Source organism: Luteimonas panaciterrae, from assembly GCF_020511115.1.
Taxonomy (GTDB): Bacteria; Pseudomonadota; Gammaproteobacteria; order Xanthomonadales; family Xanthomonadaceae; genus Luteimonas; species Luteimonas panaciterrae.
Genome location: NZ_JAJAVH010000004.1, coordinates 226,899 through 284,569 on the forward strand (window position 1 = coordinate 226,899; position 57,671 = coordinate 284,569).

The 57,671-nt window shown below is 64.6% G+C and carries 46 protein-coding genes (2 of these 46 cut by a window edge); 21 read left to right on the forward strand and 25 right to left on the reverse strand.

The features are described 5' to 3' along the window. On the forward strand, window positions 1–1,761 hold the 3' portion of the coding sequence (locus LG367_RS05930) for a tetratricopeptide repeat protein (RefSeq protein WP_226468302.1). 639 nt of this gene lie to the left of the window's left edge; the window shows 1,761 of its 2,400 coding nt (coding positions 640–2,400); the start codon falls outside the window, past its left edge; its stop codon occupies window positions 1,759–1,761. Between the two features lie 144 nt (window positions 1,762–1,905). Beyond that, the gene (locus LG367_RS05935) at window positions 1,906–3,891 is read left to right on the forward strand and encodes an LVIVD repeat-containing protein (RefSeq protein WP_226468303.1); all 1,986 of its coding nucleotides are present in this window, start codon (window positions 1,906–1,908) and stop codon (window positions 3,889–3,891) included. A 152-nt stretch (window positions 3,892–4,043) separates the two neighbouring features. Here the strand turns inward: LG367_RS05935 and LG367_RS05940 are convergent, their stop codons facing one another. Next, the gene (locus LG367_RS05940; protein ID WP_319004005.1) at window positions 4,044–5,405 is read right to left on the reverse strand and encodes a replication-associated recombination protein A; all 1,362 of its coding nucleotides are present in this window, start codon (window positions 5,403–5,405) and stop codon (window positions 4,044–4,046) included. A gap of 79 nt (window positions 5,406–5,484) precedes the next feature. Here LG367_RS05940 and dmeF point away from each other — a divergent pair, with 79 nt between their 5' ends. Then, entirely contained in the window at window positions 5,485–6,480 is a 996-nt protein-coding gene (gene dmeF / locus LG367_RS05945) for a CDF family Co(II)/Ni(II) efflux transporter DmeF (RefSeq protein ID WP_226468304.1), read from the forward strand. A 62-nt stretch (window positions 6,481–6,542) separates the two neighbouring features. Here the strand turns inward: dmeF and lolA are convergent, their stop codons facing one another. The 4 genes from lolA to LG367_RS05965 all read right to left on the reverse strand — a co-directional run bounded on the left by lolA (window position 6,543) and on the right by LG367_RS05965 (window position 11,570). Further along, complete coding sequence (gene lolA / locus LG367_RS05950) at window positions 6,543–7,169, reverse strand: outer membrane lipoprotein periplasmic chaperone LolA (protein ID WP_226468305.1); 627 nt, start codon at window positions 7,167–7,169, stop codon at window positions 6,543–6,545. Window positions 7,170–7,316: 147 nt separating this feature from the next. After that, on the reverse strand, window positions 7,317–7,832 hold the full coding sequence (locus LG367_RS05955; RefSeq protein WP_226468306.1) for a nuclear transport factor 2 family protein: 516 nt from the start codon (window positions 7,830–7,832) through the stop codon (window positions 7,317–7,319). Window positions 7,833–7,873: 41 nt separating this feature from the next. After that, window positions 7,874–10,177: a DNA translocase FtsK gene (locus LG367_RS05960; RefSeq protein ID WP_226468307.1), complete on the reverse strand. Its 2,304-nt coding sequence runs from the start codon at window positions 10,175–10,177 to the stop codon at window positions 7,874–7,876. A 325-nt stretch (window positions 10,178–10,502) separates the two neighbouring features. Then, complete coding sequence (locus LG367_RS05965; protein ID WP_226468308.1) at window positions 10,503–11,570, reverse strand: alanine dehydrogenase; 1,068 nt, start codon at window positions 11,568–11,570, stop codon at window positions 10,503–10,505. 213 nt (window positions 11,571–11,783) lie between these two features. On the opposite strand from LG367_RS05965, the gene trxB reads away from it, so the two are divergent. The 6 genes from trxB (at window position 11,784) to LG367_RS05995 (ending at window position 16,537) form a co-directional block, all read left to right on the forward strand. Then, complete coding sequence (gene trxB / locus LG367_RS05970) at window positions 11,784–12,737, forward strand: thioredoxin-disulfide reductase (RefSeq protein ID WP_226468309.1); 954 nt, start codon at window positions 11,784–11,786, stop codon at window positions 12,735–12,737. Between the two features lie 30 nt (window positions 12,738–12,767). Then, window positions 12,768–13,904, forward strand: a complete 1,137-nt coding sequence (locus LG367_RS05975; protein ID WP_226468310.1) for a GNAT family N-acetyltransferase — start codon at window positions 12,768–12,770, stop codon at window positions 13,902–13,904. A gap of 28 nt (window positions 13,905–13,932) precedes the next feature. Then, window positions 13,933–14,676, forward strand: a complete 744-nt coding sequence (gene aat, locus LG367_RS05980; RefSeq protein WP_226468311.1) for a leucyl/phenylalanyl-tRNA--protein transferase — start codon at window positions 13,933–13,935, stop codon at window positions 14,674–14,676. Window positions 14,677–14,795: 119 nt separating this feature from the next. Further along, on the forward strand, window positions 14,796–15,014 hold the full coding sequence (infA, locus tag LG367_RS05985) for a translation initiation factor IF-1 (RefSeq protein WP_117202246.1): 219 nt from the start codon (window positions 14,796–14,798) through the stop codon (window positions 15,012–15,014). A gap of 208 nt (window positions 15,015–15,222) precedes the next feature. After that, complete coding sequence (locus LG367_RS05990) at window positions 15,223–15,570, forward strand: hypothetical protein (protein WP_226468312.1); 348 nt, start codon at window positions 15,223–15,225, stop codon at window positions 15,568–15,570. Window positions 15,571–16,042: 472 nt separating this feature from the next. Next, a complete protein-coding gene (locus tag LG367_RS05995; protein WP_226468313.1) occupies window positions 16,043–16,537 on the forward strand; it encodes a hypothetical protein in 495 nt (164 codons plus the stop codon). Window positions 16,538–16,628: 91 nt separating this feature from the next. Here the strand turns inward: LG367_RS05995 and LG367_RS06000 are convergent, their stop codons facing one another. The 3 genes from LG367_RS06000 to clpS all read right to left on the reverse strand — a co-directional run bounded on the left by LG367_RS06000 (window position 16,629) and on the right by clpS (window position 21,675). Further along, window positions 16,629–18,599 carry a prealbumin-like fold domain-containing protein gene (locus tag LG367_RS06000; protein ID WP_226468314.1) on the reverse strand — a complete coding sequence of 657 codons (1,971 nt, stop codon included), beginning with the start codon at window positions 18,597–18,599 and terminating at the stop codon, window positions 16,629–16,631. A 286-nt stretch (window positions 18,600–18,885) separates the two neighbouring features. After that, window positions 18,886–21,162, reverse strand: coding sequence for an ATP-dependent Clp protease ATP-binding subunit ClpA (gene clpA, locus LG367_RS06005; protein ID WP_226468315.1), 2,277 nt, complete (start codon window positions 21,160–21,162; stop codon window positions 18,886–18,888). Window positions 21,163–21,351: 189 nt separating this feature from the next. Continuing rightward, complete coding sequence (gene clpS / locus LG367_RS06010) at window positions 21,352–21,675, reverse strand: ATP-dependent Clp protease adapter ClpS (RefSeq protein WP_264179798.1); 324 nt, start codon at window positions 21,673–21,675, stop codon at window positions 21,352–21,354. A 193-nt stretch (window positions 21,676–21,868) separates the two neighbouring features. Here clpS and LG367_RS06015 point away from each other — a divergent pair, with 193 nt between their 5' ends. The 4 genes from LG367_RS06015 to LG367_RS06030 all read left to right on the forward strand — a co-directional run bounded on the left by LG367_RS06015 (window position 21,869) and on the right by LG367_RS06030 (window position 26,587). After that, complete coding sequence (locus tag LG367_RS06015) at window positions 21,869–22,351, forward strand: NUDIX hydrolase (RefSeq protein WP_226468316.1); 483 nt, start codon at window positions 21,869–21,871, stop codon at window positions 22,349–22,351. 2 nt (window positions 22,352–22,353) lie between these two features. Next, window positions 22,354–23,484: a tRNA 2-thiouridine(34) synthase MnmA gene (gene mnmA, locus LG367_RS06020; protein ID WP_226468317.1), complete on the forward strand. Its 1,131-nt coding sequence runs from the start codon at window positions 22,354–22,356 to the stop codon at window positions 23,482–23,484. Beyond that, a complete protein-coding gene (gene hflD, locus LG367_RS06025) occupies window positions 23,484–24,083 on the forward strand; it encodes a high frequency lysogenization protein HflD (RefSeq protein ID WP_226468318.1) in 600 nt (199 codons plus the stop codon). The genes mnmA and hflD overlap by 1 nt, the downstream gene beginning before the upstream one ends. 146 nt (window positions 24,084–24,229) lie before the next feature. Further along, window positions 24,230–26,587 carry a hypothetical protein gene (locus LG367_RS06030; RefSeq protein WP_226468319.1) on the forward strand — a complete coding sequence of 786 codons (2,358 nt, stop codon included), beginning with the start codon at window positions 24,230–24,232 and terminating at the stop codon, window positions 26,585–26,587. Window positions 26,588–26,665: 78 nt separating this feature from the next. Here LG367_RS06030 and LG367_RS06035 read toward each other — a convergent pair whose 3' ends face one another. Both LG367_RS06035 and LG367_RS06040 read right to left on the reverse strand, forming a co-directional pair. After that, the gene (locus LG367_RS06035) at window positions 26,666–27,067 is read right to left on the reverse strand and encodes a type II toxin-antitoxin system VapC family toxin (RefSeq protein WP_226468320.1); all 402 of its coding nucleotides are present in this window, start codon (window positions 27,065–27,067) and stop codon (window positions 26,666–26,668) included. Beyond that, the gene (locus tag LG367_RS06040; protein WP_226468321.1) at window positions 27,064–27,309 is read right to left on the reverse strand and encodes an AbrB/MazE/SpoVT family DNA-binding domain-containing protein; all 246 of its coding nucleotides are present in this window, start codon (window positions 27,307–27,309) and stop codon (window positions 27,064–27,066) included. The genes LG367_RS06035 and LG367_RS06040 overlap by 4 nt, the downstream gene beginning before the upstream one ends. A 203-nt stretch (window positions 27,310–27,512) precedes the next feature. Between LG367_RS06040 and acnA the strand changes: the two genes are divergently transcribed. The 3 genes from acnA (at window position 27,513) to LG367_RS06055 (ending at window position 33,320) form a co-directional block, all read left to right on the forward strand. After that, on the forward strand, window positions 27,513–30,299 hold the full coding sequence (acnA, locus tag LG367_RS06045) for an aconitate hydratase AcnA (RefSeq protein ID WP_226468322.1): 2,787 nt from the start codon (window positions 27,513–27,515) through the stop codon (window positions 30,297–30,299). A gap of 320 nt (window positions 30,300–30,619) precedes the next feature. Continuing rightward, a complete protein-coding gene (locus LG367_RS06050) occupies window positions 30,620–32,293 on the forward strand; it encodes a long-chain fatty acid--CoA ligase (RefSeq protein WP_226468323.1) in 1,674 nt (557 codons plus the stop codon). Between the two features lie 142 nt (window positions 32,294–32,435). Continuing rightward, window positions 32,436–33,320, forward strand: coding sequence for a crotonase/enoyl-CoA hydratase family protein (locus LG367_RS06055; RefSeq protein ID WP_226468324.1), 885 nt, complete (start codon window positions 32,436–32,438; stop codon window positions 33,318–33,320). A 4-nt stretch (window positions 33,321–33,324) separates the two neighbouring features. On the opposite strand, the gene LG367_RS06060 is transcribed toward LG367_RS06055, so the two are convergent. From LG367_RS06060 to prfB, 4 genes are all read right to left on the reverse strand, one after another. Next, window positions 33,325–35,514 (reverse strand): ATP-binding protein, encoded by a 2,190-nt coding sequence (locus LG367_RS06060; protein WP_226468325.1) that lies wholly within the window; start codon window positions 35,512–35,514, stop codon window positions 33,325–33,327. Window positions 35,515–35,521: 7 nt separating this feature from the next. Further along, window positions 35,522–36,583, reverse strand: a complete 1,062-nt coding sequence (locus LG367_RS06065) for an HD domain-containing phosphohydrolase (protein WP_226468326.1) — start codon at window positions 36,581–36,583, stop codon at window positions 35,522–35,524. Between the two features lie 199 nt (window positions 36,584–36,782). Continuing rightward, window positions 36,783–38,294, reverse strand: coding sequence for a lysine--tRNA ligase (lysS, locus tag LG367_RS06070; protein WP_226468327.1), 1,512 nt, complete (start codon window positions 38,292–38,294; stop codon window positions 36,783–36,785). Between the two features lie 100 nt (window positions 38,295–38,394). Next, window positions 38,395–39,523, reverse strand: a protein-coding gene (gene prfB / locus LG367_RS06075; protein ID WP_226468328.1) for a peptide chain release factor 2 whose coding sequence is annotated in 2 segments (ribosomal slippage) — window positions 38,395–39,447 and window positions 39,449–39,523 — 1,128 coding nt in all. Because the reading frame shifts where the segments join, the coding sequence is not laid out codon by codon here. Between the two features lie 206 nt (window positions 39,524–39,729). Here prfB and LG367_RS06080 point away from each other — a divergent pair. Beyond that, window positions 39,730–41,115 (forward strand): trypsin-like serine peptidase, encoded by a 1,386-nt coding sequence (locus tag LG367_RS06080; protein WP_226468329.1) that lies wholly within the window; start codon window positions 39,730–39,732, stop codon window positions 41,113–41,115. 57 nt (window positions 41,116–41,172) lie between these two features. Here LG367_RS06080 and recJ read toward each other — a convergent pair whose 3' ends face one another. The 6 genes from recJ to carA all read right to left on the reverse strand — a co-directional run bounded on the left by recJ (window position 41,173) and on the right by carA (window position 49,392). Further along, window positions 41,173–42,906, reverse strand: a complete 1,734-nt coding sequence (recJ, locus tag LG367_RS06085; RefSeq protein WP_226468330.1) for a single-stranded-DNA-specific exonuclease RecJ — start codon at window positions 42,904–42,906, stop codon at window positions 41,173–41,175. Next, complete coding sequence (locus LG367_RS06090; RefSeq protein ID WP_226468331.1) at window positions 42,903–43,874, reverse strand: phosphoglycerate mutase; 972 nt, start codon at window positions 43,872–43,874, stop codon at window positions 42,903–42,905. The genes recJ and LG367_RS06090 overlap by 4 nt, the downstream gene beginning before the upstream one ends. A 162-nt stretch (window positions 43,875–44,036) precedes the next feature. Next, window positions 44,037–44,510, reverse strand: coding sequence for a transcription elongation factor GreA (gene greA / locus LG367_RS06095; RefSeq protein WP_226468332.1), 474 nt, complete (start codon window positions 44,508–44,510; stop codon window positions 44,037–44,039). Then, window positions 44,507–47,770: a carbamoyl-phosphate synthase large subunit gene (carB, locus tag LG367_RS06100; protein WP_226468333.1), complete on the reverse strand. Its 3,264-nt coding sequence runs from the start codon at window positions 47,768–47,770 to the stop codon at window positions 44,507–44,509. Before carB ends, greA begins: the two co-directional genes overlap by 4 nt. Before the next feature lie 48 nt (window positions 47,771–47,818). Then, a complete protein-coding gene (locus LG367_RS06105) occupies window positions 47,819–48,256 on the reverse strand; it encodes a DUF6973 domain-containing protein (protein ID WP_226468334.1) in 438 nt (145 codons plus the stop codon). Further along, on the reverse strand, window positions 48,253–49,392 hold the full coding sequence (gene carA, locus LG367_RS06110) for a glutamine-hydrolyzing carbamoyl-phosphate synthase small subunit (RefSeq protein ID WP_226468335.1): 1,140 nt from the start codon (window positions 49,390–49,392) through the stop codon (window positions 48,253–48,255). The genes LG367_RS06105 and carA overlap by 4 nt, the downstream gene beginning before the upstream one ends. A 278-nt stretch (window positions 49,393–49,670) precedes the next feature. Here carA and LG367_RS06115 point away from each other — a divergent pair, with 278 nt between their 5' ends. After that, window positions 49,671–50,039 carry a hypothetical protein gene (locus LG367_RS06115; RefSeq protein ID WP_226468336.1) on the forward strand — a complete coding sequence of 123 codons (369 nt, stop codon included), beginning with the start codon at window positions 49,671–49,673 and terminating at the stop codon, window positions 50,037–50,039. Window positions 50,040–50,075: 36 nt separating this feature from the next. On the opposite strand, the gene dapB is transcribed toward LG367_RS06115, so the two are convergent. Continuing rightward, the gene (dapB, locus tag LG367_RS06120; protein ID WP_226468337.1) at window positions 50,076–50,786 is read right to left on the reverse strand and encodes a 4-hydroxy-tetrahydrodipicolinate reductase; all 711 of its coding nucleotides are present in this window, start codon (window positions 50,784–50,786) and stop codon (window positions 50,076–50,078) included. A 56-nt stretch (window positions 50,787–50,842) separates the two neighbouring features. Continuing rightward, a complete protein-coding gene (locus LG367_RS06125) occupies window positions 50,843–51,217 on the reverse strand; it encodes a hypothetical protein (protein WP_226468338.1) in 375 nt (124 codons plus the stop codon). Window positions 51,218–51,659: 442 nt separating this feature from the next. On the opposite strand from LG367_RS06125, the gene LG367_RS06130 reads away from it, so the two are divergent. Then, window positions 51,660–52,862 carry a hypothetical protein gene (locus tag LG367_RS06130; protein WP_226468339.1) on the forward strand — a complete coding sequence of 401 codons (1,203 nt, stop codon included), beginning with the start codon at window positions 51,660–51,662 and terminating at the stop codon, window positions 52,860–52,862. Between the two features lie 31 nt (window positions 52,863–52,893). Then, window positions 52,894–53,187: a P1/P2 acidic ribosomal protein gene (locus tag LG367_RS06135; RefSeq protein WP_226468340.1), complete on the forward strand. Its 294-nt coding sequence runs from the start codon at window positions 52,894–52,896 to the stop codon at window positions 53,185–53,187. 102 nt (window positions 53,188–53,289) lie between these two features. On the opposite strand, the gene LG367_RS06140 is transcribed toward LG367_RS06135, so the two are convergent. After that, on the reverse strand, window positions 53,290–55,161 hold the full coding sequence (locus tag LG367_RS06140; protein ID WP_226468341.1) for a DUF3857 domain-containing transglutaminase family protein: 1,872 nt from the start codon (window positions 55,159–55,161) through the stop codon (window positions 53,290–53,292). A 136-nt stretch (window positions 55,162–55,297) separates the two neighbouring features. Between LG367_RS06140 and LG367_RS06145 the strand changes: the two genes are divergently transcribed. Further along, window positions 55,298–55,990, forward strand: a complete 693-nt coding sequence (locus LG367_RS06145; RefSeq protein ID WP_226468342.1) for a 2OG-Fe(II) oxygenase — start codon at window positions 55,298–55,300, stop codon at window positions 55,988–55,990. Window positions 55,991–56,048: 58 nt separating this feature from the next. Here the strand turns inward: LG367_RS06145 and dnaJ are convergent, their stop codons facing one another. After that, entirely contained in the window at window positions 56,049–57,173 is a 1,125-nt protein-coding gene (gene dnaJ / locus LG367_RS06150; RefSeq protein WP_226468343.1) for a molecular chaperone DnaJ, read from the reverse strand. A gap of 122 nt (window positions 57,174–57,295) precedes the next feature. Continuing rightward, on the reverse strand, window positions 57,296–57,671 hold the 3' portion of the coding sequence (gene dnaK, locus LG367_RS06155; protein WP_226468344.1) for a molecular chaperone DnaK. It continues 1,544 nt past the right edge of the window; only the last 376 of its 1,920 coding nucleotides appear in the window; its start codon lies beyond the right edge, outside the window; its stop codon occupies window positions 57,296–57,298.

Genomic DNA, 57,671 nt, shown 5'->3' on the forward strand with positions numbered 1-57,671 from the left:
TGGGCGCGCCTGGGCTTGATGGACTTCATCGGCGACCGCCTGCATCGCGCCGGATTGCGCGTCATGCCCAGCGAAGCGGTGCTCGGTGTACTGCGCGAGCAAGGCGCCGACGATCCGCAACTGCTGCGACGCGCTTCGCGCGCGGACTGGATCGTCAGCAGCCGCGCCGAACGCGCAGCCTCGGACTGGCATGTGACGTTGGTGGCCATCGACGCCGCCGGCGTGGAGCAGCGCGGCGAAGCGCGTCAGGCAGACCTGCTCGGTGCCGCGCGGCTTGCCACCGATCGCTTGCTGGCCGTGCTCGGCGGCCGGCTAACGGAACGCGACGACAGGCAGCCGGACCTGGCCGAACGCCTGCAACGCGCGCGCGCGGCGATGCTCGCCAACGAGATCGAAACCGCGCGCCGCATCCTGATCGAAGCGCCGGAACTGCAGCGCGCCCAGCCTCAGCTCCGCTATCAACTGGCGCGGGTGGATTTTCGCGCCGGCGAATACAAGCGTGGTCTGGACACCCTCGACGGCCTGCTGGCCACCGACGAGGTGCGGCGCGATCCGGTCTTCAAGACGCGGGTGTTGAACGCGCGCGGCGCCATGCTGATCCGTCTGGAACGCTACGACGAGGCCGAGCGCAATTACGACGAAGCCGTGGCGTTGGTCAGCGACGGCAAGCATCCGTCGGAACTGGGCGTGGCGCTGAGCGGCCGCGCGGTGGTGCATTCCACGCAAGGGCGCTTCGATCGCGCGCTCGCCGACTATGGCGGCGCCCGCATGCAGATGACCAATGCCGGCGACACGCTGGCGGTGGCGCGGGTGGATGCCAATCTCGGCATCCTCGAGGTCGACCGCGAACGCCCCGCGCAGGCCCTGCCCTATCTGCGCAAGGCGGTCGAGGATTTCAAATCGATGGGCGCGGTCAGCGAACTGGCGACGCTGCGCAGGATGCTGATCACCGCGCACCTGCAACTGCTGCGTCCGGATGCGGCGCTGGTGGAAAGCGAACGCGCCTGGACGATGCTGGACCGCATCCGCGATCCGATCCAGCGCGCCGATCTGATCCTGATCCGCGCCGAGACGCTGATCGCCGCGGGCCAGTTGCGCGAGGCCGCGCGACTGCTGGCGATGCCCGAAGCCGGTCATGTCTCGGCCGCCGACTACGGCCGCCTGGATTACCTGCGCGTCGAACTGGCCATGCAGGCGGGACAGTTCCGGCAGGCCGTGTCGCTGGCCGACGCGCGGCTGCGCGACTGGCCCCGGCAGCGCAACGACCGGCTGCACGAATGGATGCAATTGCACCGGGAACAGGCGGCGCTGGAAGCGGATCTGCAAACGACCTCCGGGATCGTGCCCGGCATCGCGCAGGGTTCGGACCAATCGCTGCCAGCCCATCTGCTCGCCGCGCTGGAACAGCAGTCGCGCGGAGACAAGGCCGCTGGCGACGGCTATCAGGCCGCGCTGGCCCTGGCCGATCGTCGCGGGGTTCCGGACGAGATCGCGGCGGTCGTGAAGCCTTACGCCCTCTGGCTGCTGCGGCAAGGCCGGCAGGACGAGGCCGCCACGCTGATCGGCCGCGTCGCGCCGTGGGCCGAACATGACTTCGACCTGGCCGTGCTGCAGCTGCGCCTGCAGCGCGCGATGGGCAATCGCGCGCAATGGCAGGTCGCGTTCGACCGCGCCATGCGCCTGGCCGGCGAGCGCCGCATCGCCGCGGAGCTGGACCCGCGCTCGCCACGGCCGCCGGACGAACGTGACGGAGCGCAATAAAACGGCCGCTGACATGGCGTTATCAAACGATCGTCAAACGCTTGGAATGATTCCGGCGCCGCGCCGACGCAACGTTTCCGGATTCGAGAACATACCGTTCGAGAGCACGCCGTTCGAGAGAACACACCCGGGAGAGCGAGAAACATGATCAAGAAGCTATTGGCCGCCGCCCTGTTGTCCACCTTGTCCGCCGGAGCGACCGCCGCCGCACCGGCCTCCACCAGCAGCCGTCCGTTGGAGCTCTCTCTGATCCGCGGCGGCGCGGTGGAGGCCGAACCTATCGTCGATGGAAGCTACGTGTACTTCCCCACCGGCCGCGTCCTGGCGACCTGGGACTACCGCCGTGCCAATCGTCCCCTGCGCACCGGCACCACGGCGCCGGCCGAGGGCGTGATCAATTCCCTGGTGCGCCAGGGCAACTATCTCTATGCCACCTGGCGCGGCTACGACGGCACCAGCGGCGTCGCCGTGTATTCGCTCGCCAAGCCGGGCAACCCCGTCCTGATCGACGGCAACCTGGATTACCTGCAAGGCGAAGACAAGTACGCACTCGGCCTGGTCGTCGCCAACGGGCATCTGTACCTGTTCGACAATAATTACGGCCTCTTCGTCGGCGATCTGTCCAATCCGCGCAAGCCGGCCTTCGCGCAGACCGAGATCGGGGTGCCGCTGCAGTACAACAAACTCACCGCCTACGGCAATGTCATCTACGCCACCGGTCGCAGCTGGCTGGGGAGCACGGTGCTCGACCTCTACGACGTGAGCAATCCGACCGCGCCGTACAAGATGGCCGATCATCAGGTGGATGGGCTGGACAGTTTCAGCCTGACGCCCGAGAAAGGCTTCGCGATCGGCGTCGGCAACCAGCTCAGCCTGTTCGATCTCAGCAATCCGCAGCAGATGGTGCGGCGCGGTTATCTCGACATCCGGCCGGCCACGCACGGGTTCCGCGTGGGCTCGCACTACTACAGCTTCGGCTACAGCGACGGCCTGGATGTGTGGAACATCGGCAACGTCGACGCGCCGCGTGCCGCGGGGCATCTCGACATCTCCACGCTGGGTGGACGATACGCGGTCAAGCTCGGCAACACCGCCTTGCTGCAGACCGATACCGACCTGGTGCAATCGCTCGATGTGAGCGTGCCGGAAAAGCCGCGCCGCACCGCCACGTCCTGGCTGCCGGGCGGCGTGGCCGCGCGCGATGTCGTGTTCTGGCGCGGCTTCCCCCTGCTGTTGCAGCCGAACTACGGCATGACGGTGAGCGATCCGTTGACGCTGACGCCCTTCATTCGCCTGGAGGCCAAGCTGCCGGCGTACCTGCAGGCGCGCAGCTTCGAGCAGATCGCCCTGGCTGGCAACCGTGCCTATCTCGTAGCCTGGGGGTATGGCCTGATCACGTTCGATCTGTCCGACCCGAAGATTCCGCGCGAGTCTGGCCGCCTGGACTTCCCCTTCGCGTCCGTCCTCGATGTGAAAGGCAACTACGCCTATCTGGCCAAGTGGACCAATGGCGGCATGCTCGGCGTTGCCGACATCAGCAACCCGGAAGAGCCGCAGCTGGTATGGGTGGACGGCCTGTCCTCGCAGCCTTATCGGATGAAGGTCGACGGGCGCTATCTCTATCTCGCGGAAGGCCAGGAGTTCGGCGTGGAGGACGCAGGCGGCCTGCGCGTTTACGATCTGAAGAATCCGGCGCAACCGGTCCTGTTGACCCGTTTCGACAAGGGCTGCGGCTCGGCTTTCGACTTGAGCGTCGACGGCGCCGCATCGCGGCTCTATCTGGCCTGCGAAAGCGGCATGCAGATCATTAACATCGCCAAGCCGGCATCGCCAGCGTTGATCGGCAGCTACAGTTCAGGCGCCTCGGCCGATTACAACAAGGTTGTCCATCATGGCAATCGCGCCTGGTTCGCCGACGTCAACGGGTTGCATGAGCTGGATGTCTCCAATCCCGCCAATCCGACGCTGCGCAAGACCACGACGATCGGACACCAGGCACCGCAGCGCATGCGCGTCGATGATTTCGGGCGTCTGTGGGTGCTGGGCGGAAACAGCGGCGTGCAAGTGTTCGGCGGGTTCAAGCTGCCGCTGCCGAGGCAGGATGGGCCGATCATCAGGAGCACGCCGTAAGTTAGCGCTCCGTCGGAATAAGGAACTGTTCTTTCGAGAAAACAACGCGCCCCGGTTTGAACCGGGGCGCGTTTGTATTCGTCATTCCCACCTCAGCGCGCTGACGGCGCATTTCGGTGCGGGAATGACGGGCCAAAGATTTTCTGGAGTGGTTACGATTTCTTCGCCGGTTGTCTTGCTTGCGCACGCGCCTGCCGCAGTGCATCCAGCTTCTCTTTCAGCTTGATCTCCATGCCGCGCGCCATCGGCTCGTAGTACACGCGCTCACCCATCGCATCGGGAAAACCGGTCTGGTCGAGCGCGATACCGCCCTCGGCGTCATGGTCGTACTGATAGCCCTTCGAATAGCCGAGCGACTTCATCAGCTTGGTCGGCGCATTGCGCAGGTGCATGGGCACTTCCTGCGTGCCGTATTCGGAGACGTCGTGCTTGGCCGTGTTGAAGGCGACGTAAGCGGCATTGGATTTCGCCGTGCTGGCGAGATAGATCACCAATTGCGCCAACGCCAGATCGCCTTCGGGACTGCCCAGCCGGTCATAGGTCTCCCAGGCTTCGATCGCCATCGCCAGGGCACGCGGATCGGCCAGCCCCACATCCTCCACCGCCATGCGCGTCATCCGCCGCGCCAGATAGCTGGGATCGCAGCCGCCGTCGAGCATGCGTGTGAACCAGTACAGCGCGGCGTCCGGATTGGAGCTGCGCACCGATTTGTGCAGCGCGGAGATCTGGTCGTAGAACTGTTCGCCGCCCTTGTCGAAGCGGCGCGTGCGATCGGCGAGCACCTGTTCGAGGATCGTATCGGTGATCGTGCCGCTCTCGCCCGCAAGCTCGGCGGCGATTTCAAGCAGCGTCAGGCCGCGACGGACATCGCCGTCGGCGGCGGTGGCGATCAGCTTCAGCTGGTCTTCGCCGATGGCGAGGTTGCGATCGCCGAGGCCGCGCTCCTTGTCCTCGAGCGCATGGCGCAGTGCCACCGCGATGTCTTCGGCCGCCACCGCTTCCATGACGTGGACGCGGCAGCGCGACAGCAGCGCCGAGTTCAGTTCGAACGATGGATTCTCGGTGGTCGCGCCGACGAACAGGATGGTGCCGCGCTCGATATGCGGCAGGAAGGCATCCTGCTGCGTCTTGTTGAAGCGGTGCACCTCGTCGACGAACAGCACGGTGCGCCGGCCCTCGGCGAAACGATGCGCGGCCTCGGCCAGCACCTGCCGCACGTCCGGCAATCCGGATAGCACCGCGGAGATGGCGTGGAAATGGGCGTCGGCGTATTTCGCCAACAGCAGTGCCAGCGTAGTCTTGCCGCAGCCGGGCGGCCCCCACAGCACCATCGAGTGTACGTGCCCGGACTCGATCGATTTGCGCAAGGCGGTGCCGGGCGCGAGCAGGCGGCGCTGCCCCACCATGTCGTCGAGCGTGCGCGGGCGCATGCGTTCGGCGAGCGGGCGCAGGGCGTCGCGATCGACCGTCAGCAGATCGTTTTCATCGGATTGCGAGGGCGTGCGCCTGGCCACGGGACTATTCTATCCGTTGTGTCCTTCGGGGCCGATGAGCCCCGCTACACTCGAGCCCTCCCCCGCCGCGGAGCCTCCCATGAGCCATCTAGACGCCCTGCACGAATTCACGCATCGCCACGATTACCTGGGCGATCGCCACGAGCGCAACGCACGCCGCACCTGGTACGTGGTGGCGCTGACCGCCGGCATGATGGTGTTCGAGATCCTGGCCGGCTGGTGGACCGGATCGATGGCCTTGCTGGCCGACGGTTTTCACATGGCCACGCATGCGGGTGCGCTCGCGATCGCCGGCTTCGCCTACTGGTACGCGCGGGCGCATCGCGACGATCGCCGGTTTTCGTTCGGGACCGGCAAGATCGGTGATCTGGCGGGATTCTCCAGCGCGCTGATCCTGGCGGTGATCGCGCTCGGCATCGGCATCGAATCGGTGCTGCGCCTGATGAACCCTGTGACGATCGCCTTCGATCAGGCCATCGTGGTGGCGATCCTGGGGCTGGTGGTCAATCTGGTCAGCGCGTGGTTGCTGTCCGGCGATCATCATCACCATCACGGGCATGCGCATGGGCACGAGCATGACCACCATGATCACCACCACGGCCATGATCACGACGATCATCATCATCACGAGCATGCCGGTCATGCGCATTCGCATGCCGACCACAACCTGCGCTCGGCCTATTTCCATGTGCTGGCCGATGCGCTGACCTCGGTGCTGGCCGTGGTGGCGCTGTTGCTGGGGCGCACGCTGGGCTGGGTGTGGATGGATGCGCTGATGGGCGTGATCGGCGCGCTGGTGATCCTGCGCTGGTCCTACGGGCTGCTGCGCGATACGTCAGCGGTTCTGCTCGATGCCTCGGCACCTGCCGGGATGGAGGATGCAATCCGGAAGCGTCTGGAATTCGACGATCACCGCATCGCCGATTTGCACCTGTGGCGTGTCGGTCCCGGGAGTTTCGCCGCGATCGTATCGCTGGTCACGCACCATCCGCAGCCGCTGGCGGATTACCGTGCGCGGCTGGAGGGAGTCGAGTCGTTGGCGCATGTCAGCATCGAGGTGCAGACATGCGGATGAGGGACGCAAATATTTACGCAGTCGTCATCCCAGCTTTCGCTGGGATGACGGCATTTTGATGCCTAGTTCTCGCCGACGACGTCCACACCCTTGCCCGGCGTGTAGGTGAAAGTGCCCTTCGCGAAGGCCGGATTCTTCTTCCAGCCGCTGAACGCGATCTCGGTGCGCTGTCCCAGCGAATCCGTCACCTCCAGCTTCGCCAGCCCACCCTCGCCGAAGCCCAGGCGCGCGATCTGGAAGCTCGCTTCCTGATCACGCTTCGGCGTCAGCGTCAGCCATTGCAGGCCGCCGTCGGTGCCCGCGAGTTCGGAGACGTCGAAGTCGCGCTCCAGCTTGCCCGGCTCGATCAGGGCGGCCAAGGGACTGTTCTGCTCTTCCGCGCCCTGCGGACGCACGGTCACCTGCGACAGATCCGGGTCGTAGACCCAGACCTTCTTGCCGTCGGCCACGATCAGCTGTTCGTAGGGTTTGGCGTATTCCCAGCGGAACAGGCGCGGCGCCGACAAGGCGACGCGGCCGCTGGAGGATTCCTTGCGCTTGCCGTTGGCGTCGAAGACCTGTTGCGAGAACTGGCCGTCCAGGCCTTTCAGGTCCTTGGTGAAGGTGGCCAGGCTGTCGCGCGCGCCGGCGCTTGCGCTGGCGGCGAAAAGCAGGGAAACGAGCGCGAGAACGGTGCGGAAGGCGGGCATGGAAGGCGGTCGGCTTGATGTCGGGGAAAGTGTGCGAAGGGGAAGCTGAACTCGGGCTTGTCCGGGATCGCGGCGAGCCGCCGGAGAACCGGCGGTGCCAGGCGGTGGCCCAATGATCGCAGCGTGGCCACCGTGACCGGATGATCCTCAGTAGGTCATCGACCAGATCACGGAATTGATCTTCCAGCCATCGTCGGTGCGCACCAGTTGCCAGGCTTCCTTACCCCAGTTCGTCTTCTTCGCGCCGTCGTGGTAGCTGTAGTCGAACCAGACAGAGGCGATGCTGCCGTCGGTCTCGATGCGGACGTTCTCGAACTTCTCTTCCTGCGGTTCCTTCTCGGCCACGATCGAATCGATGAATTCGATCGGCCCCTTGCCAACGCTGGGATACACGCGCTTGGCCTCGGGTTTTTTCTTGCGCGTCCGGGCAAGCGTTTCCTCGCTGACCACGGAAGTCCAGGGAATGTCCTCGGAAAACAGCAGAGCCGTGAACTTGGCCTTGTCCTTCTCGATGATCGAGGTGCGGAAGGCTTCGATCACGGCCTCGACCTGCTGTTTCTGAGTGGTTCCTCCCTGGGCGGCCCCGTTCTGGGCGAAGGCGGAACCGATGGGTGCGAGGAAGCAACCGATCGCGCAGACGATCGGCAGAAGATGTTGTTTCATGAGACTCGGTCCTTGAATGAAGATGCAGCGGGTGGCGCGAACTACTTCGGCGGCGGTGGTGCCAGTACCGTGCGGTCGCCGTTGTGCTCGGGCGGAGAGACTACACCGGCCGCTTCCATGGCTTCGACCAGACGCGCGGCACGGTTGTAACCGATCTTCAGACGTCGCTGCACGCCGGAGATCGAGGCGCGCCGCGTTTCGGTGACGATCTTCACCGCTTCGTCGTACAACGGATCGCTCTCGTCCCCTGCTCCGCCGCCGGCTTCCGGCAGGCCGGTGGCGCCGACCACGGTGCCGTCGCCCATGGTCTGCACTTCGTCGAGCACGCCTTCGATGTAGTCGGGGCCGCTGCTGCTCTGTCTCAGATGATCGACGACGCGATGCACTTCCTCGTCGCTGACGAAGGCGCCGTGCACGCGCTCGGGCAGCGCGGTGCCCGGCGGCAGATAGAGCATGTCGCCGTGGCCGAGCAGTGTCTCGGCGCCGGATTGGTCGAGGATCGTGCGCGAGTCGATCTTGCTCGACACCTGGAAGGCGACGCGCGTGGGAATGTTCGCCTTGATCAGGCCGGTGATCACGTCCACCGACGGGCGCTGCGTGGCCAGGACGAGATGGATGCCGGCCGCACGTGCCTTCTGTGCGAGGCGTGCGATCAGCTCTTCCACCTTCTTGCCGACGATCATCATCATGTCGGCGAATTCGTCGATGATGACGACGATGAACGGCAGTGTTTCCAGCGGACGCGGCGCCTCGCCCAGTTCCGGGTTCGGTTTGAACAGCGGGTCCATCATCGGCTGGCCGCTGTCCTGCGCGTCCTTCACCTTCTTGTTGAAGCCGGCCAGGTTGCGCACGCCGACCGTCGACATGAGTTTGTAGCGGCGCTCCATCTCCGCCACGCACCAGCGCAGGCCGTTGGCGGCCTCCTTCATGTCGGTGACCACCGGCGCCAGCAGATGCGGGATGCCCTGGTAGACGCTGAGTTCCAGCATCTTCGGGTCGATCATCAGCATGCGCACGTCCTGCGGACCGGCCTTGTACAGCAGGCTCAGCACCATGGCGTTCACGGCCACGGACTTGCCGGAGCCGGTGGTGCCGGCCACCAGCAAGTGCGGCATGCGCGCGAGATCGGCCACGGTCGGGCGGCCGGCGATGTCCTTGCCGAGCGCGAGAGTGAGCGGGCTGCCGGACTTGTCGTATTCCTTCGAGCGCAGCAACTCGCTGAGATAGATCATCTCGCGATGCGAGTTCGGTGTTTCCAGGCCGATCACCGATTTGCCGGGAATCACGTCGACCACGCGCACCGATTTCACCGACAGGCCGCGCGCGATGTCCTTGTCGAGCGAGCTGATCTGGCTGACCTTCACGCCCGGCGCCGGCTCGATCTCGAAGCGCGTGATCACCGGGCCCGGATAGGCGCCGACCACCTGCGCGTCGATGCGGAAATCCTTGAGCTTGAATTCGATCTGCCGCGACAGCGTTTCCAGCGTGTCCTCGTCGTAGCCCTTGGGCTGCGGCTTGGGATCGTCGAGCAGCGCCAGCGGCGGGATGCCGGAGCCGTCACCGACGTTGAACAGCGGGATCTGCTGCTCGCGCTTGGCGCGGTCGCTCTTCTCCACCTGCGCCGGCGCCGGCGGTTCGATCTTGACCGGGGCGCGCTTGGCGCGCAGTTCGGTCTCGATCTTGCGGGTTTCCTCGCGTTCCTCGCGATGGGCGCGCGCTTCCTGCCATTCCGCCGCCTGCTGAGTGCTGCGGCGGAACAGCGCCGGCAGCTTGAGCACGAACTGGCCGATGCGGTCCATCACCGCGAACCAGGACAGGCCGGTGGCCAGCGTCACCGACACCAGCAGCAGTGCCAGTAGAAAGAGATTGCCGCCGATCGGGCCGAAGCCGCGATACAGCGAATTGCCGACCAATCGGCCAAGGATGCCGCCGGCACCCGCCGAGAAATGCTCGACGTTGCCAAAGCGCAGATACAGCAGGCCGGTGGCGGACACCAGAAAGCCGACGATGCCCATCAAACGCAGCGCCGGGCCGAGATCGGGATTGCCGTCCCCGTCCTTATCCATGCCGAACAGGGCGATCCAGGCGATCGCGCCGAGCATGATCGGCAGCAGGAAGGCGACGTAGCCGGTCAGGTACAGCAGCACGTCGGCCAGCCAGGCGCCGACGCGGCCGCCGAGGTTGTGCAACGGCGTGGTGACACTGCCGGTGCTGGAGGACCAGCCCGGATCGTTCGGCGAATACGTGAACAGGCTGGCCAGCAGGTATAGCAGCAGCGGCGCGATCAGGATCAGCGCGATGTCGCGCCACAGACGCTGGCGTTGCGGATTGCCACCATCAGGCATGCCGCGACCATTGGATGCGGCCGCGGCGCCCTGAGACGCGGAAGCGCGTGGACGTTTGCTGCGTTCCGGGAGCGGACGGGATGCCACCGTGCGGTTATACCTTAGGAAATCTCTGCAATGCGATGATTCTACGCGATTATTTCGGTTTGTGACCGCTTTCTCTTCTTCCCCTCGGAGATCGGAGCCGCTTCAAGCGGCCGAGCGTCGCGAGCCACCGGGCGAGGTCGGGAGAACTGCCTGCCTGGGAGCCTCCCATGACAGATCGTTTCCCGCCCTCATCCGCCCCGGTGGGCGCCTTCCCCGAAGAGAAGCAAGAGAGAAGACTTTACAGCTTCATGCCCTGCAAGGCCGGGTGCACCAGCTTGCCGCCTTCGACGTTGATGCCGCGCGTCAGCGCCGCATTGTCGCGCCAGCTGCCGGAGGCGAGCTTGTTCACCCACGGCAGGATCGCCGCGCAGATCGCTTGCGAGGAGGTCTGCGGCACGGCACCCGGCATGTTGGTGACCGCGAAGTGGGTGACGCCCTCCTCCACGTAGGTCGGCTCCTTCCAGGTGGTCGGACGCGAGGTCTCGAAGCAGCCGCCCTGATCGATGGAGATATCGACGACCACGCTGCCGTCCTCCATGCCCTTGAGCATCTCGCGGCTGACCACGTGCGGCGCCACCGCGCCGGTCACCAGCACGGCGCCGATCACGAGGTCGGCCGAGGCCACTTCGCGGGCCACGACTTCGTCGTAGGGATACAGCGCGGTGACGTTGTTGCCCAAGCGCATCATCTCGTCCATGCGGTCCTGGCGCTTCTCGAACACGACCACGTTGGAGCCGCCGGACGCGGCCAGCGCCGCGGAGTTGCCGCCGGCCTGTCCCGCGCCGAACACCACCACCTTGCCGCGCTCGGTCGACGGCAGGCCGCCGAGCAGCTTGCCCTTGCCGCCCATGGGCTGGTGCAGCAGGTGCGTGCCGACCTGCACGCCGATCTTGCCGGCGATCACCGACATCGGCGCCAGCAACGGCAGGTCGCCGTTGTCGAGCTCGACGGTCTCGAAGGCGATGCCGGTCAGGCCGATATCGAGCAGGCGCTTGGTCAGCGCCGGCAGCGGTGCCAGATGCAGATAGCAGAACAGCAGATGATCCTTGCGCAGGAGCGCGAGGTCGCCCTCGATCGGCTCCTTCACCTTGACGATCAGCTCGCCCTTTTCGTACAGCGCCGCCGCGTCCGGCGCGATCTTCACGCCCAGGCGCGTGTACTGCTCGTCCTTGAACCCGGATTTGATGCCGGCATCCTTCTCCAGCCAGACCTCGTGTCCACGCTTGACGAGATCGCCCGCCGCCGCCGGCACCAATGCCACGCGGCCTTCGAGAGTCTTGGTTTCCTTGGGTACGCCGATACGCATGTGCTGTGCTCTCTAGCTGTTTGGTTTGAAAGGCAATCGCCGCATCAGGTCAAGACGGCAAAAACCCGCACGGGAGGGCGCGGGTTCGGGCGTGGCTTGCGTTGTGGCGAACTAATCGTTTCAGCGTTGTGGGTGATCGCCGCCTTGAGTTGGCGCTTCCGCGCCGCCAAGCTATACGACCCGAGACACTGAAATTTCACTCCGCGAGTATACATGACCACCTCGAAGCACTGCCGCCTGCTGATCCTCGGTTCCGGCCCCGCCGGCTGGACCGCTGCCGTCTACGCGGCCCGCGCCAACCTGAAACCGGTGGTCGTGACCGGCCTGCAGATGGGCGGCCAGCTGATGACGACCACCGAGGTCGACAACTGGCCCGGCGACGCGCACGACCTGCAGGGCCCGGCCCTGATGGCGCGCATGCAGGCGCACGCCGAACGCTTCGACACCGAAGTGGTCTTCGATCACATTCATACCGCCGACTTGTCGCAGCGCCCGTTCCGTCTGAAGGGCGACAACGGCGACTACACCGCCGACGCGATCATCATCGCCACCGGTGCCACCGCCAAATACCTCGGCCTGGAATCGGAGGAGAAGTTCAAGGGACGCGGCGTCTCCGCCTGCGCCACCTGCGACGGCTTCTTCTACAAGGACCAGGACGTGGCCGTGGTCGGCGGCGGCAACACCGCGGTCGAGGAAGCGCTGTATCTGTCCAACATCGCCCGCAAGGTTTACCTGGTGCATCGCCGCGACACCCTGCGCGCGGAAAAGATCATGCAGGACAAGCTGCAGGCCAAGATCCAGGCCGGCAAGATCGTGCCGGTCTGGCACCACGTCGTCGACGAGGTGCTCGGCAACGAGGCCGGCGTCACGGGGTTGCGTCTGAAGTCGGTGCAGGACGAGAGCACGCGCGAGATCGACGTGCACGGATTCTTCGTCGCCATCGGCCATACGCCGAACACCACGTTGTTCGAAGGGCAGTTGGCGATGAACAACGGCTATTTGGAAATCCGCTCCGGCTTGGGCGGCGGCGCCACCGAGACTTCGGTGCCTGGCGTGTTCGCCGCCGGCGACGTCGCCGATCAGGTGTATCGCCAGGCAATCACTTCCGCCGGCTTCGGCTGCATGGCGGCGCTGGATGCCGAGAAGTTCCTGGACAAGGATGCCTGAGCGGCGTCACGGAATCATGAGCCGTCGCGGATGACGAACGTCCGCATCATCCAATCACTTGCCGAGATCCCGGGGCGGGATTGGGATGCCCTGCACGACGGCACCAATCCGTTCGTCGCGCATGCATTCCTGGAAGGTCTCGAACGCCATGGCTGTCTGCGCGCCGACTGGGGTTGGACGCCACATCATCTGACGTTATGGCGAGACGGCGAGCTGATCGCCGTCGCGCCGGGATACCTCAAGGACAATTCCCACGGCGAGTTCGTTTTCGACCACGCCTGGGCGCACGCCTACGCGCGTCACGGCCGCGAGTACTTCCCGAAATGGTTGTGCGCGGTGCCCTACTCGCCCGTCACCGGGCCACGCCTGCTGGCGCGCGACGATGCTGGTCGACGGCAATTGCTCGCGGCGATGCGCGGCCTCGTCGAACGCAAGGGTCTGTCGTCGGCGCACGTCAATTTCCATCGCGAGAGCGAGGACACCGCGTTCGACGGAATGTCCGACGATGCATGGCTGTCGCGTACAGACGTGCAATACCACTGGCGCAATGAAGCGGGCTGGCGAGACTTCGACGAATTCCTCGCCGCGATGGATCACAAGCATCGCAAGAACATCCGCCAGGAGCGCGCCAAGGTCATGCGCGCCGGCGTCACGTTCCGGGTGCTGCACGGCGACGAAGCGAGCGAAGCGGACCTCGAAGCGATCCATGATTTCTATCTGCAGACTTTCGCCGAGTACGGCAACTCGCCGGCGCTGACGCTCGATTTCATCCGCCATCTCGCGACATCGATGCTGCGCAATCTGGTGCTGATGCTGGCCGACCAGGACGGCGAAACGATCGCCGGCGCGCTGTGCCTGCGCGGCGGCGACACGCTTTACGGCCGCTACTGGGGCGCCACCCGCCAGATCCCGGGCCTGCATTTCGAGACCTGCTACTACCAGGGCATCGAATACTGCCTGCGCGAAGGCCTGCGCGTGTTCGAACCCGGCGCGCAGGGTGAGCACAAGATCGCGCGTGGCTTCCTGCCGACCTTCGTGCGCAGCCGTCACTGGATCGCCGATCCGGCGTTCTCCGCCGCCCTCGAGCAGTGGTGTCGTGACGAAACGGTTGCACTGCGGCGTTATGCGAGGATGCTCGAGACGCATACACCGTTCCGCCGCGAATAAGCATGAATGACGCGGAGTCCGTTCGCGCATGAGCTATCACCTTCCCAAACTCGGTGATGATCCGCAGGCGCCGTTTCCGGACGCCGAAACCGCATTGCGCCGCCCGGATGGCCTGCTCGCCTTCGGCGGCGACCTCTCGCCGCCGCGGTTGCTCAACGCCTATGCGAACGGCATCTTCCCGTGGTTCTCGGCCGGGCAGCCGATCCTGTGGTGGTCACCCGATCCGCGCACACTGTTCCGGACCGATAGCGTGCGGCTGTCGTCGCGCTTCCGGCGCGATCTGCGCCATGCATCTCGGATGTCATCATGGGTGATCCGGGCCGATACCGCGTTCGAGGCGGTGATCCGCGCCTGCGCCTCCATGCCCAGGCGCGGGCAGGACGGCACCTGGATCACCGACGAGATGCTGGCGGCCTACGCCGAACTGCACCGTCTCGGCCATGCGCACAGCATCGAAGTCTTCGATGGCGTGAGGCTGGTCGGAGGCCTCTACGGCGTGGCGGTCGGCCGGATGTTCTTCGGCGAGAGCATGTACTCGGGCGAAAGCGGCGGCTCCAAGCTGGCCCTGGCGGGCCTGGCGCGGCGCTTGGCGGCCTGGGGATGGCCGCTGATCGACGCCCAGGTCGGTAGTTCCCATCTTTTCAGCCTGGGAGCGGAATCCTGGCCGCGCAGCGATTTCCTCGCGCGCGTCCACGAGTTGGTGTCGATTCCAGCGTCTCCCGGAGGCTGGACGGCGCGTTTCGGCGCCCTGCCCGTTTCCGATCTGGCTTGATGCTGACTCTCGAGTGCGGTCGCCCGAATAACGAAATTTTGCTCATAGAGCCGTCCCGTGGCAGAATGTCGCGCTCTTTCGGCGCTCCGCGCCGGGCATCACACGATTGCACAGGATGTATGGCGAAAGACGACGTCATCGAATTTGAAGGCACGGTTTCCGAAACGCTCCCGAACACCATGTTCCGGGTGAAGCTGGAAAACGGCCACGAGATCATCGCCCATATTTCCGGGCGCATGCGCAAGAACTACATCCGTATCCTGACCGGCGACAAGGTCAAGGTGGAAATGACGCCCTACGATCTGACCAAGGGGCGGATCACTTATCGCATGAAATGATTCACCTGAATTGATAGCGCGACACATGCACGGAAAAAGGCGGCCTCGGGCCGCCTTTTTTCTTTGGTCGCCAAGAATCCGGTGGTGAATCTAGGCCGGAAGTCATCGGTGGCGAAGGTCATGACGACTTCCTGCAGATTTTGCGCACGCGGCGAATCGCTACTTTGCTCGCGAGCTCAATCCGAGCTCGACCACCGAGATTGCCCTCATGTCATTGCTCAACAAGATGATCCTGGCCGGTTCGTTGTTCGCGTGCGCGGGTACCGCGTTCGCGGCGTCCGGCGATGGTTGCGTGGATATCAGCGATGCGCGCACCGTGTCGGCGTTCGGCACGCAGTACGCGCTCGTCAAGGATAACGATGCGTATTACAAACTCGGCTTCCGCGGCAACGGCTGCGATGCCTTGACCCTGGCCACCCAGGTGGAAGTTTCGGCGGACAACGGCCGTCTTTGCCCGAAGACCAGTCACGTCACGACCAAGCGCGGCAGCTGCGACGTGATGAAGATCGAACAGATCGAGCAGCAGTCCTACGAGCGCCTGCGTCGCCGGCGATAAGACCGGGCAACGAAGGCAATCGCGCCGGGACGATCGTTCGCCCAGGCATCCCTGCGCTTGTCGGATGCCCTGCTTGGTTGCCGCCGCATGGCGCGGCCACTGCGTCCGCGGCTTACGGCGACGAATCCGTGATGCGTACCGAGAGACCGGCCTGAAGGGCCCGGGATCGCTGGGCTGCGGCGACGGACCGGGCCGGACGATCGAAGGTGATTGGCGGGCTGCATCCACGATCAGACACGAAGACGCCGACGGGTCCCGTCGGCGTTTTTTTGTGCCTGCCCGGGTCGGAGCAGCCCGGCTTGATGATCGCTCCCCTCCCGGACATCCCGAGCGGCCAGAAGCCGGCGAAGCTGAATAGGCTTCATAATGTGAAGTTTGACAATATTGAATGTGATATAAATCACAAATATGATGCGCACCGCACTGAGGTGCACCCGCAGTTCCGACCATCACATTTACAGGGGAATCAAGCATGTCTTTCCGTCTCGCTGCCTTGAGTCTGGCGCTGGCCGTCGCCGCTGTTGCCGTTCCGACCCACGCCCAAGCAGCTGAATCCGATTGCCGCTTCACCCAGGGTTATTGGCAGAACCGTGCCCAGAACGCCGGTGATTTCACTACCGACATCTGGCTGTCCCTGCGCGATCAGGCCTTCTACAGCTCCGGTCTGACCTATGGCCAGGTCCTGCTGGTGTCGCCGCGCGGCAACGCCTACTGGATCCTCGCCCATCAGCTGGTGGCCGCCCAGGCCAACTACGCCAATGGCGCCGATCCCACTGGCGATACCGCCGCCGCGCTGACCCGCGCCGACGAAATCCTGTCCGCCTACACCCCGCAGCAGATCGCCGCGCTGCCGAAGACCGATCCGCTGCGTCAGGAACTCATCCAGCTCGCCAATACCCTGGACGACTGGAACAATGGCCTGATCGGGACCGGCCTGTGCTCCGGTGGCGGCAGCTTCGCTCCGTAAAACGGATCGTTCGCGATCCTCTGCGACAAACGAAACCGGCGGCCATGAGGCCGCCGGTTTTTTCATGGGCGCGTGCCTGGCTCGGTCGTCGCTATTTCACCGAGCACGACAAGGTGAATCTCAACGAGCTGTTGGCGGGCAACGCCGCCAATGCGACACCGGATTGCAGCGAGGACACGCTGACCGTGGGACAGGTGGCGCCGCCGCTCACCACGGCGCATTGCACGTCGACGCAGTCGAGGCTGCTGGTCAGCGGGTCGCTCAGGACGCTGCCGCTGGCATCGCCCGGCCCGCTGTTGCTGACGACGATGCTGTAGGACTGGAGGCTGCCCTTCCCGACCGTATCGCCGGGCTGATCGCTCGCGCCCGCCGAGGGCGTGTTGGTCTTGGTGATGCTGAGATTGCTGGTGGTGACGGTATTGGTGAAGGTACAGGTGACCGTTTCCCCCGCCGATACATTGATGCTGGCGACGCGGGTGGCGGCGTTGCCGCTGCTGTTGCCGCCGTTGGGATCGTTGCAGACCAGGCCCGTGAGCGACCAGCCGGCGGCCGTCGCCTCGGTGACGGTGTAGCTGCCCGGCGCGACGCCGACGAAGGTGCGGGTGTTGGACAGCGTGGCATCGCTATCATCGTCCAGACTGAACGCACTGAGGCCGGTGCCGGAAGTGGTGAAGCTGAAATCCTGCGCGTCGTTGGGGACGGCGTCCTTGACGATGACGATCGTTCCGCCGGGCGTATTGGTCAGGGTGCAGGTGATGTTGTCGGTCAGGCTCTGCGGCGTGATGGTGAAACTCTGCCCCGCCCCTGAAGGCAGGACCGTCGTCGAACCGGTATTGGCATTGGTGCAGGCGATACTGGTGGCATAGCTGCTCAGGTTCGTTGTGCCGGCGGCGGCTTCGGTCAGCGTGTAGGTCGCGCCGGCCGCGACCGTGGTCGCTCCGGTGGTGCCGGTGCCCGGCGTGACCGTGGCGCCGGTACCGGCAGTGGTGCTGTTGGCGGCGCTGTTGATGACCGTGCCGCCGGCATTCTTGATCTGCGTCGTGAATTGATCGGTGGCCTGCAGACGTCCGCTGGCGGCGAGCGCCTTGTTGACGGTGATGGTCGGTGCATCCAGGGAGACACTGACGATCACGGCATCGCCGTTGTTGGCGACCGCCACCGGCTGCCATCGCGACGAGCTGGTGTTGCTGCGCATGTAGACCTTGATGCTCACCGTGCTCAGACCGGAACCATTGATCCGCACCGATCCGCACGCGGCCTGGTTGAGCGTGCAGGAGACGCTGGGCGCGCTGACCGTGGAATAGATCCAGTTGGCGCCATAGCTGAGACCGTTGACGGTGCCGGCACCCACCGCGAACGGCGTGTTGCCGGACAGCCGGGTCAAGCTGACGCCGCTGGTGACGACTTCGAATTCCTGCGAGAAGTTGATGGTCTCGCTGGTCGACGTATCGCGCGCAAAACCGCCCAGGCCCGAGAAGTGCAGCACGGGGTTGGTGACGGGCTGGCTGAAGCTCAGCGTGAGGGTGGCCATGTAGAAGCGCGTGCCCGTCGGGAGATTGGCGTTGGCGAAGGCGCGGGTCGACGTAAACAACTGCGCGCCCGCGTTGGTGCCGACCGTGATGCCGGTACCCGCGGCGGCGCCTCCGGTGGAGGTGAAGTTGGCGTTGGCCGGGGAACCGACGGCGGACATCGGCGAATAAAGACCGGTACTCGTCAGCAAAGGAGCGAAGTTGTTCGCGTCCGCGCCGAAATTGACGGCCACGCCGGTCGGCGATTCGGTCACCGTATTGAGCGTGTACTGCTGATCGCCGAGCGAGTAAGTGACCGTGAGCGCGGGATTGGTGGCGATGAAGCTGTTCCCGGTCGGATTGTCGGTGTTGTTGCGGATCGTGACGGCCTGCGGCGCCGTCGATGGGCCGGACCCGGCGGGACCGCTGTTGGTCGGCGTCGTGGCATTGCTGATCAACTCGAGCGATTGCGCCGCCCATGCGGGCGTGGCGGCCAGGCACAGCCAAAGCAAGCCACCGGCCGCCGGCCGGCAGGAATTCCTGATTCTGCTCACATCCCCTCCCTGCTCCTCCGGCGCCCCTAAGCGGTGCCCCTCGCGCCCGGCCGGATAACGGGTACGTGAGAGTGATTCAAGTCACAAAAATATGATGCCATAGATCACATTGACGTGAGGGCGGCGTCATGGGGCTCCGGCGCGTGCCGGGCCAAGAGGCGATTGTCGGAGCCAGGGAGATAGGCCTTTGGGCCGGGAACTGGCATGCCCGCCCTTACGGCGGGTTCACGAGGGCGAACACGGATGCCGGGACTCCCGTCCCGGCGATCCTGCGCTGCCCGGATGCTTAAACGGAAACCGGCAGCAGCTTTTCCGGTTCGGCCTGCACGTCGAGCACGATCTCGCCGTCCTTGACGTCGACGCCGACGCGGCCGCCCTGCACCAGCTTGCCGAACAGCAGTTCGTCGGCGAGCGGGCGCTTGATCTTGTCCTGGATCAACCGTGCCATCGGACGCGCGCCCATCAGCGGATCGAAGCCGTGCTGGGCCATCCAATCGCGCGCGGCCGGCGTGGCCGAGAGCGTGACGTTCTTTTCGTGCAGTTGGGCTTCCAGTTCGATCAGGAACTTGTCGACCACGCGCAGGATGTGCTCCATGCCCAGCGCCTGGAACTGCACGATCGCATCGAGGCGATTGCGGAATTCCGGCGAGAAGCCCTTGCGGATCACTTCCATCGCATCGGTGCTGTGGTCCTGGCGGGTGAAGCCGATCGAACGGCGTGCCGCCTGCGCGGCGCCCGCGTTGGTGGTCATCACCAGGATCACGTTGCGGAAGTTCGCCTCGCGTCCGTTGGTGTCGGTGAGGATGCCGCGGTCCATCACCTGCAACAGGATGTTGAAGATGTCCGGATGCGCCTTCTCCACCTCGTCGAGCAGCAGCACGCAGTGCGGCGTCTTGACGATCTTCTCGGTGAGCAGGCCGCCCTGGTCGAAGCCGACGTAGCCCGGAGGCGCGCCGATCAGGCGGCTGACCGAATGCGGCTCCATGTACTCGCTCATGTCGAAGCGCACCAGCTCGATGCCGAGTTGCAGCGCAAGCTGCTTGGTCACCTCCGTCTTGCCGACGCCGGTGGGGCCGGCGAACAGGAAGTTGCCGATCGGCTTGTCGGGATTGCCCAGGCCCGAGCGGGCGAGCTTGATCGCCGAGGTCAGCGTTTCGATCGCCGGATCCTGGCCGAAGATCACCATCTTCAGATTGCGTTCCAGGTGCTCGAGCACGTCCTTGTCGGAGGCGCTGACCTGCTTGGCGGGAATGCGCGCCATCTTCGCCACGATCGTCTCGACTTCCTCGACATCGATCAGACTCTTGCGCACGCCTTCCGGCAGCAGCCTTTGACGCGCACCCGCCTCGTCGATCACGTCGATGGCCTTGTCGGGCAGCAGGCGGTCGCCGATGTGCTTCACCGACAGGTCGACGGCCGCCTTGATGGCGTCGTCGGCGTAGGTGACGCCATGGTGCGCCTCGTACTTCGACTTCAGGCCTTGCAGGATCTCGATGGTCTCGCCCACCGTCGGCTCGACGATGTCGATCTTCTGGAAGCGGCGGGCCAGCGCGCGATCCTTCTCGAAGATGCCGCGGTATTCCTGGAACGTGGTCGAGCCGATGCAGCGCAGCTCGCCCGAGGCCAGGGCCGGCTTGATCAGGTTGCTGGCGTCCATGGTGCCGCCGCTGGCGGAACCGGCGCCGATGATGGTGTGGATTTCATCGATGAACAGCACCGCGCCCGGAATCTTCTTCAGCGCGGACAGTACGGCTTTCAGGCGCTTTTCGAAGTCGCCACGGTACTTGGTGCCGGCGACCAGGGCGCCGAGGTCCAGCGAGTAGATGGTGGCGTCCATCAATACGTCCGGCACCTCGCCGTCGACGATGCGCTTGGCCAGGCCCTCGGCGAGCGCGGTCTTGCCGACGCCGGCCTCGCCCACGTAGAGCGGATTGTTCTTGCGGCGGCGGCAAAGCACCTGGATCGTGCGCTCGATTTCCTCGGCGCGGCCGACCAGCGGATCGATCTTGCCATCCAACGCCATCGCATTGAGATTGCTGGCGTACTCGGCCAGGGCGTCGCCCTTGCCTTCGCTCTCGCCGCCTTCGGATTTCTGCCCGGATTCCTCGCTTTCGCGCGGTTCCTCGCCACCGGTCTTGGCGATGCCGTGCGAGAGATAGTTGACGACGTCCAGCCGGTTCACATCCTGCTGGTTGAGGTAGTAGACCGCGTGCGAATCCTTCTCGCCGAAGATCGCCACCAGCACGTTGGCGCCGGTGACTTCCTTCTTGCCGGAAGACTGCACGTGGTACACGGCGCGTTGCAGCACGCGCTGGAAGCCGAGCGTGGGTTGCGTGTCGCGGGCGTCGTCGTCGGCCAGGCGCGAGACCGAACTGGCGATGGCCTGTTCGAGATCGCTGCGCAGGCGGTTGAAGTCGGCGCCGACGGCTTTGAGGACGGCTTCTGCGGAAGGATTATCGAGCAGCGCGAGCAACAGATGTTCGACCGTCATGTATTCGTCGCGCGCCTCGCGAGCGCGCTTGTAACACTGGCCGATGGAGTATTCGAGATCTTTGGAGAACATGGGGCGGGAGCCTCCTGAACGTCTGTTACCCAGATGGGGCCACCGACCGGATTTTCCATGCCCGCCCCGTGCTGTCGTTTTAGGCCTTTTCCCCTGTGCTCCGCAAGATGTACAGGTGGCGGGACGCAGAATCCCACGGCAACGATTCAGAGAGCGTGCACAAGCTCTCCTTTCTGGCTCACGTCCGGCTTACGCTTTCTCCATCGTGCATAGCAGCGGATGCTGGTTGAGACGGGAATATTCGTTGACTTGCGCCACCTTGGACTCCGCCACTTCGCGCGTGTAAACACCGCAAACGCCGCGGCCGCGAGTGTGCACGTGCAACATCACCTGGGTGGCCTTGTCGAGATTCATGGCGAAAAAGCGCACTAGAACGTCGACGACGAAGTCCATCGGCGTGTAGTCATCGTTCAGCAACAAGACGGAATACAGCGGCGGGCGTGCCACTTCCGGCTTGCTGGTTTCCACGGCGACGCCGTGATCATGCTCGTGTTCGCGTGGGGTGTTGGCCATCCGCGAATTATACGAGGGGCGCCGTCGCGTTGAAAAATGCACGCTCTCCGCATTTCGCGTCGCCAATCCAGGATCGGTCGGCATCAGGTTGGCATCGACACGCCGCCGTGAATCAATCACTTGTACGATCGATCCGCCGAATGGCGGCCCAATGGTTGGGCACGGTGCGGACATGGCATGTGACAATAGTCCTATGAGCTATCGCGAAGGACGTTTCTGGCAACCCGACGTGACCGTCGCCACCCTCGTGGTCGACGGCGGGCGCCTGCTGTGCGTGGAAGAGCGCGTCAACGGCGGACTGGTGCTCAACCAGCCGGCCGGCCACCTTGAACCGGACGAAAGCCTGGAACAGGCCGCCCTGCGCGAGACGCTCGAGGAAACCGGCTGGGATGTGCGCCTGACCGCCTTCGTCGGCGCTTATCAATGGAAGGCGCCGCCACGCGACGGCGAAAGCGATGGCCGGCATTACCTGCGTTTCGCCTTCGCCGCCGAGCCGGTCGCCCACGACCCGGCGCGTCCGCTCGACGAGGGCATCGTGCGCGCGGTCTGGATGACGCCGGCCGAACTGCTGGAGGCGCGCGAGCGTCATCGCAGTCCGCTGGTCTGGCAGGCGGTGACCGATCACCTGGCCGGACAGCGCTATCCGCTGTCGATGCTGACGCATCTGGTGGTGTGAGCATGACCGTTGTCCGGACCATCGTTGGCATGTCGGGCGGTGTCGATTCGTCGGTGGCCGCCCTGCTCTTGCGCGACGCCAACGAACCGATCGCGGGCCTGTTCATGCAGAACTGGGCCGACGACGGCAGCGGCGACTGCCGCGCCGAGGATGATCGCCGCGATGCGGTGGCGGTGTGCGGGCGTCTCGGCTTGCCGATCCACTTCCGGGATTTTTCGAAAGAATATTGGGACGGTGTGTTCGCCTACTTCATCGCCGAATACGCTTCCGGCCGCACGCCGAATCCGGACGTGCTGTGCAATCGCGAGATCAAGTTCAAGCATTTCCTCGATGCCGCCCGTGATCTCGGCGCCGAGCGCATCGCCACCGGACACTACGCGCGAGTCGCGAACAACGCCGGCCGCTGGCAGCTGTTGCGCGCCCGCGACCGTGCCAAGGACCAGAGCTACTTCCTGCATCAGCTCGGGCAGGCGCAGCTCGCGGCGACGTTGTTCCCGCTAGGCGATCTGGCCAAGCCGGAGGTTCGCCGCATCGCCACCGAGGCCGGACTTCCGACCGCCGCCAAGAAGGATTCCACCGGCATCTGCTTCATCGGCGAGCGCGATTTTCGCGAATTCCTGTCGCGCTATCTGCCGGCCAAGCCCGGCGAGATGCGCACGCCCGACGGGCGTGTCGTCGGCACGCACCCGGGCGTGTTCTATTTCACGCTCGGACAGCGCGAAGGCCTGCAGCTCGGCGGCGTGCGCGGATTCGATGCCGCGCCCTGGTATGTGGTCGGCAAGGATGTCGAACGCAATCTGCTGTATGTCGATCAGGGCAGCGACAGCCCCTACTTGCTGTCGGGCGTCGCGAAGACCGAGACCGCGCACTGGATCGCCGGCAGCCCGCCGGCTTCCGCTTTCACCTGCACCGCGCAGATCCGCTATCGCCAGACGGATGAAGCCTGCGACGTGCAGGTGACCGACGACGGCACGCTGGAAGTCCGCTTTGCGCGTTCGCAGCGCGCGATGACACCGGGCCAGTCGCTGGTGCTCTACGACGGCGACGTCTGCCTGGGCGGCGCCGTGATCGCATCCACCGATGCGCCCCTGGAAATCACCCTGCCATTGCCGCGACGGGAGGCGGCGGCCTGATGCACGAACGTATCCTCGCCCTCGCCGGCCTGCTGCAGGCGCTCAAACAAGTGCGCCGCGTCGCCGAAACCGGACAGGCGGAGGGCTCGGTGCTGGAAACCGCGCTCGACAGCGTGTTCCGCATCGACGCCGAATCGCCGGAGGCCGTCTACGGCAATGTGGAAGCTCTCCGCCCCGGCCTGCGCCTGCTGCGCGAATACTTCCGCAACGAGAACAAGGACGAGGCACTGCCGCGGCTCGCGCTGGCGGTGCTGCAGATCGAACGCCGCTTCGTGCGCGACGGCGCGATGGCCGCGCACGTGCACGAGGGCATCCTCGCGACCGCGCCGCTCGCGGAACGCCTGGGCAGCACCCATCCCGAAGTGCTGACCGCGCTCGGGCAACTGTATGCGGACACCATCAGCCACCTGCGCCCGAAGGTGATGGTGCAAGGCAATCCGCATTATCTCGGACAGAACGACATCGTCTCGGAAATCCGCGCCGTGCTGCTGGCGGCGGTGCGCTCGGCGGTGCTGTGGCGGCAGATGGGCGGCAGCCTGCTCGATTTCCTGTGGAGCCGGCGGCAGATGCTCGCGGCGATCGACGCTTCCCTGCGTTAATCCTATTGCGTTGATCGCCTTGCATGAATCATTAATGCGGAGTCCTAGGGTCGCCCCTAGCTGGTGACGGAATGACGTGCTGACTACTCTCGGGCGGATTGTCCTGTGGATGCTTGTCATCGTCTGCTACCTGCAAGGGGATTCGCATGAACGACACCGTCCGGAGAGCTCCGCCTCCGCCGCCTCCCCCACCGCCGCCGCCTCGCGATCCGGCCCCGCGTCCGCAGTCGCAACAGATCAAGACGGCCGACGACGCGATCACCCAGACCACGACCGACAACGGTCTGTACGGCCAGACGCACCCGGATACCATCCAGAATCTCCACGACAGCCGTGACGCGGCGATCGAACGCGCCAATCAGGCCAAGGACTGGAGCGGAATCCATCAGATCGAGCAGGCCTATCAGCAGGCCGAGGACAAGCTCGATGCCGCCAACGACCAGTATGTGACGCGCACCGTCGCCGACGACGTGCGTGGTCAACTGGGCCAGTTGGAAGACCCGTCCAAATGGGCGCAGCCGGCGACGGCGCAGCAGCAGAATCTGGGCAAGATCGCCACGGCGATGGAAACCCTGGCCAACGCGGTCAAGGGCATGGACGATCCCGCGGCCAAGACGGCGCTGGTCGACAACGTCCTCGGCGATCTGCAGGGCGCCATCCAGCAGAACTACAACAGCGGCGCCAGCTTCGAGAACAAGTCGATCCTGGAGCAGACCGGCCGCCTGGCCGCGATCGCCAAGGAATCCGGCAACACCGGGCTATTCAACAAATTGGTGGATCAGGCCAGCAGCAACCCTGCTCTCAGTGATGTCATGCCGGACGAGTTCGGTACGGCCCGCATGACGCTGGACGACAAGGCATCGATGGAAGGCATCTCGATGTACATCGATCTTGCCAAGCGGGCGCAGGTCGATGGCGCGAGCCAACCGTTCGCCCTGGTCGAGCGCATCATCAGCTATCACAACTCGGAAACCACGCGGCTCACGCAGGAATACGCCAACCATACGAAGGATCTGAACTGGCACGTCGCCAACCTGGGCCAGAACGCGACGCCGGAGAACCTGCAAAAGGCGGTCGACAACTACCTGCAGGCGCAAAGTCCCGAATGGCGGAGCAAATACGAATCGTTGCGGGGTGAGCTGGCCGAACATGGCCAGTTGATGTTGGACGCCGCCAACGAGCTACGCACGTCGGTGCCGGAACTCAAGGCGCAAGCGCTGACGGAAACCATGTTCAGTTCCAAGGAATCGCAGTTCGCGGTGAAGCTGGCGCTGCAGGAAAACCCGAACCTCGCCACCACCCCGAACATGGTCGCCACCCGTGACTGGATGGCGGCGGCGGCCGGCGGTGGCGGCAGTGGCTTCAAGGCCACGCCGCAGATCGCGCAGGCCTTGGGCACGACATTCCTGCGGCAGCAGGTGAGCAGCGCGATGATGGAAGGCATCAACGCGGGCGGCACGCCGGATCCGCAACGCCTGGTCTCCGATCTGGAAGCGCTCAAATCACCTGGGCTGGCGCGCTCGCTCGGCCTGTCCGATCAAGCGCTGAGCAATGCCATCGATGAGCTGCGCACGCTCAACACCGAAATCGCCAACGGCGATGCCCGCACGCCGGAACAGCTGCGTGCGCTCGTCGACCGACTCAACGGCGACCTGAGCACGCAGGAAGCCTTCGCGGCCGACACCGCCGGTGGACAGGTCTTCCGCAGCCTCGCCTCGACCGTCAGCGCCTTGTCCTTCGCCAAGGCGACGTCGATGGCGCTCGACGATCCTGATTTCATCAACGTCGTCAACGCGACCGCGCAAGGGTTCGACGTCGCCCAGCAAATCTCGCAGATGGGCACGGGCGCGGGCCTGATCAGCGATACCAGCGCGCTGGGCCGTTACGCGAACAGTGCCGGCGTCACCAAGCTGCTGGGCAGCGTGGGTGTCGCCCTGGATGTGGTCGGTGCCGTGGAAGCCTTCGGCGAAGGCGACGCGCTACAGGGCGCGTTGCAGACCACCAGTGCCCTCGGCGGCGCGGTCGCCATCTTCGGCGCGGGCTCCGCATGGGGACCGGCGGGCGCGATCGTCGGCGGCGTGGCCGCATTGACCAGCCTGGGCGTGAGCGCGTATCGCGAGAAGCAGGAAGCCGACAAGTATCAGACCGATACCGCGAAGAAGTTCATGCAGGATGTCGGCTTCAACGAACAGACCGCAGGCATTCTGTACGACACCAGCGGCGAGGGCCTGAGCCCGCTGCCGCTGTTGACCCACTACGCGGCCGAGCGTGGGCTGACTCCGCAGCAGACGGCCGATTTCCTCAACAGCCTCGGCACCGAATACGGCGGCACATTGCTCAAGAACATGCGCGATGTCGGCCACAAGGTGCTCGACAACGTCGATGGCGATCTGGGCAGGCTCGACAGCGGCACGCCGTTCAACAGCCAGCTGCAGCAGTCGTTCAATACGCGCGTGGAGATCTGGGCAGCGCAGAACGGCGTGCGATTGCCGCCTCCGCGGTAATTGCGCTGCTGACGCGGGAATGGCGAGTCAAGATGTTCGTCATTCCTGCTACGGCGGAATTCGCGTTGAGTCGGGGATTCAATCCGGCACGATCAGCTTCAGGCCCTTGAAGTAATCCCGATAGAACCCGGCATCGCGGGTGATCAGGCCATCGCATTGCAGCAGCGCGTGCGCGCCGATCAGGAAATCGGCGACCACGCGCTCGCGCTTGCCCCCGCGCGTGCGGAAGCGGCGATACATGTGGCCGGCGCGCATCGCGGCACCCTCGTGGGTCGATTCGTAGCGGATGCCCAGCGACGCCAGGGTGTCCAGCAGGCTGACCGAGGTGTCCAGCATCGCCTGCACTTCGGCCACGACGGCGTCGCAGACGACCACGTCCTCCCGCGCCAGCGCCTCGCCGATGCAGATTTCCGACGACTCGGCATGCACCGGGTCGCCGATCAGGACATCAAGCAACGTTGACGAGTCGAGTGCGATCATTCCACTGGATCGCCCGGAGCGCGGCCGCGGACGGCGCGCAGGGCCTCGTCGGTGCTGGTCATCCCATCGACCAGCTTGAACTTGCCGCGCACCTTGCGCAGTGCTTCAGTGACATCTTTGCGCAGGATGATGCGGCCGCCGTCCAGCTCCACCTTCAGGGTGGTGCCTTTGGTCAGGCCCAGGGCGTCTCGAACCGCCTTGGGCAGCGTGATTTGGCCGCGTTCGGCGACAGTGGCTTCCATGGGACGCCTCCTATGCTGTTCCGGGCATGGCTGTTCCGGGTATGGATGGAGCATACATACTTTCATTTGCATACTCAAACCGTCATACTGTACGCGGATCCTTCCGCAAGAGCCCGCACATCCAGGTGCGGACTTTCCACCAAAAGCGGATTCTTCAGACACCACTGCCAGGGCTCCCCGCCCCAGCCATCAGGAACAGTCCCATGCCCGCCCACGATTCCTTCTCCACCCGCACCCGCCTGGACGTCAACGGCAAGTCCTACACCTATTCCAGCCTCCCCAAGCTCGGCGAGCGCTTCGACATCACCAAGCTGCCCTACTCGATGAAGATCCTGCTGGAGAACCTCCTGCGCCATGAGGATGGCGGCATCACCGTCGGCAAGGAGCACATCGAGGCGGTGGCGACCTGGGACGCGACCAAGGAACCCGACACCGAGATCGCCTTCATGCCGGCGCGCGTGGTGTTGCAGGACTTCACCGGCGTGCCCTGCGTGGTCGATCTGGCGGCGATGCGCGACGCGGTGGTGAAGCTCGGCGGCAAGCCGGAGCAGATCAATCCGCTGATTCCCTCCGAGCTGGTCATCGACCACTCGGTGCAGGTCGACGTGTTCGGCAGTCCGGACGCACTGGATTTGAACGGCAAGATCGAGTTCGAGCGCAACAAGGAGCGCTACGGCTTCCTGCGCTGGGGCCAGAAGGCGTTCGAGAACTTCAAGGTGGTGCCGCCGAACACCGGCATCGTGCACCAGGTGAACCTGGAGAACCTCGCCCGCGTGGTGATGGAGCGCGAGGTCGACGGTGAAACCCTGGTGTTCCCGGACACCGTGTTCGGCACCGACAGCCACACCACCATGATCAACGGCATCGGCGTGCTCGGCTGGGGCGTGGGCGGTATCGAGGCCGAGGCCGCGATGCTGGGCCAGCCCTCCTCGATGTTGATCCCGCAGGTGGTGGGCTTCAAACTCACCGGCCAGCTGCCCGAAGGCACCACCGCGACCGACCTGGTGCTGACCGTCACCCAGATGCTGCGCAAGCTCGGCGTGGTGGGCAAGTTCGTCGAGTTCTACGGCGACGGCCTGCAGCACCTACCGCTGGCCGACCGCGCCACCATCGCCAACATGGCGCCCGAGTACGGTGCTACCTGCGGCATCTTCCCGATCGATGCCGAATCGCTGACCTACCTGCGCCTGTCCGGCCGCTCGGAAGAGCAGATCGCGCTGGTCGAGGCTTATGCCAAGGCGCAGGGCCTGTGGCACGACGCGCAATCGCCACATGCCGTGTACTCGGCCACGCTCGAGCTCAACCTGGGCGACGTCAAGCCCTCGCTCGCCGGCCCCAAGCGCCCGCAGGACCGCGTGCTGCTGGAAGACGTGCACAGCAATTTCAGCGAGAGCCTCGGCCCGCTGATCGCCAACCGCAAGACACAGGGCAACGGCGGCGTTGCCCGTCTGGACGCCGAGGGCGGCGATCAGCCGCAGGCGGAGCACCTGGCCGCTGCGCCGGTATCCAAGATCCGCATCAACGATCAGGACGCCGAGCTGTCCGACGGCTCGGTGGTGATCGCCGCGATCACCTCCTGCACCAACACATCGAACCCGGCGGTGATGCTCGGCGCCGGCCTGCTGGCCCGCAACGCCGTCAAGCTCGGCCTGAAGGCCAAGCCCTGGGTGAAGACCTCGCTCGGGCCGGGCTCGCTGGTGGTGACCGATTATCTGAAGAAGGCCGGCGTGCTCAGCGATCTGGAGAAGCTCGGCTTCTACGTGGTCGGCTACGGCTGCACCACCTGCATCGGTAACTCCGGCCCGCTGCCGGACGAAGTGTCCAAGGGCATCGCCGAGAACGAACTGGTCGTGGCCTCGGTGCTGTCGGGCAACCGCAACTTCGAAGGCCGCGTGCATCCGGAAGTGAAGGCGAACTACCTCGCCTCGCCGCCGCTGGTCGTGGCCTACGCCATCGCCGGCACGGTGAACATCGACCTGACCACGCAGCCGATCGGCCACGACAGCGCAGGCAAGGATGTCTATCTGCGCGACATCTGGCCGTCCAACAAGGAAATCGGCGACGCCATCGCCGCCACCGTCGGTCCGGAACTGTTCGCGCAGAACTACGCCGACGTGTTCAAGGGCGACACCCGCTGGAACCAGATCGCCTCGCCCGATGGCCAGTCCTACCAGTGGGACGGCGACTCGACCTACATCAAGAATCCGCCCTACTTCGACGGCATGACCATGGCGGTCGGCTCGATCGACGACATCCACGGCGCTCGCGTGCTGGGCCTGTTCGGCGACTCGATCACCACCGACCACATCTCGCCGGCCGGCAACATCAAGAAGGATTCGCCGGCGGGCCGCTTCCTGCAGTCGCGCGGCGTGCAGCCCGCCGACTTCAACAGCTACGGCTCGCGCCGCGGCAATGACGACGTGATGGTGCGTGGCACCTTCGCCAACATCCGCATCAAGAACCTGATGTTCGGCGGTGAGGAAGGTGGCAATACGCTGTATTTTGGCAAGCACACCGACGCCAAGAGCGGCGCGGCTCCCGAAAAGCTGGCGATCTACGACGCCGCCGTGAAGTACAAGGCCGATGGCACGCCGCTGGTGGTGCTGGCCGGCAAGGAGTACGGCACCGGTTCCTCGCGCGACTGGGCCGCCAAGGGCACCAATCTGCTCGGCGTGAAGGCCGTGATCGCGGAAAGTTTCGAGCGTATCCATCGTTCGAACCTGGTCGGCATGGGCGTGCTGCCCTGCCGCTTCCGCAACGGCGAGAACGCGCAGAGCCTGGGGCTGGACGGTTCGGAAGTCTTCGACGTCACCGGTCTGCAGAAAGGCGCCTCGAAGACGGCCACCGTCACCGCCACCAAGGCCGACGGCAGCAAGAAGAGCTTCGAGGTCGACGTGCTGCTGCTGACGCCGAAGGAAGTCGAATACTTCCGTAACGGCGGATTGCTGCAATACGTGCTGCGTCAGCTGGCGGCGAAGAAGGCGGCCTGATTTAAAGACGGCCTGACTTAAGTCGTTCGGTTCACTTCCCGAAATCCCCGCTCAAGCGGGGATTTCGCTTTCAGGAAGCATCGTTTTAGTTCGAGATATCCCGAGCGGGATATCTACCCAAATTGGCAGTTTATGCCCTTGGTCGTCGGCTACCGGCATTACCGGCCACGAACTCGAGATTCACGGCCAGGCGGTCAAGCGCGGTGCAGCATTGCTGCACAAAAACACGCGCTTGCTCGCTCCTAGAGCCTATGCTCCAATCCAATCAAAGACGCCACCCCACGGGCGCCCCGCCAACCACGTTTATTGGAGAGAGCTGCATGACCCTCGATCGTCCCTGGCTGAGCAGTTATCCCGCGGGGGTTCCGGCCGAAATCGACGTCAACGAGTTTCACTCGGTCCCGGCCGTCCTGCAGAAGACCATCGAGAGCTACCGCGATCGTCCGGCGTTCTCCAGCATGGGCAAGCGGATCACCTACGCGGAACTCGATGCGCTGAGCAAACGCTTCGCGGCCTATCTGCTCGGCGAACTGAAGCTCAAGAAGGGCGATCGCGTCGCCATCATGATGCCGAACTGCCTGCAGTACCCGATCGCGACATTCGGCGTGCTGCGCGCGGGCCTGACCGTGGTCAACACCAACCCGATGTACACGGTGCGCGAGCTCAAGCATCAGCTCGCCGATTCCGGTGCGAGCGTGGTGCTGGTGCTGGACAACTTCGGCAACACCGTGCAGCAGGCACTGGCCGGCACGCAGGTGAAACAGGTGATCACCACCGGGCTCGGCGACCTGCTTGGCTTGAAAGGCACGCTGGTCAATTTCGTTCTGAAGTACGTCAAGAAAATGGTGCCGGATTACGACATTCCCGGTGCCGTTCGTTTCAACGATGCGCTCACGCTCGGACAGCGCCATGCCCTGCCCGATATCGAGATCGATCACGAGGACATCGCCTTTCTGCAATACACCGGCGGCACCACCGGCGTCGCCAAGGGCGCGATGCTCACGCATCGCAATCTCGTCGCCAACATGCAGCAGGCTTCGGCCTGGGTGAGCACGGTCGCGAAGCCCGGCGATGAAACCATCATCACCGCGCTGCCGCTGTATCACATCTTCGCGCTCACGGCGAACGGCCTGGTGTTCATGAAGCTCGGTGGTTTGAACATCCTCATCACCAATCCGCGCGACATGCCGGGATTCGTGAAGGAACTCAAGCGCGAGCCATTCACCGCCATCACTGGCGTCAACACGTTGTTCAATGGTCTTCTCAACACGCCCGGTTTCAGTGACATCGATTTCTCGCGGCTGCGTCTCACCCTCGGCGGTGGCATGGCCGTGCAGCGCGCGGTTGCCGAACGCTGGAAGAAAGTGACCGGCGTGACCCTGGTCGAAGCCTACGGCCTCACCGAAACCTCCCCCGCCGCCTGCATGAATCCGATGGACCTGACCGACTACAACGGTTCGATCGGTTTGCCAGTGCCTTCCACCGACGCCTGCGTCAAGGATGAAGAAAATCGAATCCTGGCGACCGGCGAAGTCGGCGAGCTGTGCATCAAAGGCCCGCAGGTGATGAAGGGGTATTGGAATCGTCCGGAGGAAACCGCGCAGGTCATTGATGCCGATGGCTGGCTGCACACTGGCGACATGGCCCGCATGGACGAAAAGGGTTTCTTCTATATCGTCGATCGCAAGAAGGACATGATCCTGGTCTCAGGCTTCAACGTGTATCCGAACGAGGTCGAGGACGTGATCGCGCTGATGCCAGGCGTTCTCGAAGTGGCCGCCGTCGGCGTGCCTGACGAGAAATCCGGCGAAGCGGTCAAGGTGGTCATCGTCAAGAAGGACCCCAACCTCACCGCCGACCAGGTCAAGGCGCATGCCCGCGAAAACCTGACGGGCTACAAGCATCCAAAATACGTGGAATTCCGCACGGAACTGCCGAAGACGAATGTGGGCAAGATTTTGCGGCGCGAGCTCAGAGAATCTTCGCCGTCCTGAAGCGAATATCTCCAATCGTCCAAACATAAGCCCCTCTCGAGGGGCTTATTTTTTATCTAAAGTTCAGGTGTAGCATCCTCGGAAAATGGGAATCACCCCGTTTTCATCCGCCAACGGACGGCCCACCCCCGAGGACATCGCAATGACCAACGTAGAAAAACTTCTCCGTACCCGCACTTTTCCCACGATACGGGTCGAATCCGATCCTGCCGAAACCGCGCACTGGCTGTACATGCACACCAATATCAGCCAGAGCAGCCGCCCTTGTTTCCGCACCGACCTGCTCGAAGATATTTGGAGTTTTATGACATCCATCACACTTCGTGACAGCCAGCGTCAGCCCGGCAAGCTGCGCCACTTCGTGCTCGCCTCCGATGCCGCGGCCTTCAATCTCGGCGGCGACCTGGAACTGTTCGCCAACCTGATCCGCAAGAACGACCGCGCGCAGCTGCTGGCCTATGCACGCCGTTGCGTTGACGGCGTCTATCAGCTGCATTCCGGCATGGGCGGCGACATCCGCAGCATCGCGCTGATCCAGGGTGATGCGCTCGGCGGCGGCCTGGAGATGGCCCTGGCCTGCCACACGATCGTCGCCGAGGAAGGCGTCGGCATGGGCCTGCCGGAAGTGCTGTTCGGATTGTTCCCGGGCATGGGCGCCTACTCGTTCCTGTGCAAGCGCGTCAGCCCGCAGCTGGCGGAAAAGATCATCCTCGAAGGCAACATCTACAGTAGTGAGGAAATGCATCGCATGGGCGTCGTCGACATCCTCGTGCCGAAGGGCCAAGGCGAGGCCGCGGTGGAAGATCTCATCCGCCAGCAGCAGCGTGCGCCTTACGCGCACCTGGCCATGAACACGGTGCGCAACATTGCCCGCCCGGTCGGTTACGACGAACTGATGGGCATCACCGAGGTTTGGGTCGACACGGCGCTGGCGCTGACCGAGCGCTCGCTACGCATGATGGAACGCATCGTGCGCGCGCAGTCGCGTCGCAACGAAACAACCGGAGCAAGCGAAGCTCTGCGCTAATGGATTAGTGCTGGGGGCGGCCACCGTCGCGCGCGGGCCTGTTGCGGACGCGCGCGTCGAGGGCGCTACGGCCAACCGTGAATTGTTCGTGCAGGCGGCTCAGGCGAGCTTTCCATTCGCGCCGCACCTGCCATTCGGCCAATCGCATGACCTCGCCGCATGCACTGCTGAGGCCGACCAACCCAATATTGCTGGCGACGCCCTTGAGCGCGTGCGCGTGATCGCGCAGCGCGGCCCAGTCCATGCTCGTCGCCGCTTGTTCGATGCCGGCCAGACAGGCATCGGCGTCCTTGAGGCATTGCCTTACAAATTCGGACTCGAATGCCTCGCCCATGCCGAGAGCCGACAGTTCGTCCAGTACCGCCGGATCGAAAATGTCGTCGGCCGTCGGGGTGTTCTGATTACGTAGCGTGTTCGTTGTCGCCGGGGTCGCGACCGGATTGCTCGAGCGGCGTGGCAAGGCGGCGGAGGATCCGGGTTGCGCCAATTCCGCCAGCAGGTCGAGCAGCTTCTCTGTCGAGACCGGCTTGGCGAGGAAGGCGCGCGCCCCTGCCCGCTCGCAATCGGCGATGGACTTCGGCGTCACGTCCGCGCTCAGCACGAGTACCGGCGTCTGCTTGCGGCCCGCTTCGATCACGCGCAGGTGTCGCAGCAGGTCCAGTCCGCTCAAGCCAGGCATGTGCAGATCGACGATCACCGCGTCGTATTCGCTGATCTCCATCGCGTCGAGCACGGCGTCGCCGCCCTCGACCGTCACCACGTTGTGGCCGGCCTTCTGCAGCAGGCGTTCGAGCACCATCCGGTTCGCGGCGTGGTCGTCCGCGATGAGGATCTGCATGTTGCGGACGCGGGCGCGATGGCGCAGGAAGGGATCGTCGAAGGAGATGATGTTCTCCATCGACGGCCGCTGCGCAGCGGCGGCATCCTCGGCGGTCACCACTTCCTCGAACGGCAGCTCCACCCAGAAGCGGCTGCCGACATGTTCCTTGCTTTCGAATCCGATCGTGCCGCCCATCGCCTCGGCCAGTCCCTTGGCGATGGTGGTGCCGAGGCCCGAGCCACCGTAATCGCGCGACAGCGTGCCGTCGCCTTGCTCGAAGGCCTGGAACAGGCGCGCATGCGCCGATTCCGGAACGCCGATGCCGGTATCGGTCACGGTGAAGCGCAGCCACACGCGACCATCGCGCCTGTCGAGCTGGGATACGTCCAACCGAACCGAACCGTGCTGCGTGAACTTCACCGCGTTGCCGGCCAGATTGAGCATCACCTGGCGCAGGTGCGAGACATCGCCGCGCAAACGGTCGTGGGTGCCGCTGGCGATGTTCGACTCGTAGACCAGATTCTTGGCCTTGGCCGACGGCTGCAGGATCAGGTCGATGCCGTTGAGCAGCTCGCGCAGGGAGAACTCGCCGACGGTGACCTTGAGCTTGCCCGCCTCGATCGCGGAAATGTCGAGCACATCTTCGACCAGTGCGAGCAGGCTGCGCGTGGACGCCTGCATGGTGGCCAGATACTCGCGCTGTTCCGTATCGAGATTGGTCGTGGCCAGCAATTGCGACACGCCCGACAGGCCGTTGAGCGGCGTGCGGAATTCATGGCTCATGTTGGCCAGGAACATGCTCTTGGCTTGGTTCGCGCGCCTGGCCTCGTCACGGGCGCGGGTCAAGGCCCGCAGCAGACCGGACAGATAGGACGGCACCGCGATCAATCCCACCAGCAGTCCAATGCCGACGCTGGAGTTGTGGCGCCAGTAAGGCGTGAAGACCAGCACGGCGCCGAAACTGACCGCCGCCATGGCGATGGCGCCGAACAGGTAACGGTTGCCGAAGCGCAGACCATTCCCGATCGTCACCCACATGATGATGATGTAGAACCAGCCCAGCGGCTCGCCCATCCGGACCATGGCGACCGCCATCAGGCCATAGTCGGACACCATGCCGATGACGCGGCGGACGTGCGACACGCCCGGCCGCAGGACGATACCGACGAGGATGCCGATTCCGACCATGAAGCCCGTGGCCACGAACAGCAGCACGTCCCGGAAGGCCGGACTGAGGTGGGTATCGGTGGCCAGCATCCACAACAGGTACACCAGCACCACGGTGATCACCGCGATCCGCACCAGCGCCTGCCCATGCTCGCTGTCCGGGCGGTTCGAGAAGCGCGATTTCAGCCAGGGCAGAAAGCGGTTCATCACATGATCATTGCAGCTTCGGGAGCGATATGAACGACTCGGAAGTGCGTTCGCAGATCGCCAGCAGGCGCTGACGGTTGCGCAACAACGCGTCCACGCAGCGCGGATCGAACAGTTTGCCGCGTTGCTGCGAAAGGTAGCTCAGTGCTTCGTCGATGGCCCATGCATCCTTATAAGGACGTTTCGAGATCAGGGCATCGAATACATCGGCGACCGCGACGATCCTGGCTTCGATCGGGATCTGCTCGCCGGACAGCCCATCCGGATACCCACTGCCATCGTAGCGTTCCTGATGTCGCAGCGCGATGATGGCGCTCACCTGGATGAAGCGGTTCTGGCTGCCGTTCAGCAGTTCGTAACCGATCTGCGGGTGCTTGCGCATGATCGTGATTTCTTCCTCGGTCAGCGGGCCCGGCTTCATCAGCACGGCGTCCGGGATCGCGATCTTGCCGATGTCGTGCAGGGGCGCGGCGAGTTCGATCATGCGCACCTCGTCCTCGAACAGCCCCATCTCCTCGGCGACCAGGCCCGCGACCTGTGCGAGCCGTTCGAGGTTGGCGCTGGTGCCGGCGTCGCGGTAGGCGATGGCGCGGGCCAGCCGGGTCAAGGTCTCGCGTTCGCGCTCCTCCACTTCGTGCATGCTCGCCAGCAGACGCTGTTCGAGGGAGAGCGCGCGTTGCTTCACCGATTCCGACTGCTGCCTCAATTGCAGCAGGTTGCGGCAACGCGCACGCAGCTCGCGCGGCCGCACCGGCTTGACCAGGAAATCGATGACGCCGGCATCCAGGGCGGCCTGGCGGATCGGCTCGTCGCCGACCACCGTCACCAGCACGATCGGGACGTCGCGATGCAGCAGCGGACGACGGAAGCGGCGCGCGAATTCGAGGCCGTCCATGCCGGGCATGCGATAGTCGAGCAGCAGCAAATCGGGGCGATTACCCTCGCACCAGCGCAGCGCCGCCTGCGGATCGCCGAAGTCGTGGACCTCGAGTTCCGGGCTGATATCCTCGAGGATGTGCCGCAGCATCGTGCGCGCGGACGTTTGGTCATCGACGATGACGATATTCACTGATGATCCTGCCCCGCTTGATGAGGGTCATTTCCCCGATCCAAACGTCGACATACTCGCCCGTTTTAACAGAAGCAAGCAAGTGCTGAACCCGTGTTGATCGCCTCGGAAGCCGATCCTCGGAAGGCTCGGCATCAACAGCTGGAGTACATGGTCACAATTTGACGGCGAGCGTCATGTACGGAAGCTGTCGCAGCGATCAGTTCGCAGCTTCCGGGCGCATGTAAGGGAACAACAACACGTCGCGGATCGATGCCGAATCCGTCAGCAGCATGACCAGCCGGTCGATGCCCACGCCGAGACCGCCCGTCGGCGGCAGGCCGACTTCGAGCGCGCGGATGTAGTCGGCGTCGTAGTGCATGGCCTCGTCGTCGCCGCTGGCCTTGGCCTCGACCTGGGCGCGGAAACGGGCCGCCTGATCTTCCGGGTCGTTCAACTCGGAGAATCCGTTGGCCAGTTCCTTGCCGCCGACGAACAGTTCGAAACGATCGGTGATGCCGGGTTCGCTGTCGGACTCGCGCGCCAGCGGCGAGACTTCCACCGGGTAATGGGTGATGAAGGTCGGCTGGATCAATCCGGCTTCGACCGTCTTCTCGAAGATCTCGAGCAGCAGCTTGCCCCATCCATACGAAGGCTTGACCGGAATCTTCAACGCTTCGCAATGCCGAGCCAGCGCTTCGCGATCACGACAGTCGGCCGCGCTGATCTGCGGGTTGAGTTCGCGCACCGCTTCTTCCAGCTTCCAGCGCCGGAACGCGGGGCCGACGTCGATGGCATTGCCTTCCCATTGCAGCGCGGTCGTGCCGAGCGTCTGCTGCGCCACGTCGCGGATCATCGATTCGGTGAGATCCATCACTTCCGTGTACGTCGCATAGGCCTCGTACAACTCGAGCATGGTGAACTCGGGGTTGTGACGCGTGCTGACGCCTTCGTTGCGGAAGTTGCGGTTGATCTCATACACGCGCTCGAAGCCGCCGACGACCAGGCGCTTCAGATACAGCTCTGGCGCGACGCGCAGATACAGATCCAGACCGAGCGCGTTGTGATGCGTGGTGAACGGCTTGGCGGTGGCGCCACCGACGATGTAATGCATCATCGGGGTTTCCACTTCCAGGAAGCGGCGCGCATCGAGCCACTGGCGGATCGCGGCGATGATGCGCGAACGCTTGAAGAACACGTCACGCGCTTCCGGCGTCACGATCAGATCGACGTAGCGCTGGCGATAACGCTGCTCGACGTCGGACAGACCATGCCACTTGTCCGGCAATGGCCGCAGCGACTTGGTGAGCAGGCGCAGCTTGTCCACCTTGACCGACAGCTCGCCGGTCTTGGTACGCATCGGTGTCCCTTCGGCGCCGACGATGTCGCCGACGTCCCAGCCCTTGAACGCGTCGTACTGTTCGCCGAGCGCGGTCGACTGCAGGAACAGCTGGATGCGTCCACTGACGTCCTGGATCTGCGCGAACGCGGCCTTGCCCATTACGCGCTTGGCGAGCAGGCGGCCGGCGACGGTGACGCGGCGTCCGGTGGCTTCCAGGGCTTCGCCGGTCCACTGCTCGGCATCGGCGTAGTCGACCTGCAGGTCGCCGGCATGGTCGACGCGGCGGAAATCGTTCGGGAAGGCGATGCCCTGCTCCCGGATCGCTTTGAGCTTGTGGCGGCGCTCGGCGATCAGGGCGTTTTCGTCAGGTGGCAGGGTCTCGTCGGTCATAGGGTCGGTGAAAAGGTTTTTGTGGAAAGTCCGTGGATCGTAGCCGCGCCGTCAGCGCGGCGGAGATGCGGGCTGTTGCGGAGGAACCCGCGTGCTCGGATTAGACAGCGTCGGCGCGTTTGGAACCAGCCTCCAGGCCGGATTTCAGGCTCGCCTCGACGAACTCGTCCAGATCGCCGTCGAGCACCTTCTGTGTGTCGGTGCGCTCCACGCCCGTGCGCAGGTCCTTGATGCGGCTCTGGTCGAGCACGTAGTTGCGGATCTGGCTGCCCCAGCCGATGTCGGACTTGGTGGCTTCCAGCGCATCCTTTTCGGCGTTGCGCTTCTGGATTTCCATCTCGTACAACTTGGCCGCCAGCATCTTCATGGCGCGGTCGCGGTTGGCGTGCTGGCTGCGTTCGGTCTGGCAGGCCACCACAATGCCGCTGGGCACGTGGGTGATGCGCACCGCCGATTCGGTCTTGTTGACGTGCTGGCCGCCGGCACCGGAGGATCGGTAGACATCGGTCTTCAGGTCGGCCGGATTGATGTCGATATCGATGTTGTCGTCGACTTCGGGCGAGACGAACACCGAGGTGAACGAGGTATGGCGCCGGTTGTCCGAATCGAAGGGCGACTTGCGCACCAGCCGATGCACGCCGATCTCGGTTTTCAGCCAGCCATAGGCGAATTCGCCCTCGACGCGGAAGGTGGCCGACTTGATGCCGGCGACATCGCCACCGCTCACTTCCAGCAGTTCGGTCTTCCAGCCGCGGCTCTCGGCCCAGCGCAGATACATGCGCAGCAGCATTTCCGCCCAGTCCTGGGCTTCGGTGCCACCGGCGCCGGCCTGGATATCGACGAAGGCGTTGGCCGAATCCATCTCGCCCGAGAACATGCGCTGGAATTCCAGCTTGTCGACATGGACGGCATAACGCTCCACGTCCTCGACCACCGCGTTGGCGGTGTCTTCATCGTTCTCGGCTTCGGCGAGGTCGAGCAGTTCGGCCGCGCCATCGAGCCCTTCGATCAGCGAGCGGATGCCGTTGACGGTCTTGTCGAGCATGGAACGTTCGCGGCCGAGCGCCTGTGCGCGTTCGGGATCGTTCCAGACATCGGGGTGTTCTAGTTCGCGCTCGACTTCTTCCAAACGCTCGCGCTTGGCGTCGTAGTCAAAGATACCCCCTGAGCGCGACCAGCCGCCCGGTGAGATCGGCGATGCGCTGACGAATGGGATTGAGTTCGATCATGACAATTGATTAAGCCGGTGTGAAAAAGACTTGAAATTGTAGCTCAATCGCGAAAACAACGAAGTCACGAAATCAGCATTGCGGCATCGAAATGGTAGGGAGCGATACGTGGGCTGCGTTTAAGCAGATAAGCCCCGATGCCTGACCCCTTGATCTGTGCCGGAGGGGGCTGCCGGCCTCCCACCGTACACAGGAATCCCTTACTCATGATCCGCAAGAACGTGCTTTCTCTCGCGCTGCTGGCCGGTTTGTCGGGTTTCACGGCCCTCGTCTCGGCTGCCGAAATGGGGCCCTCGCCCGTGACCGCCGCTCCCGTGGCCAAGGCGCTGGGCGGTGCCGAATTCGCCACGACCGGCAAGGCCGGCGCGATCCGGGCTGTTGATCTCGGACTGCCGGAAAAGGCGGCCTTCACCGCGGTGGCCAAGCGTCGCGCCGAGCAGGCCAAGCACGGTCAGCCGTTGGAGATCGGCTTCGCCCGCAGCGTCGGCCGCAGCCGTATCGACCTCAACGGGCTGAATTGGGAAGCCCTGCCCGACGGTTCGCGCGGCGCCCGCTTCACGCTGACATCGACCAACGCGGTGGCACTGCGCGCCGGGTTGCAGCTGCGCTCGACGGGCAAATTGGGCGGCGATCCGGCAGCGGTGACGCTGCGCTTCGCTGGCAACGACGGCCGCGTGTTCGAGGAGAAAGGCGGCGATTTCGCAAATGCGGATACCGGCTGGTCGCCGGTCGTGGCCGGCGACACCTTGACGGTCGAGATCGTGCTGCCCAAGGGCCAGCGTCCGAGCGGCCTCTCGCTCACCGTGCCGCAGCTCTCGCATCTGGACGTGGACCCGGCCGCGAGCACGCGTGACCTGGCCCGGGCGACTGGCGTCGGCGCGAGCGATTCGTGCGAGCAGGACATCGTCTGTCGCGTGAATCCGAGTGCCGGCTTCCTGGCCGCGAGCAAGGCGGTGGCGCGCATGGTCTTCACTTCCGGTGGTGGCTCCTACTTGTGCTCCGGCACGCTGTTGAACAACAGCAACTCGCCCAAGCGCCAACTGTTCTGGACCGCCGCGCACTGCATCAGTACCTCGACAGTCGCCAGCACCCTGCAGACCTATTGGTTCTTCGATGCGACCGGCTGCAACAACGACACCGCCAACCCGAACGCGGTGACGCTCACCGGCGGCGCCTATCTCCGCCACGCCAACACCACGCGCGACACCTCGCTGCTGGAGCTGAAGAACGCACCGCCCAGCGGTGCCGTCTATGCTGGCTGGAACAGCGCGGCCATCGCCTCCACCAATACGGCCATCGAAGGCATCCACCATCCGGCGGGCGATCTGAAGAAGTACTCGCTGGGCAAGGTCACCGCCCTATCGTATTCGCTCGACGGCAAGTCGCCGCTGTACAAGGTGGTCTGGGATGCGGGCGTGACCGAAGGCGGTTCCTCCGGCTCGGGCTTGTTCACCATCGACTCGTCGGGCACGTACCAGTTGCGCGGCGGTCTTTACGGCGGCACGTCCTACTGCTCGGCGCCCAAGGATCCGGACGGCTACTCGCAGTTGAGCGGCGTCTGGTCGAGCATTTCGTCCTACTTCTCGCCGTAACTCGTAGTGGTGCATGCGGTCCTCGAAGAGAGGGGGCCGCATGCATTTCGCTCCCGCCTAGCCAGCCGCCTCGCGATGCACGACGATCAGCTGGATGGCATCGCCGCCACGATAATCGTCGAGCGCCAGACGATAAGCGATGCGGATGCGGGACGGAGGCGGCATGCCGATCCAGCCGCCGAATTCGATGGCGTTCAGGCGCAAACCGTCCAATCCGAGTTCCAGTTTCAAATGATGGGTACCGACCGGGCGCCAGGCGAGCACGGTGAACTCGCCGTCGAAGACCGGTTCGGGAAAGCCCTGCCCCCAGGTGCCGCCGTCGCGTAGCGCCAATGCATTTGCCGCGATGAAGGCATCCGATGCCAGTTCGCCATCGCTGGCGATGATGTCGTGCAGGGATTCGGCATCGAGCAATTGCGCGGCACAAGTGGTGAAGGCCGCCTCGAAATCCGCCAGGTGGGCGAGTCGCAGGTTCAGGCCGGCGGCCATGGCGTGTCCGCCGAATCGTTCGATCAGGCCCGGATGCGCCGTATCGACCAACGCCAGGGCATCGCGGATGTGGAATCCCGGGATGGAGCGCGCGGAACCGCGCAACCATTCGCTTCCGGGCTCGCTCGGCGCGAATGCGATCACCGGACGATGCAGACGCTCCTTCATTTTCGATGCAACCAGGCCCACCACGCCGGGATGCCATTCGGCATCGAACAGGCAATGCGCGATGCGCGGCGTATCGAGCTTGCCGGCCAGCGGCGCAAGCGCGGTTTCGGCCTCTTCCACCATCTGCTGCTGCACGGCGCGGCGTTCGGCGTTGATGCCGTCCAGCACTTCGGCCAGTTCGCGCGCACGCGTCGCGTCGTCGCACAACAGGCATTCGATGCCGACCGACATGTCCTCCAGTCGGCCGGCGGCATTGATGCGCGGCGCGATGGCGTAGCCGATGTCGGCGGTCGAGAGCGTGGCCGCCGTGCGTCCGGACACTTCGATCAACGCGCGCAAACCGGCACTGCCCTGCCCCGCGCGCAAGCGCCGCAGACCGGCCGCGACCAATGCGCGATTGCAGACGTCCAAGGGCACGAGATCGGCGACCGTGCCGACGGCGACGAGATCGAGCAGATTGGTCAGATCCTGCCCGCCGTCATCGAGCGCACCGGCTTCGCGCAGGCCAGCTTCGCGCAGGTATTTCCTCAACGCCAGCAGCACGTAGAAGATCACGCCGACGCCCGCCAGCGATTTGCTGGGGAAACCGTCGCCCGCCTGGTTCGGATTGACGATGACATCCGCAGGCGGCAGCACTTCGCCCGGCAGATGATGATCGGTGACCAGGACGTCCCATCCCAGTGCTTTCGCAGTCCGGATGCCCGCATGGCAGGCGATGCCGTGATCGACGGTGACCAGCAGATCGGGCTGCAATCCGGTCAGATCCTCGACCAGGGCCGGCGACAGTCCGTAGCCGTGCACGATGCGGTTGGGCACCGCATACGACACGCGCGTGGCCCCCAGCATGCGCAGGCCGCGCACGGCGGTCGCGCAAGCGGTGGCGCCGTCGCAATCGAAATCGCCGACGATGAGGATGTGCCGGTTTTCAGCGATGGCAGTCGCGAGCAGTTCGACAGCACGATCGATGCCAAACAAGCCTTCGGGCGTCGGCAATTGCGCCAGTTTCGGTTGCGCGCTGGCGAGATCGTGCGCACCGCGCGCAGCGTAGACGCGTTGTAGCAGCGGCGGTACGTGCTTGGGCCATTCGTCGACCATGTTGCAGTCGCGACGACGGATCGTGCGCAATGGCTTCATGGATCGTGCCGCGAAATGGATCGCGAATAGGCACCGCGCCAGAAACGCAGGCGATGCCAGCGGCCGAGTCGCAGCAGGTTGCCGTCTTCGTCGTCGAGTTCGAGATGATCGATCTCGCCCTTGCGCAGCGCGGTCAGCGCCGGTCGCAGCCATTCGTGTTCCAGCCAGGCGAGATCGCGGGTATCGGTGAGGTCGAATACCAGATCGGATGCAAGATCGCCGGGACCGGCGGGATAGCGTGGTGGCAGCGCTCCGGCATCGCAGACATTCGCCGCCAAGGCGTGCGCGGTGGGATCATCGGTGTAGATCGCGCTGTGCCGGCTGCGTGTCTTGATGCCTTCGGCAGGCAGCGTGCCGCCACCCCAGAACCACAGGCCGTTGATCGGCGGTTGCCCCTTGGCCGCGCGTTCCGCATTCCAGGGGTGGTTGTGCAGCACGATCTGCGCCTCGTTGGCCAGAGCGCGCCAGCGGCGGTCTTCGGGGCCGCTGTCGAGATGTTCGAACAGATCGTCGCCGAGCACGTCGCGCGGATCGGTGAATTCGGGAATCTTCGCTTCACGCGGCAGCCGCAGGTACCAGCGGGCGGGCGCCGGTGCGTCGAGCAGGAAGCCGGCGTCGCCGAACAAAGGCTTCAGCGCGGGCAGCAGGGCCTCGCAGTCCGCCTGCGTGGGCAGCAGGGCCTCGCCATGCGCCATGAGCCGGACGCCGTTGATGTCGGGGCGCAACCAGACGGGATCGGCGCGTAGCCAGGCCGCGCCCGCGGCATCACCGGCATCGGCCTGGCGCGAAAGCGCCGCGATCGGCCAACTGCCTCCGGGAAGATCGACGTGGCGCAGCAGTTGCGCGCGTCTGCCGGGCGCCTGTGGCGGCGGCCGGTCGCCCCGCCCCAGCGCCGCGTCGCATTCTGCCGACAGGCGCTGCGCGCCGAAGCGCGAGATGGAGGGGAGCAGGAAGGTGGCGTGCGGCATGAGGAGATCGGCGGCCTTCAACGGATCGCCATCCTTGGCGCAGCGATGTCAGCTTCGGAGAGTCCGGCCCGGCTATCCATGGCCGGGCGTTCGGGAGCGCAGCACCTCAAGGCGTTGACGACGCCCTTCGACCCTGAAGGCGTCCGCTGAGCGTGCACTCCCTCACCCGTAAGCAACCGCGATGATTTCGTATTCCCGCGTGCCGCCAGGCGCTTCGATGGTGACGCTGTCGCCCTCGTGCTTGCCGATCAGCGCGCGCGCCACCGGCGACGAAATCGCGATCAGGCCCTGCTTGATGTCGGCTTCCAGGTCGCCAACGATCTGGTAGCGCCTTTCCTCGTCGGTTTCCATATCGGCCAGGGTGACGTTGGCGCCGAACACGATTTTCGAACCCGCATTCAGCGTCGACACGTCGATCACCTGCGCGTGCGACAGCTCCGCTTCCAACTGCTTGATGCGGCCTTCGATGAACCCCTGCTGTTCGCGGGCGGCATGGTACTCGGCGTTTTCCTTCAGATCGCCGTGCGCGCGCGCTTCGGCGATCGCGTTGATCACGGCCGGACGCTGCACGCTCTTCAGTTCTTCCAGTTCCGCGCGCAGACGCTGCGCTCCCTGCGTGGTCAATGGCGCTCTCATGCTGATGTCTTTTCCTCTTGCTTCAATTCTTCATGCAATTCCTGCAGCGCCCACACCGGGCCGCTGCCGCGATACTGCAGAGAATGCAGCAAGGCCTTGGCGCCGGCAATGGTGGTGGAATACGTCACGCGCTGCTGCAGCGCCTCACGGCGGATCGAGAACGAGTCGGCGATCGCCTGCTTGCCTTCGGTGGTGTTGACGATGTAGGCGATCTCGCCGTTCTTGATCAGGTCGACCACGTGCGGCCGCCCTTCGGTGACCTTGTTGATCTGTTCACACTCCACGCCGTTCGCGCGCAGGAACGCGGCGGTGCCGCCTGTGGCGACGAGCTTGTAGCCGCGCTGCACCAAATCCTGCGCCACCGGCAGGACACGCAGCTTGTCCGGGTCGCGCACGGAGACGAAGGCCTTGCCTGTCGGCGGCGGCGTCTTGATGTTGGCTGCTTCCTGCGCGCGCGCGAACGCGGCGCCGAAGCTGCGGCCGACACCCATCACCTCGCCGGTGGAGCGCATTTCGGGGCCGAGGATCGGGTCGACGCCCTGGAACTTGGCGAACGGGAAGATCGCTTCCTTCACCGAGTGGTAGTTCGGCACGATTTCCTTGGTCGCGCCCTGCTCCGCCAACGTCTTGCCCGCCATGCAGCGCGCGGCGATCTTCGCCAGCGGCAGGCCGGTCGCCTTGGAGACGAAGGGCACGGTGCGCGAGGCGCGTGGATTCACTTCCAACAGGTAGATCGTCGCTTCGCCGTCATCGTCGGCTTGCACCGCGAATTGCGTGTTCATCAGGCCGACGACGTTCAGCGCTTTGGCCAGTGCGATCACCTGCTCGCGCAGACGATCCTGGACGTCCTTCGACAGCGAATACGGCGGCAGCGAGCAGGACGAATCGCCCGAATGCACGCCGGCTTCCTCGATGTGCTCCATCACGCCGCCGATCAACACGGCGCCAGTCTTGTCGGCGATCACGTCGACGTCGACCTCGACCGCGTTGTCGAGGAAGCGATCGAGCAGGACCGGCGAATCGTTGGACACCTTGACCGCATCGCGCATGTAGCGCGCGAGGTCGGCATCGGCGTGCACCACTTCCATGGCGCGGCCGCCCAGCACGTAGCTCGGGCGCACCACCAGCGGATAGCCGATCTCGCGGGCCAGCACCAGCGCCTCGTCCGGATTGCGCGCAGTGCGGTTGGGCGGCTGCTTCAGCTTGAGTGTCTCGACGAGCTGCTGGAAGCGCTCGCGATCCTCGGCCAGATCGATCGAATCGGGGGAGGTGCCGATGATCGGCACGCCGTTCGCTTCCAGTGCTCGCGCCAGCTTCAGCGGCGTCTGTCCGCCGTACTGCACGATCACGCCCTTGGGCTTCTCCAGCTCGACGATCTCGAGCACGTCCTCGAGCGTCAGCGGCTCGAAATACAGGCGATCGGAGGTGTCGTAATCGGTGGAGACCGTTTCCGGGTTGCAGTTGACCATGATGGTTTCGAACCCGTCCTCGCGCAACGCCAGCGCGGCGTGCACGCAGCAGTAGTCGAATTCGATGCCCTGCCCGATCCGGTTCGGCCCGCCGCCGAGCACGATGATCTTCTCGCGATCGCTCGGCTGCGCTTCGCACTCGTCCTCGTAGGTCGAGTACAGATACGCGGTGGTGGTGGCGAATTCCGCCGCGCAGGAATCCACGCGCTTGTAGACCGGCTTGATGCCATGCGCGCGACGCAGGGCGCGGATCGCCTTCTCATCGGTCTGCGCCAGCTGCGCGAGACGCGCGTCCGAGAAGCCCATGCGCTTGAGCTTGCGCAGGCGCTTGCCGTCGAGCGCGTCGACACCGGCGGCCGCGACCTCGCGTTCGGTGGCGACGATGGCTTCGATCTGGTCGAGGAACCACGGATCGACGAACGACAGCCCGAACACTTCCTCGACCGACATGCCGGCGCGGAACGCATCGGCCAGATAGAACAGGCGCTCGGGGCCGGCTTCCTTCACTTCGCGGCGCAAGATGGCCAGGTCGTCATCGCTGGACAGGTCGAGGCCGGTGGGATCGAGTCCGACCTTGCCCGTCTCCAGTCCGCGCAGTGCTTTCTGCAGCGATTCCTGGAAGCTGCGACCGATCGCCATCACCTCGCCCACCGACTTCATCTGCGTGGTGAGACGCGCGTCGGCCTGCGGGAATTTCTCGAAGGCGAAGCGCGGGATCTTGGTGACCACATAATCGATCGTGGGTTCGAACGAAGCCGGCGTCAGACCGCCGGTGATCTCGTTCTTCAGTTCGTCCAGCGTGTAGCCGACGGCGAGCTTCGCCGCGACCTTCGCGATCGGAAAACCGGTGGCCTTCGACGCCAGCGCCGAGGAGCGCGAGACGCGCGGGTTCATCTCGATCACCACCACGCGTCCGGTCTGCGCGTTGATGCCGAACTGCACGTTGCTGCCGCCGGTATCGACGCCGATCTTGCGCAGCACCGCGATGCTGGCGTCGCGCAGGCGCTGGTATTCCTTGTCGGTGAGCGTCTGCGCCGGCGCGACGGTGATCGAGTCGCCGGTGTGCACGCCCATTGGATCGAGATTCTCGATCGAGCAGACGATGATGCAGTTGTCCGCCTTGTCGCGGACCACTTCCATCTCGAATTCCTTCCAGCCGAGCACCGATTCTTCCACCAGCACTTCGTGCACCGGAGAAAGTTCGAGGCCACGCTTGATGATGTCCTCGAACTCTTCACGGTTGTAGGCGATGCCGCCGCCGCTGCCGCCGAGCGTGAACGACGGGCGGATGATGGTCGGATAGCCGACCTTGGCCTGGATCTCGACCGCCTGTTCGAACGACCTGGCGACCTCGGCCTTCGGGCATTCCAGCCCGATGTCCTGCATCGCCACGCGGAACAGTTCGCGATCCTCGGCCATGCGGATGGCCTCGCGCGAGGCGCCGATCAGTTCGACGCCGTATTTCTCCAGCACGCCGTTGTCGGCCAGATCGAGCGCGCAGTTGAGCGCGGTCTGGCCGCCCATCGTCGGTAGCAGCGCGTCGGGCTTTTCCTTGGCGATGATCTTCTCGACCATTTGCCAGTGGATCGGCTCGATGTAGACCGCGTCCGCCATTTCCGGGTCGGTCATGATCGTGGCCGGGTTCGAATTCACCAGCACCACCCGATAGCCCTCGTCGCGCAGGGCCTTGCAGGCCTGCGCGCCGGAGTAATCGAATTCGCAGGCCTGGCCGATCACGATCGGACCCGCGCCGATGATCAGAATGGTTTTGATGTCGCTGCGCTTTGGCATTGCATTCCTCGGTACTGCACTTGATACAACATGCTCAATGAAGACGGCTCAATAAAGACGGTTCTGCCACCGCTCGGGCGGCAGCCAGGTGATCTGTTGTTCGTCGGCGGTGTTGACGGTTCCGTGTTCGATCGCGGTCATGACGTCGGCCTGCATCTGCCGCCAGCTCGACGCCTGCGCGCCGATGCGCGCACCGATACGGTTGTTGTGCGCATCCATCGCGCGGCTGTCGTTGCCCTCGCCGCCGTGTTCCATCACCGCGGTCACCCACTCCACCCAGCGTGGCGAGCCGGTGTAGGCCACCGTGGCGCTGGCGAGCGCGTGGCGGTAGGCATCGCTCGGACCGTTACGGCCGCCGGGCAGATTGGCCACGAACCAGTGCGCGTACACGGTCGCGAACACGAAACCGGGATAGGCGACCAGCAGCAGCACGACGAGCACGAGCCACTTCAGGCGTTTCCAGCGCGGGCGCCGGTTGGCCTTCAAGCAGAGCGCTCCATCATCGCCACGAAGCGATCGAACAGCGGCGAGACGTCATGCGGGCCGGGCGAGGCTTCCGGGTGTCCCTGGAAGCTGAATGCCGGCGCGTCGGTCAGCGCGATGCCCTGATTGCTGCCGTCGAACAGCGAACGATGCGTGACGCGCACATTGGCCGGCAGCGTGGCCTCGTCGACGGCGAAGCCGTGGTTCTGCGAGGTGATCATCACGCGTTCTGAGTCGAGGTCGATCACCGGATGGTTGGCGCCGTGGTGGCCGAATTTCATCTTCAGCGTCCGCGCGCCGGAGGCCAGACCGAGCAGCTGATGGCCGAGGCAGATGCCGAAGGTGGGAATCTTCTTGTCGAGGAAGCTGCGGATCGCCGCGATCGCGTAGTCGCAGGGTTCCGGGTCGCCGGGGCCGTTGGACAGGAACACGCCGTCGGGCTTCAGCGCCAGCACGTCCTCGGCGGAGGTCTGCGCCGGCACCACGATCACATCGCAGCCGCGTTCGGCCAGCATGCGCAGGATGTTGCGCTTCACGCCGAAGTCGTAGGCGACGACCTTGAACTTCGCTTCGGCGCGCACGAACTCGTTGCGATCGAGGTCGAGCTGGCCGTCGCGCCACGGATATGTGCTGCGCGTGCTGACTTCCTTTGCCAGGTCCATGCCCTTCAGGCCCGGGAATTTGCGCGCGGCCTCGATCGCCTTGTCGACGTCTGCTTGTTCGATAGGAGCCGCACTGGCCATCAGCGCGCCGTTCTGCGCGCCGCGGTCGCGCAGCAGGCGCGTGAGCTTGCGGGTGTCGATGTCGGCGATCGCCACCACGCCGCGCTGACGCAGCCATTCCGGCAACGCCACCTGGCTGCGCCAGTTGCTGGGGCGGCGCGGCACGTCGCGCACGATCAGGCCGGAGGCCCAGACCTTGTCGGCCTCGTCGTCCTGGTCGGTGCAGCCGGTGTTGCCGATGTGCGGATAGGTCAGCGTGACGATCTGACGGGCGTAGGACGGATCGGTGAGGATTTCCTGATAGCCGGTCATGGCGGTGTTGAACACCACCTCGCCCACGGAAAGACCGGGCGCGCCTACGGAAACGCCCTCGAAGACGGTGCCGTCTTCAAGCGCGAGGATTGCAGTTTCAATCACGGATTTCGCCTACGTCGGGTTGCAAGAAACCACCGAAGCGGCGCGGAACCGGTCCGGAGGCAGGGGGAATCAGGCGAGCGAGAATTGTACCCGTGACGGGGTCGCTTCGCCAGCGGTTCTGCGTAAAACGTCCAGGTAGCGCCTAAGTGGCGGCAATGGTGGCGTTTCTTCGCTCTTGGGCATCACCGCACGGCGTCCGGCCTGTCTGGCGTACCGTCGCGACCTTGGCCGGGTGGCGGATACTGTGCCGATACCGATGGACTCGTAAAGCCTGCAGCGTGAACGAGACGGAAAACCTTTACGCGCCGCCGCGTGCCGTCCTCCGCCACCGGCTTCCGGGCGATCCGAAGCGTGGTTCGCTCGCCGCTGGTATCGGGTTGTTCTTCTTGTGCCTGCTTGTCTGCGGATTGATCACATACGTGGGAGGTAGAGCGCTGGCGGCCGTCATACCGGACGTAATTCATCCCGGCCGTGTTCCTACGCTGGTACTGACTCTCCCGTGGGCAGCGGCCTTCGTGCTTGGCATCAGCTTAGTGATCAAGGACCGGACACGGACCGCGTTGGGAATGCTGATCGGGTTTGGAATTCTGGCCGTGATCCTATTGGCGTTGCTTGGCATTGCGATCTTCGCTTCCGCTCCGGGTTGACGCGATGTCCCAGCGAATCCAGCCGTGATCGCAGGATCACAACAGATCGCGCAGCCGATATTGCCCAGCCGGACGCCCCACCAGTCCGACAGCCGCGTGCAACGCGCCACGGGCGAAAATGTCGCGGTTACTGGCGCGATGGATCAATTCGATGCGCTCGCCGGTGGCGGTGAACTGAACGGTGTGTTCACCGACGATGTCGCCGGCGCGCAGACTGGCGTAGCGCGGCTGTGCCCCGCCCCGCTCCGCGGCGATGCCGAGCGCGAGCGCGGTGCCGGAGGGCGCATCCTTCTTCTGCGTGTGGTGGGCCTCGACGATGTCGCAGTCCCAGCCGCGCAGCGCAGAGGCGGCGCGTTCGACCAGTTCCTCGAGTACGGCGACGCCCAGGCTGAAGTTCGCCGCCCACAGCACCGGAATGCGCACGGCCGCCGCCTGCAAGTCCGTCCGCTGTGCTTCCGACAGGCCGGTGGTGCCCGAGACGAAGCCGGTGCCACGGCTCGCGCACAGGGCGAGGATCGCGTCGAAGCCTTCCGGCAGGCTGAAATCGATGGCGACGTCGAACTCCGGCACGCCGGACAGTTCCGACGCGGAGAAATACGGAACGCCCTCGACAACGCGCTGCGTGGGAGAACGCGCCGACACCGCGGCGACGATGCTGCAGCCCTGGCGGGCTGCGCCGAGACGCAACAGGGATTGCCCCATGCGCCCGGACGCGCCGTGAATCAGGATTCGGACGGGTTCGTTCATCAGCGCAGGCTAGCGGCGCGCGCGCGTCCCGGCAAGCACGCCGCGAGACGCTGTCATCACGGCGGGAAAACAGGCTGTGCCGAGATCGCATGGAAGCGCTGCACGGAAGCCTCGCTGATGCGCAATCGACTCAGCCGCCATCGGCCTCGCAGGACTTCCGCGCAAACCCGCTTCCAGCCCGAATGTGGCGCCGCCTTGCTGTCATCGGTGATTTCCACGCCATGCAACTGCGCGCATTGCACACGCAGGTGGCCTGCGACGATATGGCGCAGCACCTGTTTGACGCTCATCCGCAGGCTGACACGCAATTCGTGCAAGCTCCAGCCCTCCACGACCTTGGCGCTGAGCTTTAGACGATGCAGCTTGCAACGCAGTGCGCGCTCGCTACGCTGGAGCGCACGACTCAACTGCTCCACGGTTCGGATGCCCACGCGTGCTTGAAGGTAGCGAAGCTCGCTTACGCTCCAACGTCGCCGTCTGCGAATCGGAGAAATGCGCGGAGTATTCGTGCCGCTTGCCGGACATTCCCGAGGCATGGCTCCCCCTGTCCCTGGAGTGAAGCGCGAAACCGTACTGCTAGGCGGGTAGTCATACGCTTGGCGACGGCGGCGCGTTGTGACATCACCGGCAAAAATTCGTGCTTGCCACGGATTACCAGGAAAACCTCACGCGGCCTGCCTCCCCGATGAGACATTTCATCGCCCGTGAAATTTTTTTAGTGCTTTGAAGCGGCACGATTTTTCGTGACTCTTGCGTGGATTTCGAGTTGCACACCGGCACGGCCCGCCTATGTTGGATCGCACCCATCCGCGCGGTATCCAAGGGGCAACCGACATGACAGCACTCGCGAAGCAAACCCGTAGCACTCTCGCCGTGACGACCCTCACAGGCCTGCTCGGCATTCTTCCGGCCATGCAGGCACACGCCATCATCCTGAGCGAAGAAGGTCACGCGGCCGGCGCGCAATGCGCCGCCAACGACGTGGCCGACAATGGCATCGCGGTCGGCACGTGCAGTCCGGCCAATGGTCATGGACCCAGCGTCCCCTGGGTGTCGCTGATCGTCGGTTTCGAAACTCCTCTGCTCCCCCTGGTGCAGGGTCAGAGCTGTTCGGCTGGCGGCATTACCGCTTCGGGCCTGATCGTGGGCTCCTGCGTCGATGAAAGGGACATCGGCATGGCGGTGACCTGGGAGGCCGCCGCGCCCGGCGATGTGCCGACGGAACTCAGGCCCCTGCAAGGCATCCTCGGCATTCTGGCCGACGTCAGCTCGAGCGTGAACGCCTACAACCAGGCCGGCGCCGTGGTGGGCGCAAGTCTGAGCGGGACGGCCAAGGCTACCGCGGTCATCTGGTTGCCGGGCAGCAATACTGCCGTTCCGGTGTCCACCGCCGCCGACAATTGCATCGCCGTCGACGTCAATGACGGCCTGATCAACGGTCGTCCCAGCGTGGCGCTGAATTGCCCCGGCGGCGGTGTGTTCCACGGCAAGATCGCCCGGGCCACTGGCCTGCTCGCCGGCTATGTGATCGCCAGCCTGCCGCTTCCCGCGGGAGCCAAGTTCTGTACCGTGAGCGCGATCAACGACACGAATCAGGCATTGGGTACCTGCCATTTCTCCGCGCCGGATGTTCCCGTCACCGCATTCTGGGCCAGTCCCAACAGCGCGCCGGAGTTGCTCGACGATTTGCAGGACAGTCCGCTCAACCGCGGCAAGTATCTCAACAACGCCGGGCATGCAGTGTTCGCCTACCGCACGGCCGAAGGACATCGTGGCGTTGGTTTCTGGGATCCCGCGACGGACGATTTCAGCCTGATTTCGCCGATCTCCGGCGGCGTCCGGGTGAGAGCGACCGGCTTGGCCGAGGACGACACCGTGGCGCTCGTCAGCGAGAACGCCGACGAAAACCTGCAGGCTGCGATCTGGGCGCCGGCGAACGGCACCGAGGCCATCGACTTGTTCCAGGGTGGCAAGGTCAGTGGATTGCAGGCGATTTCACCGAACGGCGATTGGGTGGTCGGTGTCGCCGAGGACGGTGCGCACAACACCAATGCGGTCTACGCGTTGCTCCCGTGATCCGCGTGAACACCATCAGGAGACGAATTCAATGAAACGAGAATTTTCATCCACGACCCTGCAATGGGGTGGCCTATTCGCTGGCCTGATTCTGGGATTCTTGGCCAGTCCCGCCAGCGCGTTTTATGTGGAAGACGAAAAAGAGTATGAGGCGCTATTGAAGCGCTCAGACCCGAGCGCAGATGATCTGAAGGAAGTCCTGGGCACGGTCGGCGCCGAAGCAGAGGACGACAGGATCAGGCTCTTACTCGCAGAAGCCAACGGCAAGGATGTGTCGGAACAGGCCGACGACGACGGTGAATCACAAGATGCTCCGACGTGGTGATTCGAGCTCGATATCGCCATTCCGTGAGGAACTGTGCCGTATTTGCTCATCAGCGCTTGCTGGCGGGTATGCCGCCAGCAAGCGCCCTGCTCCATCTCGTCATCACTGATAGACGACTTGCGCTTTCAGATTCGGCAACACTTTCTGGGTGAATTCCTTGTAGGCCTTGTTGAAGGCCGGCGTGCAGGTCGACCCCGGCGTGCGGTCGTCGAAGACGCGCTTGACCTTCAGCACGTTGCCTTTCAGTTCGTAGGTCGCCTTGTAGTCGAGAGCGTCGCCTGCCACGGCCAGATCCGGCGGCACCGCGACCACCTTCACCTGTTCCGGGAATTCGTAGACGTATTCCTCCTCGGAATAGCCACTCACGCAGCTCGTGTCGTTCTTCTCGTCGATCTCGCTGGTGGCCGAGCTGGCGAAATGCGCGACCGAGGAGATGTTGAAGAAGGCGGGCGCGATGCGGAAAGCACCGGGGATCGGCAGCATTTCCTTCACTTCGAACTCGCTGCTGTAGCTGTAGGTGTCGAGCAGTGGTTTGGGATCCTCAGACGTGAACGTGCCGCTGGCGATGAGGCCCATGTTCTGGAAGAAGTTTTTGGTCACGTCCTTGTAGGTGTCCTTGGACACGTCGCGGAACCCGGCACGTGCCGCGATCGCGTACATGCCGTTCAGCTCGACCTTGACCTTGCCGGTGACCGATCCGTCCGGCTGGATCTTCAGCACCGTGCTCATGCGTTGCCGGTTGCTGCCCAACGGCCATGCCGGCGTGCGGGCTTCCTTGCGTTCCCCGCCGACCGGCAGGATGGGCTTGCCGGCGCTCTGGATGGGCAGCATGCCGAACGGGATGCCCTTGGCCGTGGCATCGGCGTACAGGTCCAGCGACGGGATGTAATTGAAGACGTGATTGACCATCGAGGCGACCGGGATTTTCGGCAGCGTGTAGAGGTTGCCGGAGTTGATCAAGTCCTGTTCACTCGAAATGCCCTTGGCCGCCAGCAATGCCTGCAGCAGCGTCGCGTGGTCCTTGCAGTCGCCCATCTTGTTGTCGAGGATGAAATCGAGATCGTGCGGCACGACCGCGCCGAGGCCGATGCAGTTGCCGGCGTAGGTGATGTTGGTCGACACCCACTCGTACAGTGCCTTGGCGACATCGCGCGGTTGCTGCTTGCCGGCTGCGATCTCGTCGGCGAGCTTCTGGATGCGCGGCGTCACCGCGGCCTTCGGCAAAGCGCGCTTGCCGTAGGCATCGGCGATGTCGGCATAGCTGCGGAAGGTGGAATAAGCCACCGCGATGCTCTTTTCGATGTCGTAGATGGCGGCCGCATCGTCCTTGTTCTTCTTTGGCGCGGTATTGCTGTACGACCATTCCAGCAGTCTGCGGCCATCCTTGGTCTCGTCGCGGGTTTGCTTCAGATTCCAGGCCTGGTATTGCGCTTGCAGCGAAACCGGCGCATCGATGCTGATCCGTCCGTCGCCGTAGTAGGTGTCGCTGGAGAAACCATCGACGACAGAGAACTGGCCGTCGAACATCGGCTTGCTGGCCACGAGCTTGTAGGAGAAGACCACCGTGTCGCCGACGGCGAGTTCCGGAAACACCACGGTGAGCGAGCTGTAATCGGAAAACACCGGCCCGCCGTCGCCCTTGCCGCCGTTGGTCTGCACCTGGTAGTTCGACTTGGGCACGTCGATGCGGCGACCGTCCGGCTTGAGCGTATAGGCCTGCAGCACCTCGGCTTTCTGGATGCTGGTGCTGTAGCTGATCGAAGCTTCCTTCACCGCTTCCAGCGCCTGTTCCTTGAGCACCTTCAGCGCCCACTCGCGCTGCTCCACATAGGAACCGTCGGCATTGACGATGTAAGCGGTGTGATCGCGTTCGTTCTGCACGAAACGTTCGGGCGCTTCTTCCTCGGCGACAGCATTGAATGCGCACAGCATGGCGAGCGCCGCCAGCAGCCGGCGACCCGATCGATGTTTCAACATAAATCCCCCGTAAAGACGAATCCTTCGCCTGTTCAGTGGGAAATCCTACCGGAAAATCGTTCCGGAATTGGCCCGGGAATCGGCGCTATGATCCGACACGAACAGGGGGCCGACTTCGCAACCGCTGCTGGAGTTGCCGATCGCCATGCTGCTCGATCCCGCTCGTCTCGATCGTCCGGATGTACAGGTCAGTGAGGCGCCGTTCGCGTTCATGATCGCGCCGGCGCAGTTGCCGGAGGCCGAACGCGGTGCCCTCGCCGCCGATTTCCCGCGCTATGGCAGCGCCGGGTTCTTCCCGTACCGGGACGAGGATTGCGGAAGCTCGATACGGGCACTGGTGGCCGAGATGACGTCGCCGGCGTTCGCGGACGCACTCGGTGCCCGGCTCGGGCTGGGACGGCTGTCCGAGCGGCCGTCGATCGTCACGGTAAGCGATGCGGTCAACCGGCGCCACGGCACGATCCATACCGACAGCAAATCGAAGATCGCCACCGCCCTGCTCTATCTCAACGAAGACTGGCCGCGGACCAGCGAGGGCTGTCTGCGCTTCCTGCATCGCGGCGACGACATTGAGGCGCTGGCGGCGCCGGAGATCCGGCCGGTGTACGGCACGTTGGTGGCGTTCCGGCGCGCCGACAATTCCTGGCACGGGCATCTGCCGTTCGAGGGCGAGCGCCGGGTGATCCAGGTGGCGTGGCTGACCAGCGCGGAGGAGCTGGAGCGCAAGAATCGCCGGGGACGGTTCTCGCGCTTCGTGAAGAAGATCGTGGGTTCGCTGGATGCCCGCTGGGGCGCGCGGCGTGGCGTCAATGCGCGCCATGATTGATGAAAATAAGCCGTCATTCCCATGCGGGTGGGAATGGTGAGCAAGAACGACTCCGTCGTTACGACGTCATGCGTTCCCAGAAACCTTTGACACCATCGACGAAGGTGCTCGACTTCGGCGAATGTCGCCGCGCGCCCTCGCCCACGAAGGTGGCTTCGAACTTGTCCAGCAATTCGCGTTGCTCGGTGGTGAGGTTGACCGGCGTCTCGACCACGACCTTGCAGTAGAGATCGCCGACGCCACGGCTGCGCACCGACTTCACGCCCTTCTCGCGCAGGCGGAACACCCTGCCGGTCTGGGTTTCGGCGGGAATGCGGATCTCGGCTTCGCCGTTGAGCGTGGGCACGCGCACAACATCGCCGAGCGCTGCCTGGGAAATGCGGATCGGCACCTCGCAATGCAGATCGTCGCCGTCGCGCTCGAAAATCTCGTGCGGACGCACGCGAACCTCGACGTAGAGATCGCCGGGCGGCGATCCGGGCGGACCGGCCTCGCCCTCGCCGGACAGGCGGATACGGTCGCCATTGTCGACGCCGGCCGGAATCTTCACCGACAGCACTTTCTCTTCCTCGACGCGTCCGTTGCCGCGGCAGACCTTGCACGGGCTCTTGAACGTCTGGCCGCGCCCATGGCAATCCGGGCATGGCTGCTGCATCGAGAAGATGCCGCGCTGGAAGCGGACCTGGCCACGACCGTGGCAGGTGCCGCAGGTTTCGAGCTTGCCGTCTTCCGAGCCGGTGCCGTTGCAGGGCGCGCAGGCGATCAGGGTGGGGATCTCGACGCGTTTCTCGGTGCCGGCGACGGCTTCCTCGAGATCGAGTTCCATCACATAGCCGACGTCGGCGCCGCGGCGCGGACCGCGCGCGCCACCGCCGCCGAAGATGTTTCCGAAAATATCGCCGAAGATGTCGCCCATGTCGGCGAAACCGGGGCCGGCGTTGCCGCCGCCCATGCCATGCTCGAACGCGGCGTGGCCGTGCTGGTCGTACATGCGGCGCTTGCCGCCGTCGGACAGCACTTCGTAGGCTTCCTTGCACTCCTTGAACGCGGCTTCCGCGGCCTTGTCGCCGGGATTGCGGTCAGGGTGGTGCTTCATCGCGCAGCGGCGATAAGCCTTCTTCAGCTCATCGTCGCTGGCGTTGCGGGCTACGCCCAGAACTTCGTAGTAATCGCGTTTGCTCATGAAAGCCGGGAGCCGGTAAACGGAAGCCGGGAGCCGGAATGCGGTAACAGGTCTTGCTTTCCTGTTACCAGATACCGGTTACCGGCTGCCTGATGGACGACATTGGGAACGCAGGGTACGCGTTACTTCTTGTCTTCGTCTTTGACTTCGGTGAACTCGGCATCGACCACGTCGTCGCTCTTCGGCGCGGAGCCACCGGCGTCGCCGGCATGGTCTCCGCCCGACTGCGCCGCGGCGGCGGCGAACAGCGACTGCGCCGCTTCCTCCAGCGCCTTCGACTTGGCTTCGATCTGCGCCTTGTCGTCGCCCTTCATCGCCGTTTCCAGCTCGGCGATCGCGCCTTCGGTGCGGCCGATCACATCGCCCGGCACCTTGTCGCCGCTGTCCTTGATCGCGCCGCGCGCGGTGTGGATCAGCGCGTCGGCGTGGTTGCGGGCGGTGACGAGGTCGTGGAACTTCTTGTCTTCCTCGCGATGCGCCTCGGCATCGGCGACCATG

Coding starts and splice junctions, on each gene's coding strand:
- acnA (WP_226468322.1), top strand. CDS start 27,513: ATGCCCGCCCACGATTCCTTCTCCACCCGCACCCGCCTGGACGTCAAC.
- clpS (WP_264179798.1), bottom strand. CDS start 21,675: ATGGCCAACACCCCACGCGAACACGAGCATGATCACGGCGTCGCCGTG.
- infA (WP_117202246.1), top strand. CDS start 14,796: ATGGCGAAAGACGACGTCATCGAATTTGAAGGCACGGTTTCCGAAACG.
- LG367_RS05995 (WP_226468313.1), top strand. CDS start 16,043: ATGTCTTTCCGTCTCGCTGCCTTGAGTCTGGCGCTGGCCGTCGCCGCT.
- LG367_RS06060 (WP_226468325.1), bottom strand. CDS start 35,514: ATGAACCGCTTTCTGCCCTGGCTGAAATCGCGCTTCTCGAACCGCCCG.
- dmeF (WP_226468304.1), top strand. CDS start 5,485: ATGAGCCATCTAGACGCCCTGCACGAATTCACGCATCGCCACGATTAC.
- LG367_RS06015 (WP_226468316.1), top strand. CDS start 21,869: ATGAGCTATCGCGAAGGACGTTTCTGGCAACCCGACGTGACCGTCGCC.
- LG367_RS06090 (WP_226468331.1), bottom strand. CDS start 43,874: ATGCCGCACGCCACCTTCCTGCTCCCCTCCATCTCGCGCTTCGGCGCG.
- LG367_RS05965 (WP_226468308.1), bottom strand. CDS start 11,570: ATGCGTATCGGCGTACCCAAGGAAACCAAGACTCTCGAAGGCCGCGTG.
- dnaJ (WP_226468343.1), bottom strand. CDS start 57,173: ATGAGCAAACGCGATTACTACGAAGTTCTGGGCGTAGCCCGCAACGCC.
- LG367_RS06035 (WP_226468320.1), bottom strand. CDS start 27,067: ATGATCGCACTCGACTCGTCAACGTTGCTTGATGTCCTGATCGGCGAC.
- hflD (WP_226468318.1), top strand. CDS start 23,484: ATGCACGAACGTATCCTCGCCCTCGCCGGCCTGCTGCAGGCGCTCAAA.
- LG367_RS06080 (WP_226468329.1), top strand. CDS start 39,730: ATGATCCGCAAGAACGTGCTTTCTCTCGCGCTGCTGGCCGGTTTGTCG.
- recJ (WP_226468330.1), bottom strand. CDS start 42,906: ATGAAGCCATTGCGCACGATCCGTCGTCGCGACTGCAACATGGTCGAC.
- mnmA (WP_226468317.1), top strand. CDS start 22,354: ATGACCGTTGTCCGGACCATCGTTGGCATGTCGGGCGGTGTCGATTCG.
- lolA (WP_226468305.1), bottom strand. CDS start 7,169: ATGCCCGCCTTCCGCACCGTTCTCGCGCTCGTTTCCCTGCTTTTCGCC.
- LG367_RS06030 (WP_226468319.1), top strand. CDS start 24,230: ATGAACGACACCGTCCGGAGAGCTCCGCCTCCGCCGCCTCCCCCACCG.
- LG367_RS06135 (WP_226468340.1), top strand. CDS start 52,894: ATGAAACGAGAATTTTCATCCACGACCCTGCAATGGGGTGGCCTATTC.
- LG367_RS05975 (WP_226468310.1), top strand. CDS start 12,768: ATGACGAACGTCCGCATCATCCAATCACTTGCCGAGATCCCGGGGCGG.
- LG367_RS05955 (WP_226468306.1), bottom strand. CDS start 7,832: ATGAAACAACATCTTCTGCCGATCGTCTGCGCGATCGGTTGCTTCCTC.
- trxB (WP_226468309.1), top strand. CDS start 11,784: ATGACCACCTCGAAGCACTGCCGCCTGCTGATCCTCGGTTCCGGCCCC.
- LG367_RS05960 (WP_226468307.1), bottom strand. CDS start 10,177: ATGCCTGATGGTGGCAATCCGCAACGCCAGCGTCTGTGGCGCGACATC.
- aat (WP_226468311.1), top strand. CDS start 13,933: ATGAGCTATCACCTTCCCAAACTCGGTGATGATCCGCAGGCGCCGTTT.
- carB (WP_226468333.1), bottom strand. CDS start 47,770: ATGCCAAAGCGCAGCGACATCAAAACCATTCTGATCATCGGCGCGGGT.
- LG367_RS06055 (WP_226468324.1), top strand. CDS start 32,436: ATGACCAACGTAGAAAAACTTCTCCGTACCCGCACTTTTCCCACGATA.
- LG367_RS05990 (WP_226468312.1), top strand. CDS start 15,223: ATGTCATTGCTCAACAAGATGATCCTGGCCGGTTCGTTGTTCGCGTGC.
- clpA (WP_226468315.1), bottom strand. CDS start 21,162: ATGTTCTCCAAAGATCTCGAATACTCCATCGGCCAGTGTTACAAGCGC.
- dapB (WP_226468337.1), bottom strand. CDS start 50,786: ATGAACGAACCCGTCCGAATCCTGATTCACGGCGCGTCCGGGCGCATG.
- greA (WP_226468332.1), bottom strand. CDS start 44,510: ATGAGAGCGCCATTGACCACGCAGGGAGCGCAGCGTCTGCGCGCGGAA.
- LG367_RS06050 (WP_226468323.1), top strand. CDS start 30,620: ATGACCCTCGATCGTCCCTGGCTGAGCAGTTATCCCGCGGGGGTTCCG.
- LG367_RS05935 (WP_226468303.1), top strand. CDS start 1,906: ATGATCAAGAAGCTATTGGCCGCCGCCCTGTTGTCCACCTTGTCCGCC.
- LG367_RS06040 (WP_226468321.1), bottom strand. CDS start 27,309: ATGGAAGCCACTGTCGCCGAACGCGGCCAAATCACGCTGCCCAAGGCG.
- lysS (WP_226468327.1), bottom strand. CDS start 38,294: ATGACCGACGAGACCCTGCCACCTGACGAAAACGCCCTGATCGCCGAG.